We start from the raw sequence: 54493 nt of genomic DNA on the forward strand, positions 1-54493 counted from the left end.
ACGACCGCACCCCAGTGGCCGTTCGAGATGCAGCTCACGCACACGACGCGCAGCTGCAGAAAAACGGCGTCTTGATGGGGATCGCGGGCGCCCCCGTGCAAATCCGCAACCCCGACGCTGCTCAAGTTGAAACAGCAAATGGTCCGTTTATGACGTCGTCGTTGCCGGTGGCTGGCTTTGCCATAATCGAAGCCGCCGATTTGGCTGAGGCCATAGATATGGTGTCACGGACTCCCTGCGCAGTTGCACACGGTGTCGTCGAGGTCTGGCCGCTAGAGCAACCGTCGTAGAGGACGCACCGCAACGACAGCAAAGGCTCTAGCCGCCATACCGTCAACGACTGCTTCGTCCACACGCCGGTCCTTCGCAAGGCGTTTTGCGGGCGGCAGTTCCCCACCCTTCGGGTCGTTGGCGAACGCGAACGATCGACCCTTTGCAGAATTTTTCAAAGGCCAGCTCTTGGGCAAGTTCTGACCGATAGTGTTGAAAAAATCCTACGCACTCGGCAACAAGCGCCGAGTGCAGAAATACAGTTCTCAGAGCAGACTTCTCGGGAACCACGATTCATTATTTGCAGATTGGCGGAAAAATATTCTAACATATTAGGCAGAATAGCTTGGTTGCGGCCGTTTTCAACACTATCGACCCGTTCCAGACCTTCGCCGTTGGTACCGAGAAGAGCCCTAATGGGTGTGTAAGCGGACGTAGAACTTCGTCGGCTGCAGCAGCGCTGGCAGCCGTCATTGACCCGCCGGCATCTGAAAATCTCACAACTGACTCGACTGTGGATGTGCATTCGTTCCAATGGAACAAGAAAGCGTGCGGAACGTTGTTTGAGGCTGGAGTGCGATGACCCGGCAACTCACCGTATAGTAAAAAAGAGCGGCGAGATGTCTAAGAGCACTCCCAGGAGACTCACATGGATACCACCACGCTTCTCATTATACTTATCGTCCTTGTCCTGCTAGCCGGCGGCGGCTGGTTCGGCCGCGGTCGCTGGTACTGAGCAACGCCTCAATACCGAGATCATTCGGCTGGATACCCACTCACGGGAAGGCATAGCTTCTTGTCCACTGGCAGAAGAATATTGAGCGGCTTATAAATGTCGCTTACTGGCTGCGGCCTGCCGCCAACCGGACAAAGCTGAGGCATGCCTGAACCAATATTCAAATCCGAAAGCCAAAAAGTCGCCGAAGCTGACGTCGAAAGCTTTCGGCAGGATCTCGGCCCGTTTGTCGTCGCCGCTGAAACGACACGAATGGCGATGGTGTTCACGGACGCGAAGGAACCCGCCAATCCGATAATTTTTGTCAATGACGCTTTTCTCGAGTTAACCGGATACAGCCGGGAAGAGGTGCTCGCCCAGAGCTTCAACTTCCTGATGGCGCGGGGCACTGATTCCGATGCGCTGGCGCGCATCGAAACCGCATTTGCCGGCAATACCACCGGCGGTTCGGAAATCTGCTACCGTCGCAAGGATGGCAGCGAGTTCTGGTCGGCACTCCTCATCAGTCCAGTTCGGGATGAAAGCGGTAACGTCGTGCAGCATTTCGCCTCCTTCGTCGATCTTACCGATCATAAGCAGGAACAAGCCCGGTCCAGGATGCTCATCGACGAGCTGAACCATCGCGTGAAAAACACCCTTGCCACGGTGCAGTCGATCGTCTGGCAGGCGTTGCGAAATACCTTTGATCCGGAAGCAATCAAGGAATCCATTGAGTCCCGCCTCTTCGCCCTCTCCCGCTCGCACGACCTGTTGACCCGCGAGAATTGGGAAGGTGCCGGGCTGCTCGATCTGATCAAGGCAGCCCTGGAGCCGTTCGGGGTTGCAAATGGGCGATCGGAGCACTTTGTCATTACGGGCAGCAATATCCGCGTCTCGCCGAAGGTTGCACTTGCTCTCGGCATCGCCTTCCACGAACTCGCGACCAACGCCGTGAAGTACGGCGCGTTTTCCAACAAGGCCGGGTCGGTCCTGATCTCATGGACGATTGAGCCGTCGCCGGAGGGCAGTCGGCTAATCCTGCGCTGGCAGGAGAAGGACGGCCCGCCTGTGGTGCCACCGTCCCGGAAAGGCTTCGGCTCGCGAGTGATCGAGCGCGGTCTGGCTCATGAACTCGAGGGCGCGGTTGATCTCGACTACCCGGCAGGCGGCGTCGTCTGCACGATCAGCTTTCCTGTCCCGAAAAGTGGTCGTGATGAATAAATTGCTTTCCGGTCGCCGCGTCCTCGTTGTCGAAGATGAAATGCTGGTCCTCATCATGATCGAAGACATGCTGGCCGACCTCGGATGCGAGTCGGTGACAGCAGCCGCGAATGTCAATCAGGCCCTCGCGGCGATTGACAGTCAAATCTTCGATATCGCCATGCTGGATATGAACCTGAATGGCAACAACAGCTATGCGGTGGCCGAAGTGCTCGGCGCCCGTGGCGTGCCGTTCGTCTTTTCCACGGGCTACAGCGGTCACGATGTGAGGGATGGCTACCGCGACCAACCCGTTCTGAAGAAGCCGTTCACGGATAAGGAACTGGTCGAGATACTTACGCGCCTACTTTCTCGCTGATCGAATAGCCCCATCCTCCATTGATCAATATCGACCCAAGGACGCGTGATTGGCCGGACTCAGCCGTCCCCGCCCGCAGGCCATGGCTTGGAGGCGGGCCGCACATAGTTCGACACAGAGCAGTTCCCGATTTTCCACAGGAGCTGGAACTGGGCTCGGACCCATATCACTCAAGCGGCATCCGGCGGCTCCGACTTGGAATGCCTGCGGTCCTTGACCTCGGCCGCGTGCCACTCGAGGAAGAGGCTGTAGCCGACCGCCAGGAGCGTTGGGCCTAGGAACACGCCGATGAAGCCGAAGGCGAGAATGCCGCCGAGGAAACCGAAGAGCCCGAGTACCACGGGCAGGCTGTTGGACTTAGTGAGGAGATAGGGCCTGAGGACATTGTCAATGCTGCTGACGAGGAGCAAGCCCCAAGCCGCGACGAAGATGCCCCACCAAACGGCTCCCTGGGCAAATAGCCACAGCGCCACCGAGCCCCACACAAGCGGGGGGCCCGCCGGTACGAACGACAGGACAAATGTAAGGAAGCCGAGCAATAGCGCCTGAGGCACACCGGCGATCCAGAAACCAATGCCGGCCAACAGCGCTTGGACGAGTGCCGTGCCGATCAAGCCGTAAACAACGCCCTGCACGGTCACGCCCACGACCGTGAGCAGGCGCCGAGCGCGGGGCCCGGCGATTCGTTCGGCGCTCCCGCGCACGTACGCTGCCATCTGCCGGCCGTGGCGGTAGAAGAAGTACGCGATGAATACACTTAGACCGAGTTCGAGAAGGCCGACGCCGAGTACAGCCCCGCTGGCGACGGCGATGTCGGTGGCGGGGCCGATCAGCTTCTTGAGCTCAATCATGAAGGCGGGCGCGTTGTGGGCCAACCTTTCCCAATAGGCAGCGAGGCTCTCGCCAACCACCGGGAGCCCTGCAACCCAATGCGGTGGCGCCGGCGGGCCTTGATCGAGGACGCGGGTCGCCGCTGTGATCAGGCTGCTTATACTGTCCGCCAGTGTCGCCACCATGATGGCGAACGGTGCGACCAGAACAAGGGCAACCGACAATGTCATCAGGGCGGCCGCCAGCCCTCTGTGGCCGCCCAGGGTCCGCTCGAACCACGTGTAGATGGGCCATGTGGAGTAGCATATGACCGCCGCCCACAACAGGGCCGACAGGAAGGGCCAGAGCACGATGGCGCAACCAATCGACAACAGCAGGAGGGCTCCGATCCCAAGGATCTGCTCAATTGGCTTGCCGAGGGGTATCATGACCAATCAGCCTCGAGGCGGCCTGGGTCTCTGCCCGCGCATGGTCATGGCGGTTCCAGTTCACTTGGCCCGTGGCTCACAACTAGGCAATGCCGACAAGGTGTTCAAGGGTATGCCGCTTCGCACACAGTCGAGGGAAGACCACAGCGTTGCCGAGCGCCATTTCGCCGAGGCGGACCGCATTGTACGCGGCTACTGATCGTCGCGATGACATGGAGCCTGTTATCCGCGAGGAACTTACCGGGCATATAGGCGAGGACCTCGTGACTCGCCATCGACGTCAGTCGCCGGACGAGTTTGTTCTTGGCCTATGTACCCGGCGCGCTCAACGTTTCACTTGGCGACTTCGACATACGCATATCTGAGCTCGACGTGGTAGCACGGCGCTGTCGTGTATTCAGCGCGAGACGACTTGAAGACGGGATGCCGGAGTGCAAGGCAGTCGGACTGGCTGTCGAGATAGCTGCCTAGCGAGGAAGGTCCGCTTCTGTCACGAGGATGCCGGTTAAAATGCGGCGGGATGTAACGTCTGGATATGGCGCGCCTTGCTCGTTCCGAGGGGAACATCAGGAGTGGTGAACAGCGTTTCGGGAACGCGAATGTCGGCCGCGCGGTCCTCGTGGACTGACAGCAGACATACCAATGCAGTCGGCTGTTGGCAGGTCAGCGTGATTTCATAACCATGGCGGATCAGCATGGAGGATACTCGCTCCTTATCCGACTACCCGAAATTGGCGGCCGTCAAAGTATAGGATTCGCGACGGCGGTGAGAATAGGCTTTTCGCTCTGCGTCGTAGATCGACGTGCGCATTGAATCGAATGCCGCGAGGCACTTCGCCTCCGACGGCGCTGTCCCGCGCAACTCCGCGCCCGATTTCTCTAGCGCACCGGTCTCTACCAGGAATCGCACTTGGGACATGCCGTCATGGCCGATGAAGCGGACAGCGTTATGCTCATCATCGAAGCTGCGGCTCGGGTTCGGAAAGGACAGTGTCATGATTGGCACGCCACCGTTGCACCCGACGCATCTTGCGCTAGTGCCAGTAGGCTGATGCGCTGTTTACGGCGTTCGGCGGTGCGACGATTGAGAGACATGATGCTACTTGTGGCCTGTGACCTGTTTAGGCCAATCAAGTCATCATTGCCGACACGCGCCGCAACGCCCGTGAAGACATGATAGACCGTCCAGGACCTATCGGCTTCGACGCGGCGACCGTAAAGCTGCTCCGTGAGATCAGGGCCCGGTGCGCCGCCCTCATTTTCCCAGATAGCGATCGCCGCAGTATTCCGTCGCAGCCCGGTTTCGTTGTCTTGACGGTTCATGGTTGTCGCCTTTCTTCATTGGCCGCGTCCGCATCGATGACGCCCGAAAAGAGCGTTGCTCCGTTCGCGTCGGTGATCGTCATGGCGTCCGGTCGCTGCGGCATGTCGAGGGTTTGCGAAAGCTGCCTCGCAACCTCGATCGCGTCACCGGTATTCACCGCTTCCTTTGTTTCGCGGCCGACGATGGCATGAGCGTCGTCCGCGTTCCGGGTGCGGTAGAATTCGATCACGATCTTCATTGCATGAGCGTCCTGCTGTCAGCTCCTGCCCTTGCCGCGTGGGGCGTTGGCCTCGGCGAGCTTGATCTGCGCGCCGAATGGGCCTTCAGGTTTTGGCGGTGCTTTCACCTGCTTCGGCTTTCTGATCTCGCGACTGCTGCGTTTCTGTCCGTTGGCCATTGCCGAACGTCCTTTCCATGAGTGTTGTGCCCTCATCAGGCCGCTCCGGGCCTACTGGCTCCAGACAGTCTTGTGTCGTAACCCGCTCATGACGCTCGTCGTCATGGCGAACACGGTATTGAAACAAATTATCCCTCGCAGGCAGCGTGCCGGTAATCCGATAGATCTCCCCAAACTTGGGCGACGTTCCGAACCCGCCCTTCAGCCGGACGGACTGCCCAATAGAAAAAAGATGCTTTGCAGCGTCGTGCGGGGTTGCGCGGCTGCGTTGCCCGCGGGATAGGACGGTCATGACTGTTCAAGGTCCTTTGCGAAGGCGGCCTCGAGGTCCGCTGGGTTGATCGGCACCATCTGTTGCGTCGAAGCCTGGATGGCGATGGCCGGCAGGTGGATGAAAGCGCCGACACGTCGCCAGGCAAGTCGGGAGGTGCCTTCTATGAGTTCCTCGTCGTGGTCGACGCGGTAGTCTCCCGCTGGTTGGGGAGCGTCAAAGCCCGGCAGCCGGAACGCCGATGAAAAGTGGACGACAGTTTGCGTGGTGCGGCTGGCCATGGTGCAGGTCTCCGCAGGAGCCCGCGGAGGCGTCTCCTGCATCATTCCCGTTCGAGCGGACGACCCCCATGCTGCCAGTACATCCGTGGTCAGCGCCAGGTCCAATCCAGATCGAACAAAGCGATATGCGCGCCGGATCGGCGCTAATGCATTCGCTGTCGAGATTCGGGGTGTATGGCGGGTCTGGTCTCTGACACCGCGAAAGCCAATCGGCCAAAATCAACGAGCTTTATATATGCTCCTTGATTGAGCTTCAAACAAGGCACGGGCGCGTATTATTCAAACTGCTAGCTTCGCTGCATCCTCCACGGTTAGGGGGAGGTGATGTCTTCCCACGCGGAGAGGAACGCGACGTATACACATGCATTCCTAAGTTCCGGGTCATTCCGGGTCGCTGCTAGAAATTCCATCCGACGCTCGCGCTCACCTGCATCGGGCATTTCGTTGATAATTCTCATGATTGCTGAACGAACCAGTTGTTCCGCTTCAACACACTCTCGCGGATAGGCTTCTTCGTTGCGAGACATTTTCTCATGCCTCCATTGGGCTGTCCCGGATTATACCGCAAATCCTGCCGCTGGCATATGCGGGTGATGCGTCCATAGCGTCCAGCACCCTTGCTCAATCCGCAATTTTTCAACGTGTGTCTGCCGCCTTTTTGGCGATCTCGGCTCGCCGCTCTGGCGTCATGTTGGCGGCGCGCTTCTTGCCGCCCTTCGCACCAAGCTCTTTTGCAGCGGCGCTCTTGCCATCGTCCATCACGTCGTCGGCTTCCTCGCCAGTGGCAATGCGCGTGACGCGGACGGCGTTGCCGATCACGTCGGCTGGGCGCTTCTGGCCTTTAGGTTGGCTTGGCAACGTCGTCGCCCTCCACGGCACGCTCAAGATCATCCAGTTCGGTCAAAGTGCCGTCGCTGGCATAGATGTGGAATTTGATATTCCCCGCTTTGAGTTCGCGCGCTTGGTTTACGGCCTGCCTGCTGGACAAGTCATTGACCATCAGGACGTTCGGCTCCTTACCGAGCTTTATGGAATAACTCATTGCCCCTGCTCCTGCTCCTGCTCCTATGCATTGCCCTAAGCATATAGGAGCGGGGCCGGAAGCGACAACGGCGCGGTGCGGGATGTGCTCTCTGCGGATCGCGATGAAAAATCCCCGTCCGCGAAGCATGATCTCTTGACATCCATGCCGCATGGCGAACTCGTCGAGCAGGCCAGCCAGCCGCCGGTCGCAGCCGCTGGCCCCTCTCCCAGGTACGATGCCGGTGCCAAGCTAACCACGCCCCCCTGTGGTGAGCTTAAATCAAACCCGCTGCCCTCCCCCTCCGGCAGCGGGTTTTTTTATCATCTGGACCTAGTTTGATAACCCGCGATCAGGCCAGCGTTCACGACGAGGTAGGCGCGAATTGGCGCCGAGTTATTAAACGGGCAGCGCAGGTAGAATCGACTCGTATGTACGGAACCGACACACTATATGCGGCGGGTCGCCGTGACCTTCATGGCAAGCCGGCGATTGGAAGAGTCGATCACGCTTTCGCCCAACAAGGGAGAAGCGATTTGAGCTTCAACCGGGTAGCGGATCCAACGCAGCTTTCAATGCTGGCCACAGTGGTGGACGAATATTGCCATCAGGCTGGGATAGCAGTTGGCGATCCGGCCAGGGAGCGTATTGGCCGTCACATCATCGAGTTATTCCGAAGCGGCATGGATAAGCCAGACGAGTTGTTGTTGGCCTTAGACCATCACTACGACGAGTGGCTTGGTGAGGGTGGCCTGCCGTCGTCTCGTGCCGAGCAAGCCGCATCGCTGGCCTCTGACGCTGCTCCCTCCCCTGCGGATCACCCGTCGATGTCGCCGCTACGCTTCCCTCAGCGAAAAACCCTGAAGAAGCGGGGCTTCTAGCTTTCCGGAAGTGGCCGCTACTACCGCATACCGCCACGACACAACTGCGTGTTAAACAGCAGGCAGTCATGGCACGGCGCCGAGCCGAGCACGACGTCCACCAACGCCTCGCCTAGTCTCGGTTAGGAACAGCAAAAGGATTTGATGAATTGACCGAAGAAGCCGACCGTCGCGCTGCCGAGCTAGCTGAACTTACTGCCGATGTTGTAGCTGCGTTCGTGAGCAACAACTCGGTGCCCGTCGCTGGACTGCCGGATCTGATAGCATCAGTTCACTCGTCGCTTTCGAATCTTAGCCAGCCGACGATAGTTGAACAGCGGCCGCTCGTCCCCGCCGTCAATCCGAAGAAATCGGTTACCCCAGACTTCATTACCTGCCTTGAAGACGGCAAGAAATTCAAATCGCTCAAGCGGCATCTAGCCACCCACCATGGCATGACCCCCGCCGAATTTCGAAGCAAGTGGGACTTGCCGGGGGACTACCTTATGACGGCGCCCAACTACGCCGCCCAGCGCTCGGAACTGGCGAAGTCTATTGGGCTAGGCCGCAAGGCTGCCGCGCCTGTCGAGAAGGTGCCTGCTAAGTTTCCACGCTGGAGATGGAACAAATGGAGCGGCAGCCACTGCCCAGGATGAACGACAACGGCAAGGCGGACGATCAATTAGCCGCGATGGTTGCTGCCTTCTTCGCTTCGATCAATGACCTAGATGCCCCGGCTGATCTACTGGCTGCTTTCCGTGAAAAGGTAAACCGCGCCAAAGATCGAAACAACGGCAGCAGCCGACACGCTCCTGACGTTGAATGACTAAGCCGCCCGCTCTTGCCGACAGGTCTATTTCCGCGACCGCGCAATGACTGGGCGCTTCTGGCCTTTAGGTCCGGTCGGCATCTTTGAGGGCCTTCATGGTGCTTTCGATAGTTCCGTCGACCTTGAGGGTATGTCCCTCATCGAAGATTATGTGCGTAATCGTATGTGTCGCGTCCGGTCGCATAAACCGAATTTGTTCGGGGTTCACCCAAACGATGGTCTGTGTATCCACGTTAACAAATCGGCAGAACTGCGCCATGAAACCACCTATGCATTGCGCTAAGCATATAGGAGTTTGGGCCTGCTTCCCGGCTCGGGCTCGATAACCGTGATCTGAGTTACGGGCTGATTGTCGGTTCGGATGTGTGGCATAACGACCTCGCTTGATTGGCAATGGATTTGCCGTGTCACCGCTGGCGGTCGAGGGGCCGGCCCGAGCGATCGAACACCCGGTCGATCTTGCTCGCCATGATGAAATCGTTCTCGTGCAGTCCTTTGATCTTCTTGGTGCTCAGGGAAACCGTCACATAACCCCAGCCGAAGCTGATGTCGGGGTGATGGCCCTCGGTTTCGGCGAGCTCACCGATCTCCTGAACAAGGGCGAGCGCGTCCCCGAAATTGCGGCATCGAAAGCTCCGCTGGATGCGGTGGGCATCGTCACCCAGCTCCCAATCAGGAGCCTGAGCCTGGAAGCGTTGGGCTTCATCACGCGTGAGCGGCGGGACGCCGCCGCGACAAGGCGTACATGTTTTCTCGGCAAGAGTGTCGGTCATGTTCTTGTCTCCAGGACCATTTTTAGCAGCAAATACGACAGCGACGAGCCTATCGATCGATCTCCCCGAACACGATGTCGAGCGAACCGATGATCGCCGAGATATCGGCTCGCATGTGCCCGCGTCGCTGGCCTTCCGTCGTCCTGGCTATAGTCTCAGGCGCCGCTCAGTAGTCCATTCCGCCCATGCCGCCCATACCTCCTGCGCCACCCATAGCGGGCGAAACCTTCTGCGGAATGTCCGCGATCATTGCTTCAGCGGTGATCAGGAGCGCGGCAATCGAGCCGGCATCCTGCAGGGCCGTCCGAACGACCTTGGCGGGGTCGACGATACCGGCCTTGATCATGTCGACATAGACTTCGTTCTGGGCGTCGAAGCCCTGATTGTGATCCTTGCTGTCGGAGAGCTTGCCGACGACGATCGAACCTTCAACGCCGGAATTCTCGGCAATCTGGCGGATCGGCGCTTCAAGTGCTCTCAGCACAATCGAAATACCTGCCGTCATGTCAGCATTCGCGCCAGTAAGCTCAGTCAAAGCTGCCTTGGCGCGCAAAAGCGCAACACCGCCGCCGGCAACGATGCCTTCTTCCACGGCTGCACGAGTGGCGTTCAGCGCATCATCGATGCGGTCCTTCTTTTCCTTGACCTCGGACTCGGTCGCGCCACCGACGCGAATGACCGCAACGCCGCCAGCCAGCTTCGCCAGCCGCTCCTGGAGTTTCTCCTTGTCGTAATCCGAGGTGGTTTCCTCGATCTGCAACTTGATCTGCTGGACACGCGCCTGGATGGTGGCTTTCTCGCCGGCGCCGTCGATGATCGTGGTCGTATCCTTCTCGATGAGCACGCGCTTAGCCCGCCCGAGCATGTCGATCGTGATGTTTTCGAGCTTGATGCCGAGATCCTCGGAAATCATCTGGCCGGCGGTGAGCACGGCAATGTCTTCCAGCATCGCCTTGCGCCGGTCACCGAAGCCTGGCGCCTTGACGGCTGCGACCTTGAGGCCGCCGCGCAGCTTGTTGACGACCAGCGTCGCCAGCGCCTCGCCTTCGACGTCTTCCGAGATGATCAGCAGCGGCTTACCGCTTTGCACCACAGCTTCGAGGATCGGCAGCAACGCCTGCAAATTGCCGAGCTTCTTCTCATGGATGAGAACGTAAGGGTCCTCCAGCTCCGCGCGCATCTTCTCGGCATTGGTGACGAAATAGGGCGAGAGATAGCCACGGTCGAACTGCATGCCTTCGACGACATCGAGTTCGGTTTCGGCTGTCTTGGCTTCTTCGACGGTGATCACGCCCTCATTGCCGACCTTGTTCATCGCCTTGGCGATCATGGCGCCGACCGACGCGTCGCCATTGGCGGCGATCGTACCAACCTGGGCGATCTCGTCCGAAGATTTGACTTTCCTGGCCCTGGCTTGAATGTCCTTCACCACGGCAGCCACAGCAAGGTCGATGCCGCGCTTGAGATCCATCGGGTTCATGCCCGCGGCAACGAATTTGGCACCTTCGCGCAGGATGGAAGCGGCCAGCACCGTGGCTGTCGTCGTGCCGTCACCAGCAAGGTCGTTGGTCTTCGAGGCCACTTCGCGCACCATCTGGGCGCCCATGTTCTCGAACTTGTCGGCAAGCTCGATTTCCTTGGCGACGGCGACACCATCCTTGGTGATGCGCGGCGCGCCATAGGCCTTGTCGATGACGACATTGCGGCCTTTGGGGCCGAGCGTCACCTTGACGGCGTTGTTCAGAATTTCGACGCCGCGAAGCATCCGGTCGCGGGCATCGGTAGCGAATTTGATTTCCTTGGCAGACATGATTTTACGTCCAGTTCAGTCTTGAAATTGCGGGATCGGAAATCGCCCGGTCAGGCGGCTTTCTCGGCCGCTTTGGTCTTCTCGACGATGCCCAAAATGTCGCTCTCCTTCATGATCAGGAGATCCTCGCCGTCGATCTTGACCTCGGTGCCGGACCATTTGCCGAACAGGATGAGATCGCCGGCCTTGACGTCGAGCGGGATCAGCTTGCCGCTCTCGTCACGCGAGCCGGGCCCAACGGCGATCACTTCGCCTTCCTGAGGCTTTTCCTTGGCGGTGTCGGGAATAATGATCCCGCCCTTGGATTTGGTATCGCTTTCCGCGCGCCGAATGACGACGCGGTCGTGGAGTGGCCGGAATTTCATTGGGGGTTCTTTCTGCCGCCGCACATAGAGCGACTGCAACACTTAACATAGCCCCTTTGGCACTCGAATGATAGGAGTGCCAAATATTTAATTCCTCAAGCCGAAAATATTTGAAATGTAAATCAGTCGTTGTTACCGGCGCTTTTGGCCGTCCGAAAAGCGGAGCAATAAGCAATTTTATTGTAATTCATCCCTCTTAATTTTGCCGACAACAGACTATATTAATCCGCAATTACGAACCAAACCTATTGAGCCTTGATTGAATGTGCATCGAGACATGTATATAGATTGCGTGGATTTGGCCGAATTGGCTTTCGCGGTCCCGATCGACATAGGTCCGCGACCTTCGACCCGCCATGAAGCACCGAATTTTCCGACAGCGAATGTATAGCGCTTATTCGGCGCGCATGTCGCTCTGTTCGAGCCTTTGAACCACGGCGTTGACCACGGATGTACTGGCAGCATTGGGACCTTTCCGGTTCGGATGGAAAAGATGCAGGAGGGGCGTCGGCGTGCTCCTGCGGAAAGCCGCACCCATGGCCAGTCGCACCACGCAGACCGTCGTTCACTTTTCATCCGCGTTCCGGCTGCCGGGTTTTGAGGCGCCGCAACCTGCCGGAGATTACCGCGTCGATCACGACGAGGAATCGATTGAGGGGATGCTCCAGGCTTGCCTGGCGACGCGTCGGCGCGTTCATTCACCTGCCGGCAATCGCCCTGCAGAGTTCGGCGCAACAGATGGTGCAGCTCAGCCCAGCAGTTGACGCCGCTCTCGAAAAGGACCTTGGATAATCATGACCGCACCATCGCTCATGCAACGCAGCCTTCCCGCGTGGGGAGCGCTTGCCTGCGCTGCGGCGGCGGCTTTCAATGCGAGCCCGCTTCAACAATGATGCCGCGAAGCGTCGCCGGCTTATCCGACGAACGCCTCACGCATCCGAGCGAACATGCCGGGCTGTCTCCCGGCAATCGCCGCACGGATGTGACGGGCGGCCGTTGCGGCGGTCACCGTCGCGCCGAAATGGCAATAGCAGATGATCTCATGCAATTGCCTGTCGGTCAGTTCGAAGAACCGCTTCGCTTCGCCGTAGTTGTCGTTTTCCAACCCGGCGGCGCGGAGAACAGGATCCTCGAAAGCGACTGAGATCGGCGAGCCGTCGCCGCGCATGGCCCCGCGTGCTCTAACCGGCTGGTACTCGGTCTGGTGCAGCGTCGAGAGGCGCCGGTCAGGGTTCCGTTCAAGGAGCTCCGCCCAGCGTTCAAGACGTTCGCTGCGCGACATGGCCTGGCGCGGGTAGGCCTGATCGACCTCGGCGACGATCTGCAAGTGCTCGATCGTCTGGTGTTTCATTTTGGCCTCCTATTCGGACGATAGTTGGTCCACCCATTTCCTACTTATACGTGAGGCCAGGGTGACTCCAACGGATCGTGAGGTCCAATCACGATGATGCTGGAGGGCTTCGTTCACGCAGATGTGAGGCTTCGCAAAGATCCGGCCATTAATTTGGCGAACGCGGTCAAATGCGCGGCTGCTCGACGATATTGGTCTGGAGTCCGTGCCGATCGAGGTGACCGACGGGCAGAGTCTGTGCTGGAGTAGCCCGGCTCCATTGCTGGCCGGGCAGCGGGATCAAGGGAGTGGCAGTTTAGCTTCGAAACCGCCGAAGGCCGGACCGATGCGAGTTCTCCGCCCGGTCGTTAGGCCCTTGTGGCTCCAGTGTACGACTTCCGCCACGACCTGGCGCCTGGCAACTCCGTAGGATCGCAGTTTGTCCGCGTCGAAACCACTATCGAAGATACCCGGCCCAATGGCGGAATGTTGCGGATTGCGCGCGATCCAAGGACCGGTCCGTCCAACAAATTGAGCGGAAGCCATCTCAAAAACGGTCCAGGCTGTCCGTCGTCAGGATGGTAGCCGAACCAGCGAAACAGCCAATCAGGTGTCCCTTCCTTGGACCTTTAGAGACTGAGCAGTCAGCTGCCGCCAAGCGAGAATGACGATCGCTCTCACTGCTGCGGCGCTGGTATCGGTGTGCCGCCAAACCAACCAGCCGCATACGCAATCACGACCAATACCACGATCACGGCCACCACGCCGTACCAGAGGCGCCTGTCCTTGAGATCCATCGTTACCTCCTGCCCGCTATGTGTTGGCCACTGGGCGAATTCCTTGAGCCTTTGGCCGTCATTTCCCAGATGAGCGACCCATTTGCCCTCTGGTAGGCACACAGTAGGCTGGATAAGGGTCTTTGAGAAGCGCGCAATACGACCGCGCCGGCATGATCGCCAGCGGCTGCGACCGGCGGCTGCAGGCGTGCTCGACGGGTAGCGTTGCGGCATGGATGTCAAAAGATCGGCGATGCCATCCAGCGCCCCGTGTGATCGATGCGGCGCGCGTTAGATCTTCCAGCACGGCTCCGCGCAGCCGCACCCCTCATTAGACCGTTTCGAGCCGACTGAAGCGAACCGGGATGAGTTTCCGAGTCTCGAGTTGCCCTGCCGCATCCTTGTCGATGACCGTCAGCAACTGCACTTCTTCAGATCCCACAGGCAGAACCAGGCGCCCCCCTGGCTTGAGCTGCTCAAGCAAAGCAGGCGGCGTCCGCTCAGCCGCCACGGTGACCAGGATCTTGTCGAATGGGGCGTGCTCAGGCCAGCCGCGAGACCCGTCTCCGACACGAATGCCGACATTGGAGGAGCCGAGGCCTTGCAGGAGAGCCTCGGCATGGCCTGCGAATTCCTCGATGATTTCGACGCTCCAAACTTGCCCGGCGAGTTCCGCGAGGATTGCGGCTTGAATGGAGCGGCGCCGATGCGGATCGGTACCTTACCTGCTCCGAAGCCGTGAGCTTTCGGAGCCCTGCTATCTCATCAGAGCCTGAGTTTCCTGGCAAGGCGTTCGGCCCATCCTCGGGGGGAGACCGGTAATTTTGCTGGGGTAAATTCCGCCCCTTGATCGAGGTAATCCATTCGATCGTCGCGTCCATGACGAAAACGACCGTGTTGCATCGGACCTTGCTGCCAATCCCTGTAGACACTACCCCAGCAAAATTACCGGTCTCACGATTTACATGTCCAAGGCAACAGCTCCGAGGCACGGCTTTCACCATTTGGCCACATCTGTAGCAGCCGAGGGCCACAACTAAGGGATACTCTTTGTTGCCATCAAGATGATCCTCCTTCGAGCAAACGGGAACGGAAAGATCATGCGCATGCTGACGACAATCGCCGTCCTCTTGGCACTTGGCGTGGCGTCGCCAGTTTACGCTCAATCCCCGGGCGCGCAACTTCCCCCAGATGTAACCCAGGCTCCGGCAACTTTGTGTGACCAGACTTCACGAGCGTAGCGGTCATCGACATCGAGGATTTGTCTCCGGAAAATTAAATCGGAGGTCGATGCCGTGATTACCCAAACGAGCTCGGAAGAGTTGTATGTTCTGCAAAGTTCGATCGATGTGACGCCACCTGCCGTGTCGGTGTCGGCAGCGGTCGGGCTGGATTCGTCGCATGTGGTCGCTGCCAACATCGGTGACGATGGCCCAGACGACGACTTGATTTGATCGTCGGTCAGGCGCCGCACTTTGCATCGGGCATTCGAGATCGACTGCGAACTACGAGGCCGGAAGGATTGCCATGGCCGAGGCCGCAATTCGCAACTTCACCATCAATTTCGGACCGCAGCATCCGGCCGCGCATGGTGTCTTGCGGCTCGTGCTTGAACTCGATGGCGAGGTCGTCAAGCGCGTCGATCCGCATATCGGCCTGCTCCATCGCGGGACCGAGAAGCTCATAGAGCACAAGAACTATCTGCAGGCCCTGCCCTATTTCGACCGGCTCGACTACGTCGCGCCGATGAATCAGGAGCATGCGTTCTGCCTCGCCGCCGAGAAGCTGCTTGAAATATCGGTTCCGCGGCGCGGACAGCTCATCCGTGTCCTTTTTTGCGAAATCGGCCGGCTTCTGTCGCACCTCCTCAATGTTACCACGCAAGCCATGGATATCGGTGCACTCACCCCGCCGCTCTGGGGTTTTGCCGAGCGCGAGAAGCTGATGGTCTTCTACGAGCGCGCTTCCGGCGCCCGCATGCACGCGAATTATTTCCGGGTCGGCGGCGTGCATCAGGATCTGCCTCCGAAACTTCTGGACGACATCTGGGATTTCTGTGACCCGTTCCTCAAGGTCTGCGACAATCTCGAAGTGCTGCTCACAGACAACCGTATCTTCAAGCAGCGCAACGTCGACATAGGCGTGATCAGCCTCGACGATGCCTGGGCTTGGGGCTTCTCAGGCGTCATGGTGCGCGGATCGGGCGCCGCTTGGGATTTGCGCAAGGCGCAGCCATATGAATGTTACCCCGAGATGGATTTCGACATTCCCATCGGCAAGAACGGGGACTGCTATGACCGCTATCTCGTCCGCATGGAGGAAATGCGCCAATCGGTTCGGATCATGAAGCAATGTCTGGAAAAGCTGCGTTCACCGGAAGGCCGGGGGCCGGTCGCACTTCCAAATCAAAAGATCACGCCACCGTCGCGTGCCGAGATGAAACGCTCGATGGAAGCGACGATCCATCATTTCAAACTTTACACGGAAGGGCATCGCGTGCCCGCCGGAGAGGTATACGCTGCGGTCGAAGCACCGAAGGGTGAGTTCGGCGTTTATCTGATTTCCGATGGCAGCAATGTTCCGTACCGGTGCAAGATCCGCGCACCCTCCTTCGCCCATCTGCAGGCAATGGATTTCTTGTGTCGGGGCCACATGATCGCCGATGTCTCCGCGATCATTGGTTCGCTCGACATCGTGTTCGGAGAGATCGATCGTTAAGCCGAGTTGCACATCTCGGCTGCTGGAAGATAGGCCTACAATCGCAGGATCATCCGTGGTTTATCGAAGTCGCGCACAAAATGCCCCGCCGGGTGGGTCTCTCTGGCTTGCTGCCGGTTCAGTGGACAGGCAGCAGGCCAAGTTGACCCTACCCAGCCGTCAGGGAATGACAAATCCGAAAAGAACGGCTCGCCCTTTCACAAGGCGGGCCGTTCGTTCGCTTTTGAAGATACGAAAACGCCGCTCGACCGGAAGGAAGCGGCGTTTATCAAGTGTGGCGTCCTAACCCCTTAGACGAAACCCCGATTGGTCGGGGCCGCCGGACTCGAACCGACGTTTCCAGCTTGTTCGCTATCAACCTTTAGATGGTGTTCTCCCGTCGTCCTTGCAAGCGCCATCGGCGCGGCTTGCAGAGTGTGGAAGGCTAGACGCGAGCCAAACGCTACCCAGCCGTGGAACCAACACTTCGCGCATATGTGGATAGAGACCGGGCGGGCCCCCCGCCGCGTCCGGTGGCTACGAACCCGCTTTCAAACATCCCCTCTGGAAAGCGGGTTTTTTTGTGCCTTCCCAGCGAATGGATTCACCAATACCGGTGACATGCCGGCACATAATGACTCGCTAACGGATTGTCGAAAGCGTACAGTCCTAATGTCGCTGGCCACTGAACGGGCGCTGGCGCTTGAGAGCGTAGATCGTACTCCCGCCCCCTATGGGAGTTATGTGATGGAAAACGACAGCCGCTCAGACGGATTTATCTCCGCTCACGACTTTGACATTCTGTGCGATGCCTTCGAGGCTTCGGTCGAGGAAGGACGGGTAACCAAAGCGCACAGGATTCAGCACGCCAAGAATCTGGTGCGCGAACTCACCGGCCAAGAGAACGCCGACAAACACCTGATTAGCCGGATGATGCGGGGTTGCCACGCTACCCAGCCGTAGGGGAATGGCGGGCCTACTTGGGTTTGGTAGGCCGCTTCCGTTCCTTCGCATCTTCAACGCCTCGGTCAAACCCGGCTTGGTATTCGGTCTTGCCTGCGGGGATGGAGTGGCTTGGGATGCCGGGTAGGATGCCGGGCGAAACCGTCTTACAACCGTCCAAATACCCCTTCTCGAAAGATCCAGACATTACTTCTGTCCCGATGGTTTCTCGTCTCGCCGCTCACTAGTATGTGCGGCCTTGGCTATCTTTTTGACCATAGCATCTGACCGACCGCCCGACGGCGAAACGATGAACGTTCATTGCTGGATCCTCCTGATTGTGCCTAGCGCCTGTTCCTGATCCTGCTCTAACGCAGCTTCGAGTTCGTAATGGTCGATACCCACAAGCTGGCTCGCGAGATAGAGAGTCGAGGAGACGGCGGGAATATGGATGAAGGTGGCGACACGCCGGTAGGCGAGCCAGGAAATCCCGTCGATCCAGTCGTCGTCCTCGTGGTATAATCGCCCGGCTGCTGAAACTCATCGACGCCTCCCAGCGAGAATCGTGCCGTGAATTTCACGGTCGTGTGCTTTGTGCGGGTGTTCATTTGCATATCCCTGGAAAGAGCAGATTATTGCGCTCGCGAAGCGACGCAGCCCTTTCAAAATCGATGATTTGGGGAGTTGGCGGGTCGAGAGCCTGTGACGCCGCGATAGCAAGCATGGCCAAAAGAACGATACACGAACGGTATGCGCCAATTGCGGTTTAACTGCCGCTTGTCTGGAGAACCGCTAGCTGCCGAATGCCCTGTTTTGGCCGCCAAGCCGCTTCCGCCAGGAAAGCTCCAAAAAAACTATTATGGATGCTCTTTGTGTGATAGGGTGATTTTCTGGCCGAAAAAATAACAAAACAAAGGAGGCCGCTGTGAAAACCTATATCCCTGCTCAGGTTTACCTTTACGACTACAAGAGCTTATTCGTAAGAGCGTCGGTCACGATTGCCATAGGCATCATCGTCTATTTGACGCTTTTCGGCATCACCTGGTAAGTCCAGACGTCAGTAGCGACTGGCGGCCAAACGTCCTGGAGTGGCGCTTCTAGAGCGCGGGCTTCGCTGGAGGCCGCTGGTCTAGTTCTACCATAGGGATCTTTGATTATCCCACCCAAGAGGTGCACCGCCATGAACGACACCAACGACAAAGCCCGCGAAAATCGCGATGCTGTTGATATCAGCATTCGCGATGCTGTTGATACCAGCATTTGGGAGAACGAAGGCGGAGCCTCGGATCGATACGATATGAATTATCACTACGGCCGGCGCGTAGAGCCGGACGGGTCATGGACGATCTATCACGTCTTCACCGGGGCACCGGCAGATATGGGAAGCCGATCCAGGGCTGGGCTCAGCAAAACAGATGCCACTACCAGAATGATAATTCTGAACGCGCACAATGCGAAGAGACGCAAGGCCGCGAGCCTGCAACAGACGTTCGCTACGCGGTTCTTAACGGCTTGAGGTATGTTCAACCTTGGCGCTGACTTTTCCGAACCGAAGCCGCAGCTACGACGAGGCCGGACAATACCTCCATTTTCTCGGCCACAATGGCATGTTTGAAATGCTGTTCTTGATTGAGATCGAAGCGCTCGCGAACGCAAAACCGGAAGCAGCCACAGCCGAAGCGGGTTATTTGGCGACCTTCGATGCATCACCGGACTCCATTCGTGATGTCGCGCGGAAAGTTTACTCCCACGGCCGCAAGAACGTGTACCAGCCCAGAAGACCTCAACGCTTCGAACAGCGGACGAGCAAAGCGTTCCCGTAAGGGATCGGCTTATCCCTGCGACCGCGGAGTTGTGCGGTTTCGACATGGTTGGGGACTACGTCCTTGTCCCCGTCGATTAGAGGATTATCCTTGACAGGTTTGGGCGAGGCGATCGCCCACGGAGGTTGTCATGGCAGACGACAAGTCAAAGCGTGGTCCGCAAGACAGAGCACGGGTCGACGGTGGCGAAGACTATGAAGTCGGGTACCTCATGAAGAAGCACCATCTCGAACGGGCTGATGCCCTCAGGCTGGTAAAAAAGTACGGAAACAACCGCGCAAAGATCGAAGAGGAACTCGTTGCCCGAAAGGTTTGATCGTGTATTGCCGTGGGGCTGGCATAGAGCCAAGCACGCCTGAGTGCGACCAGGCTGCAGGCATAATCAGGAATTGAAGGCGGCGCTCCAGTTCCGTTTGGAGAGTGAGTTGCGACGGTACGGTCAACGCCTATCCCGCCTGGCTGAGAACCGCTCTAGATCGTAATTGTACATCGAATTCCAAGTGGAGGTCGCGTTAGATGCAAAACGCGAGCCCTCTGAAAAAACCATTGTCCAATTAAGGCAGTGGGTTTGGAGGCTGTATGAAAGGGGTCGTTGTTTGGCGCTATTTCACGGGCATGCCGTGTCAGATGCACGCGGACCTCCGGGGAGTAGCATGCTGCTGAGGCTGCACCAGATCGACAAATTCTACCCCACTGGCGAGGGGCCGTTGCATGTTCTGAACGGGATCGATCTTTCGCTGGAGGCGGGCAAGAGCCTTGCGCTGACCGGCGAGTCTGGCAGCGGCAAGAGCACGCTTTTGCACCTCGTTGCAGGGCTCGACAGCCCTGATGCGGGAGAAATCCACCTTGGCGGTACCAATATTGTGGGGCTGAACGATACAGCCCTTGCCGCCCTGCGGCGGGGAACAGTCGGACTTGTGTTCCAGCAGTTCAACCTGATCCCTTCGCTTGATGTGGCGGCCAACCTTGCCTTTCAGGCTCGGCTTGCTGGCCGCCCTGATCCGGCATGGTTGAAAGTCCTTGCCAAACGGCTGGGCCTCGCCCAAGTCCTCACGCGCTACCCTGAACAACTGTCGGCCGGCCAGCAACAGCGGGTGGCGATCGGCCGGACCTTGGCCGCCCGGCCCCGGCTGGTTCTGGCTGATGAGCCCACGGGCAATCTGGATGAGGCAACAGGGGACGCTGTACTCGATCTTATGCTGTCGCTGGTGGCTGAAACGGGTGCCGCCCTGTTAATGGTCACCCATTCCAACCGTCTGGCAAACCGGCTGAATGCCCGCGTTCACCTGCACGCGGGCCGGCTGGTGTGATGGTGTGGACCGGGCTGACAGCGCTCTTGTCTCACTGGCGCAGGCGGCCTGTCCAATTGGCGATGCTGCTTTTGGGGCTATCGCTGGCAACGGCGCTGTGGTCAGCGGTTCAGGCGATCAACGGTGAGGCGCGGGCGAGCTATGACCGTGCAGCGGCGATCCTTGGGCAGGACCGGCTCGCGCAACTAGTGCGTGAGGACGGGGCCCGGATGGATCAACAGGAGTTTGTGAGACTGCGGCGAGCAGGCTGGCTGGCTTCGCCGGTGATTGAAGGTGAAATGCGGTTTGGGGATGTGCGGTTGCGCGTCCTTGGCATTGACCCACTGACTTTGCCGCCGCAGGCGCAGCAGGTGGATGTTGCGGTGGGTGATGAGCTACTGCCGTTCATTACGGCGCCCGGTGTGCTCTATGCAGCTCCGGAGACCGCGACACGACTAACCGAGCAAGCAACACCTCCCGTGCGCGTGGCCGAGGGTTTGCCGCCTGGCACAGTCCTCACCGACATCGGGCAGGCGCAGGTCTTGCTTGGGGCAAAGGACAAGATCTCTCGTCTTTTGCTCTGGCCGGACCAACCGATTGGCCGCGCCCCTCTGGAGGTGACAGCCCCCGGCCTGACCCTGCGCGAGCCGAGCGAAACGGGGGATCTTGCCAGGCTGACCGACAGTTTTCACCTGAACCTGACGGCTTTCGGTTTTCTTGCCTTTGCGGTGGGGCTCTTCATCGTGCATTCCGCCATCGGTCTGGCTTTTGAACAGCGCCGCCCGGTGTTTCGCACGCTGCGCGCACTGGGCTTGCCGGCCCGCGTGCTGGTCCTTTTGCTGATCGCCGAGCTGCTGACCTTCGCCCTCCTCGCGGGGCTGGTAGGCGTGGCACTTGGCTATGTAGTCGCCTCGGCCCTTTTGCCCGACGTCGCCGCCACCCTGCGCGGGCTTTACGGGGCCGATGTGCCGGGAACGCTGTTGATCCGCCCCGCAGTGTGGGCAGCGGGGCTGGCCATCGCGGTAATCGGCACGCTGGTGGCGGCCGCACAGAGCCTCTGGCGGCTATGGCACCTGCCGCTGCTTGCAGCGGCCCAGCCTCGGGCCTGGGCGCGGGCTTCGGAGCGGGCACTGCGCGCGCAAGGCGTGGCTGCGATGGTGCTCCTGCTGACGGCGGCGGGAATTGCACACTTCGGATCCGGCCTCGAGGCGGGCTTTGCGCTTCTGGCGGCACTGCTGTTGGGGGCGGCACTGGCGCTGCCGCTCGTGCTGACGGGGATATTGCACCTTGGCGGCCGCTTGGCGCGTGGACCATTGGCTGAATGGTTTTGGGCCGACACGCGTCAACAGCTTCCCGGCCTGTCATTGGCGCTAATGGCACTGCTGCTTGCGCTGGCAGTCAATGTGGGCGTCAGCACGATGGTGTCGAGCTTTCGGCTGACCTTCACCGGCTGGCTCGATCAGCGTCTCGCCTCAGAGCTTTACGTGACCGCCCGCACCGAAGCAGAGGCCACGGCGATACGCGACTGGCTGGCCCAGCGCAGCGACGCGGTCCTGCCGATCTGGAGCATTGAGGGCCGGGTCGCAGGCCAGCCCGCGGCAATATACGGCGTGGCCGATCATGCCACCTATCGCGACAACTGGCCGATCCTCTCTGCAGTGCCGGAGGTGTGGGACCGGATCGCCACAGGCGACGGCGCCCTGATCAACGAACAACTGGCGCGGCGCCAGGAGTTGGGCTTGGGGGACCAGATCACGCTGCCTGGTGGCTGGCGGGCCAGCATCGTCGGCGTCTATGCCGACTATGGCAACCCGATCGGCCAAGTGATCATCGGGATCGACACACTGCTCCAGCACTATTCTGACGTCTCCCGCCTGCGCTATGCCATTCGGATTGCCCCCGGCAAGGCCGAAGCACTGGCTGCGGGTTTGCGGGCGGAATTCGGGCTGCCCGCGCAGAACGTAATTGACCAGGCCGGGATCAAGGTCTTTTCGCTCAAAGTGTTTGAGCGCACATTCAGAGTGACAGCCGCGCTGAATGTGCTGACGCTGGGAGTCGCGGGGCTGGCGATGTTTGCGAGCCTCATGACCCTGTCGGGGATGCGCCTACCGCAACTGGCGCCGGTCTGTGCCATGGGTCTGCCCCGCCGCCACCTCGCATGGCTGGAGCTTTGGCGCGGCTTGTTGTTGGCAGGCTTGACCATGCTGGCCGCTCTGCCTGTAGGTATCGGGCTCGCCTTTGTTCTGCTGGCGGTGGTGAATGTGGAGGCTTTTGGCTGGCGTCTGCCGATGCACCTTTTTCCCGGTGACTGGGCGCGGCTGGCGGCGCTCGCGTTGCTGGCGGCCGGACTTGCAGCCGCCGCGCCTGCTTGGCGGCTGGCGCGCCTTTCGCCATCGGATTTGCTGAAGGTATTTGCACATGAGCGTTAGAGCATTGCTGATCTACATGAGCTTGGCCGCACCTGCCTTTGGCCAGGGTTTTGCTGGGCTTGGCACAGAGGCTGACGGGTTTTCAGTGCCCCAGCCGGGGACTGCATTCAACTTTCCGGCAGACCACGGCCCGCACCCCGGTTACCGGATCGAATGGTGGTATTTGACGGCCAACCTGCAAGCTGCGGATGGAGCGGACTATGGCGTGCAATGGACTCTTTTCCGATCCGCCCTGGCCCCGGTGGAGCGGTCCGGCTGGTCCAGTCCGCAGCTTTGGATGGGCCATGCGGGGCTGACGACGCGAACGCACCAATTCGTGGCCGAACGGCTGGCACGGGGCGGCATCGGCCAGGCGGGGGTTTCGGCTGCACCCTTTGCGGCCTGGATTGACAACTGGCAGATGGCAGGCCGGGCCCTGCCAGAGGCGGATGCGCTGTCGGCGCTCGATCTGCACGCGGCGGGACAGGCGTTTTCCTACGAACTGGCACTGGACGCCAAAGGCCCTCTGGTGCCGCAGGGAGTGCAGGGCTACTCGGTGAAATCCGAGAGGGGGCAGGCGAGCTATTACTACTCGCAACCATTCTACCACGTGACCGGTACACTGACCCTTCCGGCGGGCGTGATTGCGGTGTCCGGTCAGGCGTGGTTGGACCACGAATGGTCCTCGCAGCCGCTGGCTGAGGATCAGACCGGGTGGGACTGGTTCTCCTTGCATTTCGACAGCGGCGAAAAGATGATGGGCTTTCGCCTACGCGACGGAGGCGCGGGCTTTACATCGGCCACATGGATCAAGGCCGACGGCAGGCCGCAGCCGCAGGCCCCCGGCGCGCTAAGGGTGACGCCGCTCGAAACGGCTGCAGTCGCGGGACGTAGCGTGCCGATCCGCTGGAGGGCGCAATTGCCGGAAAACGGAGTGGATGTGACCATCCGGACGCTGAACCCAGAAGCATGGATGGACACACGCTTTCCCTATTGGGAAGGCCCGATCCGATTTGAGGGCACCCATGCCGGGCGCGGCTATCTCGAGATGACAGGCTATGAGTGACTGGAGGACGCTGCTCAATCGCGAGATCGCGACGGTTGGCGAATTGCCGAAAATGGAGAAGGTTAGTTTCCAGCGCCCTTCCCGCTACCAAAACTACTTGAACCATTGAAATAGCTAAAAAATCTATGCACAATGGTAGCGCTTTCGTTTGAAATTGATCAAGAAGTTTAACGTGGCCCTCGTTTTCCACGCGCCAGGTGATTTCAGAGGCGAGGAAGAGCAGCACGCGTTTTACTCCTCCCTGAAAGCGCGCTCGATCCGATCAGCAAGGGCTTCACGATACAAGACAACATCGTGCGCCTGCCGGTCGAAAAGATTTCGCCGGCCGCTGATGATCAGGCGGCGCCTTCCAGATAGCGCTTGTCGAAGACGCCTTCGGCAGCATCGCACTTCGACTTGTCGAGCAGGTTCGCCCTGACCATCAGGTCGATCGTCGTCTTGAGCGCCTTGTCTGGCACGGCCAGGCCCTGCGGCCACATGCCCATGCCACGCATATATTCCAGGCCCCGTCGCGCCAGGGATTCGCTTTCGGGTGTGGTAATGCGCTGGAAGATCGGCAGGGTGATGCGATGGTTGGCCGCTTCATTCGTGACCGAATGCGCCTCGATCAGCGCCTTGAGGAAGCGGGTCACGAGATCGCGGTTCGCTGCGAGCCAGGATGCCTTGCCGATGACAGCGGTGAAGACGACCTCGGGGATTGCGGCGCTGACTTCCCCGAGCAGATTGTAGCCCTTGTCCTGCGCGAGGAAATTCCATGGTGCGGGCTGCGGAGCGCAGTCGATTTTGCCTGCCTGCAGCGCCTCCCACCGCTTGGTGTGAATGCCGGCCAGGGCAAACTCATAATCGCCGGGGTAGTGCAGCCCTGCCGCGGCCAGCATGATCTGCGTGTAGATCGCGGTGCCCTCCGTCAGCGAGGACGTGCCGACTTTCTTGCCCCTCAGTTCGGCAAGCGAGCCGATGCCCGGGCGCGCCACGATCGACATCGGCAGGCGCACGGCGTTGGCTGCAACGATACGCAACTCTCCTCCCCGGACGAAGTCGGCAACGGCGCCTTCCGGCGGCGTAATCGCCAGATCCGCTTCGCCGTCGAGAACGGCCGCGGTCGCCTTTTCGACGCTGCCCATGCGCTTGTAGTCGATCCGGATGCCGTGCTTTTCGAAAAGGCCCTGTTCGTCGGCGACGAAGACAGGAAGCCAGTTGAACCCCTGCGCGCCGCCCGCGAGCCGAAGATCGGCGAGGCCGGCAGGTTCCTGGTCAGTCATGGCGATATCCTCCGTTGAAACTTCCGGCGCAGGCGCCGGCCTCTGTCTGGCGAGATGCGGTTCGGTTCTACGGCCCTGATGCCGGGCACATTGACAGACGCATAATAATTTGAGATACCATCTAGTATCTAAAAAACATACGGTATGTCAACATACCGAACGAGGAAGTCGGCTGATGTAACATCGAGCCGAAGGAGGAAACATGCGCCCTCACCAAGAGTGTCGCCGATATCAGCAGCCGACAGTTCGACGCGCTGCGGAACAGCTGACATGAGCGGCCTGGCGCAATCACCACAGGAAGCGATGGTCCTGGGCATGGTTACGGCTGGTTTGCTGGCGCTTGTGGCAGCTGGGCTGCTGCGCTGGCTTCGCGCCGGGAAGCTCTGGACGGACCTCCTGGTGCCCGCTTCCTTCCTCGTCGCTTACTGGCTGGCCTACAACAAGGTGCCGTCTTTCCCGCCAGTAGGTGCGGTCAACAAGGTCTTCTTCGTCGCCGTGATTGGAACGGCGCTCGGTGTCCTGGCCGAGGCCGCCGGCCGTGGCATGCTGGGTCGCGCACTTGTCCTTGCCCAGCCGATCGCGTCCGCCGCGTATATAGGAGCGGCTCGGCTGCCCGATGCGCTCCCGGAAGTGGCGGTGGCCGCGTTATGGGGCCTGCTGGTGATGCATGGCCTTTCCGGTGGAACAGACCGGGCCGAGGATGAATCCGGCACAAGGCGCGCCGCCTTGCTCGGCATCGCATGCGCCGGATTCGCGCCGATCGCGCTATTGGGGGCATCGTCCTCGAGCTTCCAGCTCAGCCTGCTTTTCGCAGCCGCCCTAGCGGCCATTGTCGCCACCAATATCTCAAATCCGGATTTCGGATTCCGCTCCGCATCCCTCTTGGGAGGAGCAGGTGGCATGATAGCGGTCGCGCAGACCGTCACGCTGATCACGCGCAAGACCGACATGCCGGCGCTGGCCGTGCTGTCATTGGTCTTTGTCGCGCCGTTTGTCGTCGATCCGGTTTTGCGCCGGATCCGCGCCACGAACAAAGCCGTCCGCCTCGCCGCATTTGTCGGGATTTGCCTGCTGCCAGTCGGCGCATCCCTGGCGATTGTGATCGCGCGGTATGGCTCAAGCTTCCCGGTATGACCCGGAAGAGAACTGTCGGAAACCATTTTAGGAGGAAGTTACACCTATGTCGAAACTACTGCGGACCACCTTGCTTGCCGCCACGATCGCCTGGTTGCCGCTAGCCGCCGAAACAGCCGCGGCTGGGACTTTCGAAATCGATCCCGTGCATTCGGGCATCGCTTTCTTCATCGACCATCTCGGCTTCTCGCAAGTGATCGGAACGGCGAAGGAGTTCTCGGGCACGTTCGCGTTCGACGCCGCCCACCCGGCTGACAGCAGCCTCGACGTTGCAGTGAAAGTTGCCGGCATCTCGACCAACAACAGCCAGCGCGATAGCGACATCCAGGGCGCCGACTGGTTCAACGCAACCGAGTTCCCGCAGATCACCTTTGTCGGGCGGGAATTCAAGGCGGTCGATGCCAAATCCGGAACGATCACGGGCGATCTCACGATCGCAGGGGTGACAAAGCCGGCCACGCTGGACGTCACCTTCAACAAGGAAGGCGAGAACCCGTGGGACAAGAGCCACGTCGTCGGCTTCAGTGCGCGAACTTCGATCAAACGCAGCGACTTCGGCATGAAGGCCGCGCTCGGAATGATCGGCGACGACGTGAGCCTCGTGATTCAGGTTGAAGGGCGTGCCCGTTCATAATTCACGGTGACCATCCGGCAGGCTGTCGCCTGCCGGATGGCTCGATGGAAGCGGATCCCATCGGCAGCGTTCGTTCAGGCTGGTTCGGTCACCATCACCCACGGATTGCGCCAAGTGAAACTTGCCGCGGCCTACTCTGCGGCCACGGGATCCGGACGCCTGAAGGCATCGGCCGTCCCACTTTGCGCGAAAAGGTGGCTTGCATGAGCAATGACGTTCTCGGTCGTCTCGCGGATATGCCGGTCGACCAGATCCTGCGCCGTGGCCGTGTCGCGGGCGATGACCCTATCCATGATCATCTTGTGCTCGACGTCCTTTGCGCGCCATTGCGGGCGAAACTGCGAGGACATCCTGCGGTAGCGGTGGGCGCGCTCAAAAAGCTTCTGCCGGATCTCGAGCAGATTGGGCGAACCGCATGCAGCGACCAGCGACAGGTGGAACGCACTGTGCAACGTGGCCCATTCGTCGGAGAGATAGTAGCTCGCACCAAGCCGGCTTTGCAGGCGATCCATCCGATGGAAGGCGGCCATGATGTCCGCCTCCCAGCGATCGTCGCCACGATCGATTGCCAGCTTGATGCACTGCCGTTCGACGAGCACACGGACATCCGTCAGATCGTTGAGATCAAACAGCGAGACTGGCGCGACCAGGAACCCGCGCTGCCCCTCCGCCACAACCAGGCCTTCGGCCACCAGCCGCGACAGGGCCTCGCGCAGAGTGGAGAAGCTGACTTCATACAACTCCCTCAGCGTCTCGAAGCGCAGCTTGGTTCCCGGTTTCAAGGCACAGCTGATGATGTCGCTCCGCATGCGCGCCAACACATCCCCAGCGCGTGTCTCTCCGGCAGCCTTGAGGGTGTTACCCATGCATACGACTCCGCATTGAATTATCGCGGAGATTACTGCGGATTTTCGAAATAATCAAACCTGCCGCGTCGAAGCGGCGGGATACCGGCCAGGGCGGGCGTGTTGGCCTCAGCCGTTAAGCAACAGCCTCTCAGCATGCCAGCGCAGATGGTCGTCCATGAAGGTCGAAATGAAGAAATACGAATGGTCGTATCCATCCTGCATGCGCAGTTTCAGTGGAATGCCGGCCTTGGCGCAGGCCGCCTCCAGGAGCCAGGGCCTTAGCCCGTCATTCAGGAACCCGTCGGATGTCCCCTGGTCGGCGAGAAATTCCTGAAAGCGATGCCCATCCTCAATGAGCGATGTGGTGTCGTAGATCCGCCACGAGGCTTCATCCACGCCGAGGTATTTTTCGAGGGCCGGCCTCGACCAGCCGGCTGTGCTTGGCTGCACGATCGGCGCGAAGGCCGAGCAACTCCTGAACCGCTCCGGGTTCTTCAAGGCAATCGTCAATGCACCATGCCCGCCCATTGAATGGCCGGTTATGGCTTGGCGTGACATGTCTGCCGGAAAATTCGCAGCGATCAACGCCGGCAGCTCCTCGACGATATAGGAATACATCCGGTAATTCTTCGCATAAGGCTCCTGCGTCGCATTGAGGTAGAAACCGGCGCCGCAGCCAAACTGCCAATTGTCCTTCTCGTCGGGGATGTCGGCACCGCGCGGACTGGTGTCCGGACAGACGACGATCAGGCCAAGTTCGGCGGCCATGCGCCGGTATTCGCCTTTATCCATGACATTTTGATGGGTGCAGGTCAGGCCCGACAAATACCACACCACCGGGCAAGGCGTTTCCTCAGCCTGTGGAGGCACGAAAACGGCAAACGTCATGTCGCAGGAGCAACTCGTCGACAGGTGCGAATAGACGCCCTGCACCCCGCCATGGGATTTTGCCTGGGAGATGGTGTTCATGGGTTCCGGCATGTCGTCCTTCTCCACCAATTTCAAGCGCCAATGATAGCCATCTATGGCATCGGCTGCGGCTGCGGCAAGCCTGGTGGATCAGGTTGCCCGATGTCGGGCGGCACCAGCAGATGGTTGGCGTGCGGCAGTCCGCTAATGCGCTGCCGCCGCGGCGGCGTCGCCGAGGTAGGCACTCATGACCTTTGGATCTTTGAGCAGGTTTGGCGCCGTGTCCTCTCCGACGATCCTTCCCGTCTCGATCAGGTATCCGCGATCGGCGGTCTTGAGGCTCAGCCGCGCGTTCTGCTCGACGAGCAGGATGCCGAAACCTTCGGCGGCGATGGTGGCCAGTGACTTGAACAGCTCCTTGGACAGCAGTGGCGACAGGCCGAGGGAGGGCTCGTCCAGCATCAGGATGTCCGGCTTCGACATCAGCGCCCTGCCGATCGCGACCATCTGCTGCTCCCCTCCCGACATCGTCTGCGCCAATTGGCGACGGCGTTCGGCGAGCCGGGGGAACAGCCCGTAGACAAAATCAAGCATTTTGCCCGCGTCAGGCTTCGCGCGCCTGGCATGGCTTCCAAGCCGCAGGTTCTCCGCCACGGTGAGTTCGCCAAAGATGCCTCGGCCTTCCGGGACGAGCGCGATCCCCTCCTCCACCATCAGATGGGCGTCGAGTTTCGTGACATCCTTGCCGTTCATGACGATCCTCGTGCCGGCCTCCGTCCCGACGAGCCCGGCGACAGCGCCGAGGAAGCTGGACTTTCCCGCGCCGTTGGCACCCAGGATGACGCAGATCTCGCCTTTGGAAACGCGTGCGGAAACGCCTTCGAGCGCAACATGGCGTCCGTAGCGGACGCCGAGATTGGACACCTCAAGCATCGTCGTCGTCCCCCAGATAGGCGCGGACAACCTCCGGGTCGGCCAGGACGCTGGCCGAGATGCCGTCGGCGATCTTCGCACCGGAATTCATGACGACGCAGCGTTGGCAAAGCGAGCGGATGGCATCCATCACATGCTCGACCATGATGATCGTCCGGCCCTGCGCACTGATCTCGCGGATGAGTTCCATGCCGATCCTGAGTTCGCTGGGGTTGAGGCCGGCGAGCCACTCATCGAGCAGCAGGACATGAGGGTTGCTCGCAAGGGCACGGGCGAGCTCTATTCTCTTCTGGTCGATATAGGTCATTGCCGCCACGGGAATCTCCTCGCGGCCCTTCAACCCGACCCGTGCCAGCAGTTCGCGGGCAAGCGTCAGTGCCTCGCCGCCCCAGAGCCTGTTGTGCCCGAAGACGGCGCCGGCGACGACATTCTCCACCGCGCTCATGGACGGCAGGACGCGTACCAGCTGGAAGGTCCGGGCAACCCCGATCCGGGCGATCTTGTGGGCTGCCAGTCCGGCGATGGGCTGTCCGGACAGGAGAATATTGCCCGATGTCGGCGACAGCGCCCCCGATATGAGGTTGAGCATCGTGGTCTTGCCTGAACCGTTCGGGCCGATCAGTCCCAACAGCTCGCCCTGGGCGACCTCGAAACTCACATCGTTGACGGCGACGAGGCCGCCGAAGGCCTTGCGCACCCTGTCGATGGCCAGCAAAGGAACGCTCATCTCCCCTCCTCCACGGTCGTTGCCAGCAAGCCCTGGTCGGTTGGGCGGCGACGACGGAACAGGCTTTCCAGCTGGCCCGTGACACCGTCGGGAAGCACATAGACGATCGCCAGGAAAGCGATGCCGACTATCACCGCCGTCTGGTTAGGGAAGTGGCCCGAAATGAAGTCCATCACCAGGGTGAAAGGGACGACGCCGACCAGGGGGCCCCACAGGCGGCGTGTCCCGCCGAGCAGAGCCATGATGACCACAAGGAAGGACGTCATCGGATTGAAGGCCGCGTCCGGCGTGATGTAGGAATAACGAGGCGCCATGATCGCGCCGGCCACGGCAATGAAGGCCCCCGAGACCGCGAACAGGATGATCCTGGCGCGAGCGGTGTCGACGCCGACATGGCGCGCCACGGCCTCGTCATTGCCGATGATGCGCAACGCCAGGCCCAGCCGGGACCTGTTGATGAGCCACCCGGTCATGAACACGATCACCGTCAGCGCAAGCAGCATCCAGTAGAGATGCGCCTCGGTGAGATCGGTGAAGATGTACAGCCCGATCGTGCCGCCGAAATTGGTCTGCACCCAGGTCACGATCTGGCCCATGAGCTCGGCAAGGCCGAGCGTGAAGATCACGAAATAGACGCCTGAGAGCCTGAGGGTCGCCAATCCGACCAATATGGCCAGCAAGGCACCGGCGGCGACCGCGATGAGGACGAGCGCCGGGAAAGGCAGGACGTCGATGAAGATCGCGACCGAATAGGTTCCGACGCCGAAGAAGGCGGCGCTCGCCAACGAGACCAGGTGCGTGGGCCCGGAAAAGAGCGCCCAGGCCGTGCATATGGCCGCATAGAGCATGATGTTCACGCTGACCGACAGCCAGAACCCCTCGGTGACCAAGGGAAGAAAGGCCAGCACAGCCGCGCCGGCAAGGCCGGCGCCAACAGCCAGAAGTTCATTGCGCGGAATATTCATCACGCCGGCCGCTTTCCGAAGATGCCCTGCGGCCGGAACAGCAGAACGAGGATGAAAAGGGCGTAGTTGGCCGCCAGCGTCAGCCCCGGATCCAGCAGGCTGGCGACGAGCGTCTCGGTAAGGCCAAGCACGAGGGCGGCGAGAACCGCGCCACGAATGTCGCCGACACCGCCCATGATCACGATGATCAGCGCCTTCATGGTGAACAGCACGCCCATCGACGTGTTGAACGTGTAGAAGGTCGACAGCAGCGTGCCGGCGCAGGCCGTGATCGCGCCTCCCAGGGCAAAAGCGAAGGCCGCCGTCCGGCGCACATCGATCGCCACGAGCCGTGCGGCGCGCGGATCGACGGCGACGGCGCGAACGGCCGTGCCGCGGTCGGTGTGGTAGAGGAAGACGTAGAGAGCGGCGGCGATGACGGCCGCGGCGACACAGGCCACGACGCGGTTGAGGCCGAACGAGTCGCCCATGATCGAGAAGGGCCGGGCGAGGAACTCATAGTTGAAATAGGACCCGCCGAAGGCCTGCAGCATCAGCCCCTGGAACAAGAACAGCAGTCCGAAAGTCGCCAGGATCGAATCGACCTCGAGCATGCCGCGGTTCCTGGCCCGCTTCACCAGAGGCTGCATCAGCCAGGCATAGATCAGCCAGTTGATGACGAAAGCGCCGGGGCCGATCACCAGCAGGCCAAGAAGCGGATTGATGCCGTAGCCCGTATACAGCCAGAAGGTGACGAAGCACGCGGCGACGAGCGTCTCGCCATTGGCGAGGTTCATTATCCGCGCCACGCCGTACTGCAGCGTGAGCCCGAGGGCGATGAGCGTATAGGTGCCCCCAAGGAGCAGGCCTGTCAGCAGGATGAGCATTGGTATTCTCGCGGTGAGGGTCTGGCGCCACGAGGACGCCGAGGCCCCTGGGAGGATCGGATCAGTTGCTGGGCCAGACGGGCTTGATCACTGGCTGCTGCGCGCCCTGGAGGTTCCCGGTCGCCCTGACGCCATGAACGACGCCATCGCTCCACTGGCCCACCGTCCAATTGTTGTTGTTGATGTTATTGTCGAAGTGGACATCGCCGATGACGGTCTTGAAGGTGCCCGACTGGATTTCCTTGTTGAGCGCTTCCTTATCCAGGCTGCCGACGTGCTCGACGGCCTGTTGCAGGATCTCCAGGCTGGCATAGGCCACCGGGCTCGCCCACCAATCGGCTTCCTGGCCCGTCACCTCGAGGTGCTCCTTGCGATAGGCCTGGAAGACGGGATCGCTGGCATTGACACCGCCCATGATCAGGACCCCGTTGGCAGCGGCGCCAAGGCGTTTTCCGTAGGCGTCGAGATTGCCGCCGACGCTGACGAAGAACGCCTTGACGTTGAACTTCTGCAACTGCGCCTGCTCGGTGAGAGCGAAGCTGTCCGGCGGGTAGGAGTAGGCGACGAAGGCGTCGGGGTTCGCCGCCTTGGCGCTTGCTATCACGGGAGCGACGTCCTGGTTGCCGAGCGGATAGGAGCTTTCGTAGACGATATCGAAACCGGCCTGCTTGAGCGCCGGCTTGCCGGTCTTGATCATCTCGAGGCCGAAGGCATCGGAGACGTTGACCACCGCGACCCGATTGCCGATCTTGCCGGCGTCGCGCAGATCCTTGAGCGTGCCGACGATACCGTCGGCGATGCCCTGTGCCGGGCCGAGCAGCCAGAACGTGTTCGGCCAACGCTTGACGAATTGGTCGAGATCGTTGGCATTGCCGGTGGAGACGATCTGCGGGTAGCCATATTTCGCGATCAGCGGGGCGGTCGCGAGATTGAGGCCTGTCGAATATGGCGGGATGATCAGGTCGACCTGGTCCTGGGTGGCGAGACGCTGGATGTTCTTGACCGCCTCTTCCGGCGAAGACTTGTCGTCATACTCGACGATCTCGATCGGCCGCATCTGATCGCCGACCTTGAGGCCGCCGGCCTTGTTCACCTTCTCGGCCCACAGCTTGATGTTCGGCCAAAGCACACCTGACGCGCCGCCCGCGAGCGGCCCGGTCTTGGATGCGCTGACGCCGATCCTGACCGGGTCCTGCGCCATGGCGGCGCCGATTGTGCCGACCGCCAAGGCCGCCGAAAGCATGAGTACATTGAAACTGCGTCGCAACATCGATTCCTCCCAGTTCTGGTTGCAGTGGGCGCTCCCCCGCCTCGCGGCTCGCGAGAACGAGTTGTTCGCCCGATCCTCCCTAGCGAATTGCTTAGGCCATTTTCCTCCGATTATCCATCTAATTTCGTAATATCTACTATTTTCGTTATTTTTCTTGAATGACGATATTCCTCGCCGGACCCGATTGGCCGGAGCACGAGGCTGCGCCCGTCCAAAACCGCTTCCGCCTCGCATCATTAAGATACAATATGGTATTCAGATACTAGTAAGAATGTCAATACCAAAAGTCTGCCGGTGCGTCCCTGCTCCCTGCTTATCCGTCAGGCGACGCGGAAACGCGGGGTTTGCCGGACCGGGCCTTCATTTCGAGCTCGCCAGGGCCTCGAGCGCCAGCACCGGGTCCGCTACCTGAGCGGGGTCGGGGCTGGCCGACGCGGCAAGCAGGCGCTTTCCGATCAGATAGTCGCGCGGTGCATTCAGCCCGTCGACGGCGACGAACTGCCCCTGGCGGTAGTACCAGTGCGACCGTCCTGGGCCCGCCCCGTGCCTGACAACCACCGTATCGCCCGGCCTGGACAGGCCGGCGATCTGCAGCTTGAGATCGAACTGATCCGACCAGAACCATGGCTTCGGCTTGTAGGGCTCGCGCGCCCCCATGATGTTGCGGGCGACCAGGTCGGCGCTGTCGATGGCGTTGCCGACGCTCTCCATCCGCAGCCCTCCTCCCGGCAAGGAGAAGTTGGCGCAGTCGCCGGCGGCCCAGATGAACGGGTCGTCCGTGCGCCCGTACGCGTCGACGGCCATGCCGTTGTCGACGACAAGGCCTGCCTCAGCCGCCAGCGCCGTTTGCGGCATGCCGCCGATTCCCGCCACGACGACGTCGGCGGCGATGATCGTGCCGTCGTCGAGCTTTGCACCGGCCACGTGGTCAGTGCCCAACAACTCGTCCACCGCCTTGCCGAGATGGAACGTCACGCCCCTGGACCGGTGAAGGTCTTCGACAGCCCTCGCCGTTTCCGCCGAGGCCACCCGCGCTAGCGGCCGATCGGCGGCCTCCACGACATCCACTGTCATGCCGAGCCCACGCGCGACGGCGGCGATCTCAAGGCCGATATACCCACCGCCGATGACAAGGAGCTTGCCTCGCCTTTTGAGCGCCGGCCGCAACGTATCGATGTCGGCGAGCGTACGGATCGTCAAGATACCCGTGAGGCCGCGCGAGATCGCCTGCGGCAACTTCCGGGCGGTCGATCCGGTTGCGAGCACGAGACGGTCGTAGGCAAACATGCCGCCATCGGCGAGACATACGCGCCGCCGGCCGCGGTCGATGGATGCGACGCGCGTTCCCAGTCGCAACGCGATCCGGTTCTTTGCGTACCAGTCCTCCGCTTTCAGCTTCAACCGGCCCCGCTCGAGTTCGCCAAGAAGATAGGCCTTCGACAGCGGAGGACGTTGGTAGGGAGCATCGGCCTCGTCCCCGATCAGGGTGAGCGATCCCACAAAACCGTTCGCCCGCAGCTTCTCGGCCGTCGACAGGCCGGCCTGTCCGGCGCCGACGATCACGATGCTGCTTTCGTTGCCGGGTATGGCGGTGGCGGGATGGTCGACGTCGTGGGGCATGGCCAGCCGCAACCGCTAGGCGGCCGGAATGCGGACGGAAACGTTGTCCAGCGCGTCGCTGACCCTGATCTGGCAGCTCAGCCGGCTTCCGGATTCGCGCGGCGCTTCGGCGAAGTCCAGCATGTCGTTTTCATGCTCGCTGATCGGCCCGAGCGCCACCATGATTTCCTCGGGAAGCACGACATGGCATGTGGCGCAGGCCGCCGAGCCGTTGCATTCGGCGATGATGCCCGGCACACTGTTTTCAAGTGCGGTTTCCATCAAGGTGCGGCCGTTCTCGGCCTCAAGGGCGAGTTCCGCGCCGTCGGCGAGGAGGAACTTGATCTTCGGCATGAAACTCTCCCTCAAGCGTCCCAGATGACGGGCATATGCGTGGGGCCACGAAACACCCAGCCGCGGATGCGGACGCGGTCCGGATCCTTGAGCCGGAGATTGCGCAACCGCTCGAACACCGTCGGCACGGCGATCTGGCTCACCAGCGCGCGCGACACCCATGTGCCGGCGCAGAAATGCGATCCGGCGCCGAACGCCAGGTGCGACTTCTTCTCCCGGAACACATCGAATTTCTCCGGATCGCTGAAACGGCTGTCGTCGTGGTTGGCGGCGCCGACGCATAGACCGACCTGCTCGCCCTTGCGGACCAGCGTCCCCGAGATCTCGACGTCACGGGTCAGGCGGCGCGGATACATGCCGATCGGCGAAATCCAGCGCACCGCTTCCTCGAAGGCCTGTCCCCAGAGCGAAGGCTCGGCGCGAATGCGCGTGAGCTGGTCCGGGTTCTGCAGCAGGCCAAGGATCAGCGTAAGGATCGAGTCGCGGGTCTCGTTCAGCCCGCCCCCGATTGCGACCTTGATGTTGGCGTAGATCTGCTCGACCGTCTGCGGAGGATCGGCCTGGAGCATCGAAGACAGCATCGAAGGATTTGGATTGTCCCGATGATGGGGAAGCATCCTGTCGACGGCGCTCTCGACGCCGCTGGCTGCCTCCTTCGCCTTGCGAGCGATCTCCGGGTTATGCGAGTAGTTGCCGGAACCGTCGATCAGCGACTGCGACCACAGTGCCATTGTGCGCCAGTCGACGCCGTCGAAACCCAATATGTCGGCCAGTGCGCGTGCCGCGATCGGCGCGGCGAGTTCCTCGAAAAGTTCGGCCTCGCCCCTGTGCTCGATCTGCGAAATAACGTCGTCGCAAATGGCCCGCATGGGGTCGGCCCAGCACCGCTTGACGACACCAGGCCGCAGGCTCGGATCCATCGCTGCCCTTTCGCGGGCATGATCGTCGCCGTCCTTGCGCATCAAATTCGGCCCGATCACAGTGTTCAGCAGCGACTGCGGATTGGTGGAGGAAAACGTCTCGGGGTCGCGTTCGATGGCCATAATGTCGTCGAAGCGCGTGACCATCATGATGTTGGCCGCCTCGACCTTGACGACCGGCCCGAGGTCGCGGACGCGCTTGAAGACCGGATACGGGTTGGCAAGCAGGTCTTCGAACGCAACGTCGTCGACCACTTTCACGGCTTCGCTCATGATTTCCTCCTGTCGGGGAACGGCGTACGAAATCGACGTGTATTTAGCAATGCGATGAGTTAGATAGATGTCATCGAAAATTTGCATGGAGGAGGATAGCAATGCTGCCCGACGAGCTTGCCAGTGTGGACCTCGCGGCCTTGCAGACGCTTGTTGCTGTCCAGGACCGCGCCTCGTTTTCCGACGCCTCCCAGCTTCTCGGCGTTAACCAGTCCACCATAAGCTACGCCATCAAGAGGCTGCGAAAGGCCTTCAATGATCCGCTGTTTGTCCGCCAGGGCAATTCGATCGTGGCAACCGATAAGGGCGAACAGCTGGCCCAGCAGGCACGCGGCATCCTTGAGCAGATGGCGGCGCTTTCTTCGCCGTCGGGTTTTGACCCAGCCACGGCCGAAGGAAGCGTAACGGTGTCCTGCAACCATCATGAGCGGATGTTTCTCATTCCGGACTTTCTGCGGCGTGCGCAGAAGGAGGCGCCGCAGGCGACGATCCACATTTTCGAGTCCGCCGTCGACGGCAAGCAGCAGCTGAAGGAGAACACCTGCGATATCGTGCTTGGCCCGGTCTCGATTCTCGGGGACATCTACTACCGCAGGAAGATGTTTTCGGATCACTATGCTTGCGTCATGGACCCGGCGCACGAACTCACGCGCGGAGCACTGACGCTTGAGCGCTATTGCGCTTCGCGGCATGTCGCGGTCACCCATAACGGGCGCTGGGAGGCTCTCTATTTCGCCGCGCTGCTCGCCAGGGGCATCGAGTTGGAGCCGGACGTCACCGTCTCCAGCCATGACATACTGGAACGCCTGATACCGGCCTCCGAATTGGTGGCGACGATTCCGTATCGACTGGCGCGTCGCCTTTCGGACAGGCTCGCTTTGCGCCCGTTCCCGATGGACGTCTTCATCCAGGTCGACATGTACTGGACCGAGCGCACGCACCACTCCGGCCTGCACCGCTGGGCCCGCCAGATCCTGGCCGAGGTCGCCGAGGAGAATCTCGGCGACGGGGACCCGCCCACGGCAAGACGAGATGATCGCCTGACGGGCGGACAGTAAGCCTGGGCAGACGAAGCCGGTGCCGCGCAAGCGGAGCGCACTTTACCAGCCAGACCAAGCTGGATGGACGATCCGCCCGGGAGTGACAACACTTACACCGTGGTCGCCCCGAGCATGACGACCGAGATCGTCACCGGCTCGGCGAAGGGATTGCGCCAGGCATGGCGCGCGCCCTGCTGCACCACCGTATCGCCCTGTGCCAGTTCGACGGTCTTGCCGTCGTCAAGCTCGAGGACAAGCCGGCCCTTGACGACGGTCACGTAGTCGACCGTCGGCGACTGGTGCATGCCGGGATTGTCCATCTCGAAGAGTTCGGCGATGCCGGGCGCGGCCTTCAGGTGCTCCGGACCCGCCAGTTCGGGCTTCCAGTCGGGCGACATCATCACGCTGTCCGGCGGAAAGGTGATTATCCAGAACACCGAACCTCCGACCGAAGCGAGCATCGTGCTTTCGTTCGCCATCGGGTCGGCACCGTCCCGTTTGGCCAGATCCGGCGTCCCGTCGATCTTCCACTGCGGGGACGAAACCAAACCGGGCGTGTGCTGCAGCGCCATCTCGCGCGGCGAAGAGCCGTCGCTGATGAATACCGATTTTCCTGCTGCGTTCTTTCCGGTGACAACGCGGCGAATGTTCATGTCTTGATCCTCCCAGATAACATGAATACCATTGGGTATCAGAATACCCATAAGTATGCAATTACGGATGGACCACAAAATTTGAGAACCCACCATGACGCTGGGCGATACCCGAAATGGCCTCATTGACCTTGCTCATGGGCGTCGCCTGGGTTTCCAGGAGGTCGAAGCTGACCTTGCCGATCCCGACGAGGTCGGCCATTTCTTGGCCCTCGGATGTCGTCAGCCAAGCCGAACCGATAAGACGCTGGTTGCGGTCCATCATCATGTGCACGTCGATGGGAACCGCGCCCATCACGGCGCCGATGTCGACGGCGATACCGCCGCGGCGCAGCGCCCTGAGGCCCGCCAGGAAAGGCTCTTGCGGCGTGCCGGGACCGTTGCAGTCGATAAAGGCGTCGACACCCTCGCCATGCGACGTCTTGGAACGGGCCCATTCGTCTGCCGATCCGTCGTCCAGCGAATGCGTCTCGATGATGCCAGGCGCCAGCGCTTCGATCTCCTTCAGCAGCTTCCTGTCGCGACCAGTGCCGAGAATCTTCTTGACCCCGAACGACGGGCCGAACACTGCGATCGATATGCCGAGCGTGCCGGAGATGCCATTGACAAGGATCGTGTCACCGGGACCGACCTGCGCTTTCTTCAGAGCGGAATAGCCGGTGCCCATGTAGCCGAGCCGTGCCGCCTGATCGAAGGTCATGTTGTCGGGCAGAGCCACAATCGCCGATGCCGGCGCGGCCATGTACTCGGAAATGCCGCCGACCGGGTAGTCCTCGAATGTCTGAAGCGCTTCATGGCTAAAGCCGAAATAGCCCTGGAAGGCGTAATGGCGGCAGGAGATCGTGTCGCCGCGCCGGCAATGACGGCAAGAGCCGCAGGAGCGCCCCGGATTGACGTAGACCCGATCGCCGGGCCTCAGACTGTGGACTTGGCTGCCGACCGCCGCGATCTCGCCGGTCGGGTCGAGGCCGAAAATCGCTGGCAGCGGCGGCTGCGGCATGTGGGGAAACCAGGTCGGCCACATCGCCAGGATGTTGGCGAGGTTCGGCACGATGCCGCACGATCTGACGCGAACGAGCACGTCCATCGACCCAAGCTTCGGGACCGGCACTTCCTCGATCCTCAGCTGGCCGCCGATCTCGTGCATGCGCGCGGCCTTCATCGTCTCCGGAATTGCTGTCACGTCGATACCTCCCTTTCGCTCAAACCAGCGCATGCCGAGCTTCTCTCGCGCACATGGGCCTCCTCCCGAGGCCAGACCGGTGGTCGCATAGTTTTTTCGAAATATCAATCTTTTTTCGTAACTTTGTGATGATGACCACGGACTCGGCACCACGCCCAGGCAGCGGTCAGACCATTTCGGCCTGAGATCGGGTTGCTTGTCGCCTTCTTAACGATGGCTTGCCTATTTTCGAAAATCCGGTTTACTCCGAGGTCGGAAGTACCTGCTTTCAAGGTGCGTCGTAAATGGGTGAGTCTTTGAAATTCGCTTCTTTCGTTGAACGCAACGGTGCCGGCTACGGAATGGTTGACGGTGAAATCATCCTGCGGCTGGATTCCGTTCCCGGCGCGCCGCCGGATCTCAAAGCCTATCTCGATAGCCGGTTTCCCGACCTCACGCCCGATGAATGCGATCTCGAAGCCTTGCCGCTTGCTGAAGTCAGCCTGCTGCCGCCAATTCCCAACCCAGGCAAGATCTTCTGCGTCGCCACCAACTTCCACGAGGATGACAAGCCGGCGCCACAGTTCCCGCTGCTGTTCATGCGCCACGCGCAAGCACAGACCGGCCATGGAGGCGCCATCCTGAAGCCAGCGGTTTCCGACAAGCTGGATTTCGAGGGTGAGTTGGCGGTGATCATCGGCCGCCGCGCACACAAGATCGTGCGCGGCGAAGCAATGGCGTACGTCGCCGGCTATGCATGCTTCAACGAGGGGAGTGTGCGCGACTGGCAGAAGCACTCGAGCCAGTTCACGCCCGGAAAAAACTTCTACCACAGCGGCGCGTTTGGTCCCTGGATGGTCTGTACGCGCGAGATTCCGGACCCGGCACGCCTCCTTCTGGAGAGCCGGGTCAACGGCGTGAGCAGGCAGTCGATCGCGATCGACCGGATGATCTTCGATATCCCCTGGCTGATCTCCTACATCTCGACATTCGCCCCGCTCGACCCTGGCGACGTCATCGTTTCAGGCACGCCATCAGGCTTCGGCGCAAGCCGCAATCCGCCTGAATTCCTTTTCCCTGGCGACGAGGTCGAGATCGAGATCCAGGGCATTGGAACGCTGCGAAACACCGTGATCTCGGATCAGTCGTCCTAATATTTCGCAATAATATCTTTTTTTCGAAATTTGTTGCCGTGGAGCTGAGTTTGATCTAAGGAGATCGCCAGGACCACGCTGCGGCCATAGGAAGGAGACTGGTGATGCACCTGGTGTTTGGGGTCGGTCACATAAAGCTGAATGTCCGTGACGTAGATGCCGTGATCCACGACTCGACGGAGATTCTCGGCCTGCGGGTCACCAAGCAGGCGGCGGGCGAGACATGGCTGAGCTCGAACGGCCGCAAGGCAGAACTCGTGCTTCTCCATTCCGAGGAGAATTCCTGCCACACGATCGGGCTCGAAGCGCTGACCGCCGAGGCTGTCGCGGAAGCCGCCTCACGCGTCGACCGCGCCGGCTGCCGGATCCTCTCGCGTGAACCGAGCTTAGCCTGCTGCGACGCCGGCGTGACCTTCGCGACGCCGGACGGATTGCGCTTCGAGGTGCACACCCCGGCGCGCGACGACATGTACAATCCGCGCTACCCGACCAACGGCATCAAGCCGCGGCGGCTCGACCACATCAATCTCATCACCCCCGACCCGGTCGCCACAAGGCGACAGCTCTCCGAAATCTGCGGCATGCAGCTCACCGAGCGCATGGTCAACGAGGCTTTGAGCTGGATGCATGGCGGCAACCGCCAGCACCACATTCTGGGTCTGGTGAAGGGTCCGGTCGGGCTTCACCACTACTCTTTCGAATTCAGCCACTTCAGCGACTATTGCCGGCTTGGCGACATTCTCGACGGGTTCGACCGCCAGGTCGTTTGGGGGCCGGGCCGCCATCGTCCGGGCGACAACACCTATGCCTATTACCTGGATGCCAGCGGCGCGATGGTCGAGTGCTCCGGCGCCATGCACACAGTCGCCGACGACGCCCACTTCGTACCCAACGTCATCACCAATTTGGAGCGCCCGGGAAACGTCCGCCAGATGAATGTCTGGGGTTCTCCCGCCCCTCAGGAATGGCGCGAGCACCATTTTCCATTCGCCAGGATCGACTGATCCGGAAGGCGGCGGCAGACCACACAGGCAAGCAAGGCGAAGCAGCTCGGCTCGGGCGGGGCGGGGCGCTGCTTCGGATAGGAGATTGTTATGCAGGAAAAACTGACGTTCGAATCCGACGGCCTGAAACTATCGGCGGTTCTGCACATTCCCGACAGCCACCGTCCCGGACAGAAGCTGCCGGCATTCATTGTCTGCCACGGCTTCGTCGGTTCCAAGGACGAGTCGCACGCCCAGATCCAGGCGGAGATGATGGAGACGTTCGGCTATGCCGCGCTGCGCTTCGACTTCCGCTGCTGCGGCGAGAGCGAGGGCGAGCGCGCTCAGGTGCGCTGCTTCGATCAGGTCGCCGACGCAAAGAACGCGCTGACCTTTCTTGCCAAGCGCCCCGAGATCGATCCGAAGCGAATCGGCATCACCGGCCACAGCTTCGGCGCCGCGGTTTCGGTCTATACGGCCGGCGTCGATGAGCGGGTCGCCTGCGTCATCTCCTCATGCGGCTGGGGTCACGGCGAGCGGAAGTTCCGCGGCCAGCACCCAACGCCGGAGGCCTGGCAGCGCTTCATGGGCCTGCTCGAGAAGGGACGCGAGCACAAGCGCGCGACGGGCGAGAGCATGTGGATCTCGCGGTTCGACGCGGTGCCGATCCCGGAAAAATTGCGCAACAACCTGTCGCCCAAGGCGATCATGAAAATCCCGACCGAGACGGCATGGAGCATGATGAATTTCAGGGCGGAGGACGTGGTTGCCAACATAGCGCCCCGGCCAGCCCTGTTCTTCCACACTGCCGACGACATCATCACGCCGACCGAGCAGTCCATCCGCCTGTTCGAAAAGGCCGGGCAGCCGGCCGAGCTGATGCTGATCTCGGGCACCGCCCACTTCCCGCTCGCACCGGAGGACGCGCCGCGCACCAAGATGATGCTCAAGGGCTGGCTCGACAAGTTCTTCCCGGCAACCCCAGCAGCTTGAGGTCGATGCGTCCAAACCAGGAGACATTCGGCATGCCCGTCGCCCAAGGAAACGAACTGACGGATTTTGCGACCGCGCTGCTCAATGCTGCCGGCTATACGCCGGACGAGGCGGCACAAACAGCGCGGCTGCTGGTGTGGGCCAATATGCGTGGCGCGGATTCGCACGGTGTTCTCAGGATCCCGCGCTACGTCGAGATGATCGAGACCGCTGTCGTGTGCGCCGGTCAACAGCCGACGCTGATCCGGGAGTTCGGGGCGACCTGCGTCTTCGACTACGGAAAGGCGCCGGGCGCCGTCGCCATGATGCATGCCGCAGGCAAAGCCGCCGATCTGGCGGAAGCGTTCGGCATCGGCTGGTGCGGCGCCCGCGCCATATCCCATGCCGGCGCAATCGGCTATTTCACCACCAAATTGGCCGAACGCGGTCTCATCGGCATCGCCATGACCGCATCAAGACCGCTCATGAGCTATTTCGGCGCAAAGGGCGAGGCGCTGTCGACCAATCCGCTGTCGATCGCCGTGCCACGGCCTGATGGCGCCGATCCGATCGTACTCGACATGTCTACCGCCGCCGTTGCGCTCGGCAAGATCATGGCGGCCAAAGATTCGCGCAACCCGATCCCCAAGGGCTGGGCCATCGACGCCAACGGCGTCGAAACGCAGGACCCGCATGCTGTGGCAGCCATACTGCCGATGGCCGGGCCGAAGGGATCCGGTCTGTCGCTGATGATCGAAATTCTGTCGAGCGTGCTGGTAGGCAACGCCGTCATCGCGCCGTTCCTGCACGGCGACAAGAAAGGCGGCTTCAATGGCCTTGTGCTTGCCATCAATCCGGCGGCCTTCGGCGACAGCTCGTCCTTTCTCGCCTCGGTGGAAAGCCTCGCCGGCGCGATCCATGCGCTCGATCCGGCAGCCGGCTCCGATGGCGTCAAACTACCCGGCGAACGCGGCTTCCAAACCGGGCTGGAGCGCACCGCCAACGGCATCCCGCTGGCGAAGCGCACGGCCAGGAACCTCGCCGATGCAGCCGTCCGGCTGGGGCTCGAGGTGCCGGCCTTCCTGCAGTGATGCCAAGTGGCAGCCCTCACCAAGCCAGCCAACAAAGGACCGAAACCAGCGGGGGTCTCACTGATGACGCACGATGAGGCGGACGTCGTGGTGGTCGGGCTCGGCCCGGTCGGCATCACCTTGTGCAATCTTCTTGCGGCAGCAGGCGTCAGGGTGGAAGGCATAGACGCCGCTGACGACGTCTATGCACTGCCTCGCGCGATCGGCATGGACCACGAGGTGATGCGGATCTTCCAGAACATCGGCGCGGCCGACGCCGTGGCCGCAGCGACGGGGCACTATCGCCCGTCGGAATACAGGTCCGCCGACGGAACCCTGCTGCGCCGGTTCGAGTCCCCTGCCGAGCCCTACCCGCTTGCCTGGCCGCCCTACCTGACCTTCCTGCAGCCGGAGCTAGAACGGGCCCTGCGCGCCAATGGCGAGAGGTTCCCCAACCTGGCGCTGCGCACCGGAACCGAACTCGTCGGCCTTGAGAATCCCGAAAGGCCCGTCCTGACACTGCGCGACAAGGCGAATGGCGAGCGCACGAGGCGCGCCCCGCGCTATGTCGTTGGTTGCGACGGCGCGAACAGCTTCATCCGGCGCGGGCTGGGCGTCGCGCTGGAGGACCTCGACTTCGACGAACCCTGGCTCGTGGTGGACATGATCCTGGAGGATCAGCACGCGCCGTTGCCGGAGACCAACGTCCAGTTCTGCGATCCCGCGAGGCCGCATACGTACGTGTGTGGGCCTGACCAGCTACGCCGCTGGGAGTTCATGATCCTGCCGGATGAACATCCGGCAGAGGTCAACCGCCCGGAACGTATCTGGCAATTGCTTTCGCCCTGGCTTCGGCCGGACCAGGCCAGGCTGTGGCGCTCGGCGACCTACAACTTCCACGCCCTTGTTGCGGAGCAGTGGCGCGTGGGCAGTGTCTTTCTAGCCGGCGATGCCTGCCACATGACCCCGCCTTTTCTCGCGCAGGGAATGGTGCAAGGCATCAAGGATGCAGCCAATCTTGCTTGGAAGCTGGCCCGTGCGATCGGCGGCGGATCGGAGCACCTCCTCGGCACCTACGAGGCCGAGCGCAGGCCATTCATGCGCGAAGTCATCGACATCACCAAGCGGCTTGGACAGTTCATCTGCGAGCTGGATCCGGACAAGGCACAGGCGCGCGATGCCGAGATGGCCGAGGCCGTGCGCGCGGGCCAAGGTGTTCAGATCCGGCAGAACCTCTTTCCGCCAATCCGTCATGGACTTGTCGCCAGCAACATCGATGGCTCGCCGAGCCCTCGCGTCGGTGAACCATGTCCTCAACCCTGGATTATCGGGCCTTTCGGCCGGATGCGGCTCGACGATGCGTTGCCACCAGGATTCCAGCTTCTCATCGCCGGACACATGGACCCCTCGCCCACCCTGCTGGACAAGGCGCGGCAGGTGGGCATTGCCGTGCATCGCGTGGCGCAGGAGACATCCTATCCTTCGCTGCTGGTGGAAGAAGACCGCGTTCTCGTCGACTGGCTGACCGCGAAGGGCGCGCGCGCCGCCCTGGTGCGGCCGGACCATGTGGTCTTCGGTACGGCCGCGGACGCGCGAGGGGCCGAGCAGCTCGTGTGTCAACTCCAGATGATGCTGGTGGCGGCACCCGACAAATGACGTGTGCTAGCGTCGTGCGCCTGGACGGCCTCGACAGCGAGCCGGGACTGGCCGGTGCGTATCGGAAGCGCCTTATTTGCGGGCTGGCTGCTTCATGTGGCGATAGAGGTGGGCCAGATGCATTGAGGTGAGCGTCGCCCGCACCATCTCGCCCGGTGAATCGTCCTTCATGAAGCTGGAGAGGCCGCCATAGATGAGTTCCAGAACGACGCCGCCCACATAGAGTGGTTCGATATCGGCACCGCCATAGGGAAAAAGCTTTGCGGACAGCAGCTTGCCCAGGCCTTCCCACTGGTCCTTGAACAGGCGCAGATGCCGCTCTTCCAGTGTGTTGTCGCGGCGGGCGATCCGCAACAGGTCGATGGCAAGCGTTCCCCAGCGCTTGTCCTTCGCTCGCTGGTTGGCCCAATCGCACATCGCATCGATGATCTTTTTCGGGTCGTCGTAGCCGTCGAGCAGGCCGGTGAGCTCGACCACGTCGCCACCGGCATGGCGCTCGAGCAGTTGAAGGAAGATGTCTTCCTTGTTCTCGAAGTTCGAATAGAAGGCGCCCTTCGAATAGCCGGCTTCTTCCGCGATGCGTTCAATGGTCGCGCCGGAGTAACCGTCGCGAGCCACGACATCGCTCGCCGACAGCAAAAGCTTCTCACGAGTCAGAGCCTGGCTCTGTTCGCGCGTCAGTCGCGCCATCCGCTATCCTTCCAAGCCATTCATCGGGATACCTTTGGTATCCGAATCGGCCGAAGGTTAGAAGGCCGAAACAATACAGGCAAGCGCCCAGAAAATCGGGTATTCGGGACCCATCAGCTGCCAGCGCCAACGCGGGCCGTTGATGCGCACCACGGCATAGGCTGCGCCCAGCAAGACGGCCACGCCGCACGCCGCAGCCCATCGCGGATAGATGTCGAACACCATTCCAACGGCGGCAACAAATTCCAGCGCAACCGTCAGCACGATGAAAGGTTTTCCTGGCTTCAGCCCGGCGGCCTCGAACGTCTTCGTCGCCTTTTCGAAGTTCCTGACCTTTCCAATGAGATGCGGAATGAACCAGACCCCGCACAGAATGCGCAACAGATCGATCGGCGTTAGCGTAAACTCAGGCACTGATCCCTCCATGTAGAACGACGAATGGACCGCCCGGCCCTTCCTCCCGTCCTTGTTGCCGTCGGGCGACGTTCTCTCATCCAGCGGAGCCGAAGCGTTCTTCGCCATGCCGCAACCGATGCGGGCGTTCGCCGACATTTCCCGCAAATTCTGTCGTCAATGGAAATCGGCTCTTGCGCCACCCAATCCAGATACTATACGGTATCCACAGTCTACAAGGAATGTCAACGAGACATCTCCGCGAACTGGCATGGGAGGAACAGACGATGACGATCATGATGCGGGCGGCACGGCTTCATGCCGTGAACGAGCCGATGCGTGTCGAGGACGTGGCGAAGCCGATGGCAGCCGGCACGGATGTGGTCGTCGAGGTCAAGGCCTGCGGGATGGTTCCCAATCTCGCGAACGTGCTCAACAACTGGGAGACCTGGTACCCGCATCAGCCGCTGCCGGCGAAGCCCGCGATCTTCGGCCTCGACCCTGCGGGTATCGTGCATCAGGTCGGCGAACAGGTCGTGGCGATCAAGCCTGGTGACCGCGTGTATGTGAACCCGCTGCGATCCTGCGGCGCATGTCATGCCTGCGTCAGCGGCCATCAGGCGAAGTGCGAATACTTCACCTTCAACGGCTATTTCGGCTTCAACAGAAACAGCCTGGAAATCTACAAGCGCTATTCTGAAGGCGGCTTCGCCCAGTTCATGCGCGCGCCCCAGAATGCGATCGTCAAGATCCCCGACAACATGACCTACCCACAGGCGGCCCGCATGGGTTACCTCGGCACGGCCTATTCCGCACTCAAGAAGTTCGGCGTACCGGCCGGCAGATCGCTGATCATCAATGGCGCGACCGGTACGCTGGGTGTCGGCGCAACTCTCTTCGCGCTCGCCATGGGCGTCTCGACGATCTATGCGGTGGCACGTGGCAAACCCCTGCTCGAGCGGCTGAAGCAACTCGCCCCGAACCGGATCCAGACCTTCTCCAACCAGGACGGCAAGGTCGCCGACTGGGTCCGCTCGCAGACCGGCGGTCTCGGCGCCGACTTCATGCTCGACTGCCTCGGTGCGGTGGCCGACGTCAACGCCATGAAGGACGCGATGATGGGCGTCAAACGCGGCGGCCGCATCGTCAACATCGGCGGCACCGGCAGCGACATGCTGTTCAACACCAAATGGTGGATGGACAATTCGATGGAGCTTCTCGGTTCAGCCTGGCTGACCACGGCCGAGGGCATGGAGATCGCCGAAATGGTCGGCTCCGGCGCGATCGATCTTTCGGTGCTGGAGGCGCGGACGTATCCGCTCGAGCAGATCAACGAGGCCATCAACGGCGTCGCCTCCGGTGACGGCGGCTTCACCAACTACGTGCTCGAACCGTAGGAGGGACATCCGGTGGGCCTCACCGTCCGCCGCTTGCCGGGAACCGCGGAACGGCGCAGCGGATCGACGATGCGTCATCTTGTGCGTGAAGAGAACGAAATGATCATCGACTGCCACGGCCACTACACGAGCGAACCACCCGGGCATCACGCCTTTCGCAAGATGCAGGTCGAGTTCGTCGAAGGCAGGCGCGACGCCATGCCCGCCTATCCCGGCATCGCCGACGAAATGCTCAGGGCGACGATCGAGCAGAACCAATTGCGCCTGCAGCGCGAGCGAGGCACGGACCTGACCATCCTGTCGCCGCGTGCTTCGGGCATGGGCCATCATGTCGGCAGCGCCGAGAACAATGCCGAATGGTCGCGCATCTCCAACGATCTGATCGCCCGCATCGTCGACATGTTCCCGGCCAACTTCGCCGGCGTATGCCAACTGCCGCAATCGATGAGCGGTGACCTGAAGCCGGTGCTTGCCGAGCTCGAGCGCTGCGTCCTCGAACTCGGCTTCGTCGGCTGCAACCTCAACCCCGATCCGTCCGGTGGCTTCTGGTCGGCGCCGCCTCTACACGATACATACTGGTATCCGCTCTTCGAAAAGATGGTCGAGCTGCAGGTGCCGGCCATGATCCACGTCTCCGGCTCGTGCAGCTCCTGCCTGCATACGACCGGCGCGCACTACATCAACGCGGACACCACCGTGTTCATGCAGCTGATCCAGGGCGACCTGTTCAGCACGTTTCCCGATCTCCAGCTGATCATTCCGCACGGCGGCGGCGCCGCGCCCTACCATTGGGGACGTTATCGCGGCCTGGCGATGATGTTGGACAGACCCGGACTTGGCGAGCACCTGATGCGCAACGTCTTCTTCGACAGCTGCGTCTATCATCAGGCGGGCATCGACACGCTGTTCCGCGTCGTTGGTCCGGCCAACATCCTGTTTGGGTCCGAATTGCTCGGAGCGGTCAAGGCCATCGATCCAGAAACCGGCTTCGCCTTCGACGATACGCGGCGCTACATCGACGCACTTTCGCTCGGTGAGGTCGAACGGCACGCCGTGTTCGAAGGCAATGTCCGAAAGGTCTATCCGAGGCTAGATGCGAGGCTGAAGGCGCAAGGGCGCTAGACCAGCCGATGAGCACTGTTCGGGTGCGGCGCCGGATGCCGCACCTCATCATTCCGGGAGAACACTTATGGGCAAAGTCGTCACCAAGACCGAGCGCACGCCGATCGAGACCTGCGATGCTCTTGGCCAACTTGGCGTGGCCACGGTTCACGAGGCACAGGGGCGGACGGGCCTGCTCGCCGCGCGCCTGCGGCCCATCTATGATGGCGCCAGGATTGGCGGCAACGCGCTGACCTGTGAGGTCGCGCCAGGCGACAACTGGATGATCCACGTCGCGCTGGAACAGGCGCGGCCAGGCGACATCTTGGTCGTCACCCCGACCTCGCCTTGCGAGGACGGCTATTTCGGCGACCTGCTGGCCGAATCGGCCAAGGCGCAAGGCATCAGGGGCCTCATCATCGATGCTGGCGTGCGCGATATCTCGACCCTGCGCTCCATGGCCTTCCCGGTCTGGTCGAAGGCGATCAGCGCACAAGGGACGGTCAAGGAGACGCTCGGCAACGTCCAGGTGCCGATCGTCTGCGCCGGTGCCCACATCCAGCCGGGCGACGTCATCGTGGCCGATGATGACGGCGTGTGCGTGGTGCCGCGCGAAACCGCGGGAAGGGTTCTTGAAACCGCCCGCAGGCGCGAGACGATGGAAGAAGAAAAGCGCAGTCTCTATGCCGCCGGCAAGCTCAGTCTCGATGTCAACGACATGCGCGAGTGCCTGCGGCGCAAAGGCCTCGTCTACGAATAGGCAACCGCATAGCAGGTTCGCCGCCCCCAAGGAAAAACTTGATCCCGCGGGCACGCTCGATCACGCGTGCGCCAAGTCCATTTCACGACACCGTTGGCCTCGCGCATTGCTGCGCAAGGCCAACGCGGGCCGCTTGGCACGCGAGAGCCCTTGCAAGGCGCAGAATCGCTCTGTCGGCGCCCTCGCCGCGGACAGAGCCCGGCCGCCAGTGTTTGCAGGAGTTTCCTAACCAGAGCCGTTCCGTCCTTACGCTGCCTGCACGTTTTTCGAGATCCGCGCCCACTCCGGAATCCAGTCGCGGTGCGCGGCGAGCAGGTCGTCGACCAGCAACCAGATCTGGTCGAGATCGAGCTCGGCGGCGGTATGCGGATCCATCATCGCCGCGTGATAAAGATGCTCGCGGTTTTCCGTCATCAAGGCCGCGACAGTCAGTTCCTGCACATTGACATTGGTGCGGATGAGCGCCGTCAGTTGCGGCGGCAAGGCGCCGATGAAGGTCGGCTGGATGCCGGACGCATCGACCAGGCACGGCACTTCGGCCGCGCAATTTTCCGGCAGCGAGGTGATGCAGCCATTGTTGCGGACATTGCCGTAAATAACCGAGGGCTCGCCGGTCCAGACCGAGTTCATGATCGAGGAAGCATATTCATGGCTCTCCTCGATCTCGACGTTCTCGGCGCTCCGGTAGGCGGCCGCCTGCCCTTTCCAACGCTCGATCTGCTCGATGCAGCGCTTGGGATATTCATCGAGCGGAATGCCGAACTTCTCGATCAGATCGGGCCTGCCGTCCTTGATGAAATAGGGCGTGTATTCGGCGAAATGCTCCGAGCTTTCGGTGACAAAATAGCCGAGGCGGGTCAGCACCTCGTAACGCACCTTGTTCGGGCAGCGCGGATTCCAGTGGCTGGGTTTCGGAAATCGCCCGTCGCGGTAGCCGCGCACGAGATCCGGATAAAGATCGCGGTAGCTGCCATCGGCCTGCCGATGCTCGAATTTCAGGTAGAAGGCCATGTGGTTGATGCCGGCGGCACGGTAACGGATTTCCTCGAGCGGGATTTCGAGATCGCGGGCGAGCTCGAAAGCCGTTCCCTGCACCGAATGGCAGAGACCAACCTGCTTGATGAGCGGATACTTTTCCGCAATCGCCCAGGAGTTGATCGCCATCGGGTTGACGTATTGCAGGAGGATGGCGTCGGGGCAGATTGCCATCATGTCTTCGCAGATTTTCCAGAGATGCGGCACGGTGCGCAAACCTCGCATGATGCCGCCAACGCCGAGCGTATCGGCGATCGTCTGGCGCAGGCCGTATTTCTTCGGCACCTCGAAATCAGTGACCGTGCAGGGCTCGTAGCCGCCGATCTGGAAGGCAACGACGACGAAGTCCGCGCCTTCCAGGGCCTTGCGCTGGCTGGAATGCGTCTCGATGGTCGCCGCAGCGCCAAGCGTCTTGACCAGCTTTCCGGCGACGATCTCGCTTTCTTCGAGGCGCTGCGGATTGACGTCCATCAGCGCGATGGTAGCGCCCGAAAGAGACGGCCGCTGCAGCACATCGCCGATGACATTCTTCATGAAGACGGTGGAACCGGCCCCGATGAACGTGATTTTGGGTTGTCTCGTCATGAATTGCGCCTCTTGTCTGCGATTTATGCGGCTACCTCGAACGCCGCCTTGACGAGCCGTTCAGTGTAGGCGGTCCTCGGATGGGAAAGAACCTCGTCGACGGGTCCCTCCTCGACGATTTTACCGTGCTGCATCACCACGACCCGATGACAGAGCGCGCGTACGACCTTGAGATCGTGGGAAATGAAGAGATAGCTCAGGCCGCGCTCGTCCTGCAGTTTGCGCAGGAGGTCGATGATCTGGGCCTGAACGGAGAGATCGAGCGCCGATGTCGGCTCGTCGAGCAGGATGAATTCCGGTTCGAGTGCGATTGCCCGCGCAATAGCGATGCGCTGGCGCTGTCCGCCGGAAAACTCGTGCGGAAAGCGCGACAGGATGTTGTGCGGAAGCCCGGCGCTGACAAGCGCCTGCTCCACGCGCTGCAACCGATCACTTTTGTTGTCGCCGAGCCGATTGACGATCAGCCCCTCCTCGATGATCTGGCCGACCGACATGCGCGGATTGAGCGAGGAGAACGGATCCTGAAAGACGACCTGCATGCGCGATCTGAGCGGCCGCATCTGGTCACGTGTCCTTGCGTGGATCGGTTCGCCGTCGAAGAAGATTTCGCCGCCGTCGGCCGTCAGGAGCTTCACCAGCGCCTGCCCGAACGTCGTCTTGCCGGACCCGGATTCGCCGACCAGCCCCAGCGTTTCGTGCCGGTGAAGCTTTAGGCTGAGGCTGTCGACGGCGACGAGTTCCTTGAGCCGCGGCTTGAAGAACCCGCCATGCTTTAGCATGAACGACACCCGCACATTGCTGCCCTCGAGAATGACGGCTGAGCCCACCGGCGTCGGATTGGCCATGCCCTTTGGTTCAGACGCCAGAAGATGGCGCGTATAGGGATGCTGCGGGTTCTTGAAGAGCGCTTCAGTGGTGTTGTGCTCCTTCACCTCGCCCTGGCTCATGACATAGACGTAGTCGGAAAACTGGCGAACGACCGTCAGATCGTGAGTGATCAGGATTACCGCCATACCGAGCTTCTGCTGCAGATCACGGATGAGGTTGAGGATCTGCGCCTGCACGGTGACGTCGAGTGCCGTCGTGGGTTCGTCGGCGATGAGTACGTCCGGATTATTGGCGAGCGCCATGGCGATCATGACGCGCTGGCGCTGACCGCCTGAAAGCTGGTGCGGATATTGGTTGAAGCGGCTTTCCGGGTCCGGAATCTGCACCTGCCGCAACAGCTCCAGCGTACGCTCCGCAGCTTGCCTGCGGCTCATCTTCTGATGAACGCGGATCGCCTCGATGATCTGCGCGCCGACCGTGTAGACCGGATTGAGCGAGCTCATCGGCTCCTGGAATATCATCGAAATGCGGTCGCCGCGCAGCGCCCGGCGCTGCCGGTCGGAGAATTTCAGCACATTCTTCCCATCATATTCGATCCGCGAGTGCACGGCCACGGTGGCGCGCTTGGTGAGCAGGCCCATGACCGTGCGCGCCGTCACCGACTTGCCGGAGCCGGATTCTCCCACCACAGCGATGGTCTCGCCGCGATAGAGCTGAAACGAGACATCCTTGACCGCGTCGACGGTTCCGCCTTCTACCTTGAAGGTCACCGCGACATTGCGGGCGTCGATGATCGGACTGCCGGTCCTCACCGCATGATCGTGACGTTCGTCCGGCGCCATCGAGGTCTTTTCCGTCAGAGCCATGGTGCCGGCCTTCTCAATAGGGATCGACGGCGTCGCGAAGACCATCGCCCAGCGCATTGAACGCAAAGACGGTGACCAGCACGAAACCCACGGGGGCAAGGATCCAGGGATAGGACCCAATGACGGAGTATGTCGCGGTATCCTGCAGCATCAGCCCCCAGGAGATCAGCGGCGGCTTCACCGCGAAACCGAGGAAGCCGAGGAAGGATTCAAGCAGCACGACATTGGGGATCGCCAGCGTGACGGCGACGATGACGTGGCTCATGACGTTGGGGAAAATATGCTGAAAGATGATCCGGCGGTCGGTTGCGCCGATCGCCATCGCCGCCCGCACATAGTCGATCCGCGCCAGCGCCAACGTCTTGCCTCGAACTTCGCGCGACAGCTGTGCCCACCCGAGCGCCGACATGACGAAGATGACGAACGCGAGGAAGACATTGGTCGGCGCCGTCACCGGAATCAGCGAGGTGAGCGCGAGATAAAGCGGCAGTTGCGGAAAGGCGAGCACCAGCTCGACGAAGCGCTGCACCCATGCGTCGAACCTTCTGCCGAAATATCCGGACACCATGCCGACCGTCGTGCCGACTACCGTGATGATGAACACCACGGTCAGGGCGATCATCAGCGAAATGCGCGAGCCGTAGATGATGCGCGACAGCACATCGCGGCCGAATTTGTCGGTGCCGAGGAAATTGACCGGGCTTCCGTCGGTGGCGCCGAAGAAATGCCGCTGCGCCGGGATCAGTCCGAAAAGCCTGTATCCGAACCCTTTGACGAAAAAGCCGAGCGTCTGCGGGTTTTCGTAGTCGGGGCCTACGATCGGCTGGAACGTGACGGGGTCGAATTCATCTGTTTCACGAATTGGATAGCTGCGCGGGGGAAAGACGAAGTTCCCGCCCCGATCCGTCATGCTGATTGTCTGAGGCGGCGCGAAACCAACGCCGGTCAGCTTCGGATCGACGGGTGCGAAGAACTCCGCGAATATCGTCATGATCATCAGGAGGCAGACAAGGATCAGCCCTATCATGCCGGTCCAGGATCGCTTCAGACGGCGCCAGACAAGCGCGGTATAGGTTTCGTTGCCATTGCCTTTGGCCGGCGGCACGGAGGCGCAGATTATGGATTGGACGTCGGCTTTCATGCGTCGGTCCCTCCCCCAAGGCGAACCCGCGGGTCGAGCGCTGCAAGCAGCATGTCGGCGATGATGTTGCCGACGATCAGGGTCACCGACAGAACCAACATGAAGGTCGCCGTGACATAGACGTCGCCGATCCACATCGAGCCGACGATGGCCGGGCCGACCGTCGGCAGGGCGAAGATGATCGCGGTTTCGATCTCGCCGGTCAGCATGTAGGGCAGCACGACGCCC

At 61.2% G+C, this 54493-nt stretch carries 60 protein-coding genes and 5 pseudogenes (2 of these 65 running past the window's edge); 29 read left to right on the plus strand and 36 right to left on the minus strand.

The features are described 5' to 3' along the window. The 3 genes from BQ8794_RS19055 to BQ8794_RS19065 form a co-directional block, all read left to right on the plus strand. Positions 1–290, plus strand: partial view of a YciI family protein gene (locus tag BQ8794_RS19055; RefSeq protein WP_077380171.1) — the 3' portion only. It extends 43 nt beyond the left edge of the window; the window shows 290 of its 333 coding nt (coding positions 44–333); the start codon falls outside the window, past its left edge; its stop codon occupies positions 288–290. 860 nt (positions 291–1150) lie between these two features. Further along, complete coding sequence (locus tag BQ8794_RS19060) at positions 1151–2206, plus strand: HWE histidine kinase domain-containing protein (RefSeq protein WP_077380173.1); 1056 nt, start codon at positions 1151–1153, stop codon at positions 2204–2206. Then, the gene (locus BQ8794_RS19065; protein ID WP_077380175.1) at positions 2199–2564 is read left to right on the plus strand and encodes a response regulator; all 366 of its coding nucleotides are present in this window, start codon (positions 2199–2201) and stop codon (positions 2562–2564) included. The genes BQ8794_RS19060 and BQ8794_RS19065 overlap by 8 nt, the downstream gene beginning before the upstream one ends. Before the next feature lie 170 nt (positions 2565–2734). Here the strand turns inward: BQ8794_RS19065 and BQ8794_RS19070 are convergent, their stop codons facing one another. Next, on the minus strand, positions 2735–3823 hold the full coding sequence (locus BQ8794_RS19070; protein WP_077380177.1) for an AI-2E family transporter: 1089 nt from the start codon (positions 3821–3823) through the stop codon (positions 2735–2737). On the opposite strand from BQ8794_RS19070, the gene BQ8794_RS19075 reads away from it, so the two are divergent. Then, positions 3822–4022, plus strand: coding sequence for a hypothetical protein (locus tag BQ8794_RS19075; protein ID WP_077380179.1), 201 nt, complete (start codon positions 3822–3824; stop codon positions 4020–4022). The genes BQ8794_RS19070 and BQ8794_RS19075 overlap by 2 nt on opposite strands. A 351-nt stretch (positions 4023–4373) precedes the next feature. Here the strand turns inward: BQ8794_RS19075 and BQ8794_RS19080 are convergent. The 9 genes and pseudogenes from BQ8794_RS19080 to BQ8794_RS19115 form a co-directional block, all read right to left on the minus strand. Further along, a pseudogene (locus BQ8794_RS19080) lies at positions 4374–4520 on the minus strand (transglutaminase family protein); the annotation flags it as partial. Between the two features lie 24 nt (positions 4521–4544). Further along, positions 4545–4820, minus strand: coding sequence for a DUF1488 family protein (locus BQ8794_RS19085; protein WP_077380183.1), 276 nt, complete (start codon positions 4818–4820; stop codon positions 4545–4547). Next, entirely contained in the window at positions 4817–5146 is a 330-nt protein-coding gene (locus BQ8794_RS19090) for a hypothetical protein (RefSeq protein ID WP_077380185.1), read from the minus strand. Before BQ8794_RS19090 ends, BQ8794_RS19085 begins: the two co-directional genes overlap by 4 nt. After that, positions 5143–5385, minus strand: a complete 243-nt coding sequence (locus BQ8794_RS19095) for a hypothetical protein (protein ID WP_077380187.1) — start codon at positions 5383–5385, stop codon at positions 5143–5145. Before BQ8794_RS19095 ends, BQ8794_RS19090 begins: the two co-directional genes overlap by 4 nt. Positions 5386–5403: 18 nt before the next feature. Next, positions 5404–5544, minus strand: a complete 141-nt coding sequence (locus BQ8794_RS37425; RefSeq protein ID WP_174654478.1) for a hypothetical protein — start codon at positions 5542–5544, stop codon at positions 5404–5406. A 288-nt stretch (positions 5545–5832) separates the two neighbouring features. Further along, a complete protein-coding gene (locus tag BQ8794_RS19105) occupies positions 5833–6096 on the minus strand; it encodes a hypothetical protein (protein ID WP_077380424.1) in 264 nt (87 codons plus the stop codon). Positions 6097–6407: 311 nt separating this feature from the next. Continuing rightward, positions 6408–6623 (minus strand): hypothetical protein, encoded by a 216-nt coding sequence (locus tag BQ8794_RS34890; RefSeq protein ID WP_139044083.1) that lies wholly within the window; start codon positions 6621–6623, stop codon positions 6408–6410. Between the two features lie 109 nt (positions 6624–6732). Beyond that, positions 6733–6954, minus strand: a complete 222-nt coding sequence (locus tag BQ8794_RS19110; protein ID WP_077380191.1) for an RNA-binding protein — start codon at positions 6952–6954, stop codon at positions 6733–6735. Next, positions 6938–7138, minus strand: coding sequence for a hypothetical protein (locus BQ8794_RS19115; RefSeq protein WP_077380193.1), 201 nt, complete (start codon positions 7136–7138; stop codon positions 6938–6940). Before BQ8794_RS19115 ends, BQ8794_RS19110 begins: the two co-directional genes overlap by 17 nt. Before the next feature lie 515 nt (positions 7139–7653). Here BQ8794_RS19115 and BQ8794_RS34895 point away from each other — a divergent pair. The 3 genes from BQ8794_RS34895 to BQ8794_RS35690 all read left to right on the plus strand — a co-directional run bounded on the left by BQ8794_RS34895 (position 7654) and on the right by BQ8794_RS35690 (position 8803). Then, positions 7654–7998 (plus strand): hypothetical protein, encoded by a 345-nt coding sequence (locus tag BQ8794_RS34895; RefSeq protein WP_143744613.1) that lies wholly within the window; start codon positions 7654–7656, stop codon positions 7996–7998. 149 nt (positions 7999–8147) lie between these two features. After that, entirely contained in the window at positions 8148–8633 is a 486-nt protein-coding gene (locus BQ8794_RS19125) for a Ros/MucR family transcriptional regulator (RefSeq protein ID WP_077380197.1), read from the plus strand. After that, complete coding sequence (locus BQ8794_RS35690) at positions 8630–8803, plus strand: hypothetical protein (protein WP_167378788.1); 174 nt, start codon at positions 8630–8632, stop codon at positions 8801–8803. Before BQ8794_RS19125 ends, BQ8794_RS35690 begins: the two co-directional genes overlap by 4 nt. 410 nt (positions 8804–9213) lie before the next feature. Here the strand turns inward: BQ8794_RS35690 and BQ8794_RS19140 are convergent, their stop codons facing one another. From BQ8794_RS19140 to groES, 4 genes and pseudogenes are all read right to left on the minus strand, one after another. Continuing rightward, on the minus strand, positions 9214–9579 hold the full coding sequence (locus BQ8794_RS19140; RefSeq protein WP_077380203.1) for a 4a-hydroxytetrahydrobiopterin dehydratase: 366 nt from the start codon (positions 9577–9579) through the stop codon (positions 9214–9216). A gap of 49 nt (positions 9580–9628) precedes the next feature. Next, positions 9629–9703, minus strand: a pseudogene (locus BQ8794_RS37430) (NADH-quinone oxidoreductase subunit D-related protein); the annotation flags it as partial. 42 nt (positions 9704–9745) lie between these two features. Beyond that, the gene (groL, locus tag BQ8794_RS19145) at positions 9746–11389 is read right to left on the minus strand and encodes a chaperonin GroEL (RefSeq protein ID WP_077380205.1); all 1644 of its coding nucleotides are present in this window, start codon (positions 11387–11389) and stop codon (positions 9746–9748) included. A 50-nt stretch (positions 11390–11439) separates the two neighbouring features. Beyond that, positions 11440–11754, minus strand: coding sequence for a co-chaperone GroES (groES, locus tag BQ8794_RS19150; protein ID WP_077380207.1), 315 nt, complete (start codon positions 11752–11754; stop codon positions 11440–11442). Positions 11755–12290: 536 nt separating this feature from the next. On the opposite strand from groES, the pseudogene BQ8794_RS19155 reads away from it, so the two are divergent. Further along, a pseudogene (locus BQ8794_RS19155) lies at positions 12291–12546 on the plus strand (hypothetical protein). A gap of 121 nt (positions 12547–12667) precedes the next feature. Here BQ8794_RS19155 and BQ8794_RS19160 read toward each other — a convergent pair. The 3 genes and pseudogenes from BQ8794_RS19160 to BQ8794_RS19170 form a co-directional block, all read right to left on the minus strand. Next, on the minus strand, positions 12668–13105 hold the full coding sequence (locus BQ8794_RS19160) for a hypothetical protein (RefSeq protein ID WP_077380209.1): 438 nt from the start codon (positions 13103–13105) through the stop codon (positions 12668–12670). Positions 13106–13403: 298 nt separating this feature from the next. Further along, positions 13404–13528, minus strand: a pseudogene (locus tag BQ8794_RS34905) (IS6 family transposase); the annotation flags it as partial. 663 nt (positions 13529–14191) lie between these two features. Then, positions 14192–14551, minus strand: a pseudogene (locus BQ8794_RS19170) (protein-L-isoaspartate O-methyltransferase family protein); the annotation flags it as partial. A 604-nt stretch (positions 14552–15155) separates the two neighbouring features. On the opposite strand from BQ8794_RS19170, the gene BQ8794_RS36615 reads away from it, so the two are divergent. The 10 genes from BQ8794_RS36615 to BQ8794_RS19220 all read left to right on the plus strand — a co-directional run bounded on the left by BQ8794_RS36615 (position 15156) and on the right by BQ8794_RS19220 (position 24085). Next, positions 15156–15314 (plus strand): hypothetical protein, encoded by a 159-nt coding sequence (locus tag BQ8794_RS36615; RefSeq protein ID WP_244555025.1) that lies wholly within the window; start codon positions 15156–15158, stop codon positions 15312–15314. Between the two features lie 73 nt (positions 15315–15387). Then, the gene (locus BQ8794_RS19180) at positions 15388–16578 is read left to right on the plus strand and encodes an NADH-quinone oxidoreductase subunit D (protein WP_077380213.1); all 1191 of its coding nucleotides are present in this window, start codon (positions 15388–15390) and stop codon (positions 16576–16578) included. A gap of 726 nt (positions 16579–17304) precedes the next feature. Further along, positions 17305–17520, plus strand: a complete 216-nt coding sequence (locus tag BQ8794_RS19185; protein ID WP_143744614.1) for a hypothetical protein — start codon at positions 17305–17307, stop codon at positions 17518–17520. 904 nt (positions 17521–18424) lie between these two features. Next, a complete protein-coding gene (locus BQ8794_RS37070; RefSeq protein WP_258122430.1) occupies positions 18425–18547 on the plus strand; it encodes a hypothetical protein in 123 nt (40 codons plus the stop codon). Between the two features lie 132 nt (positions 18548–18679). Then, positions 18680–19015: a hypothetical protein gene (locus BQ8794_RS19195; protein WP_244555026.1), complete on the plus strand. Its 336-nt coding sequence runs from the start codon at positions 18680–18682 to the stop codon at positions 19013–19015. A 13-nt stretch (positions 19016–19028) separates the two neighbouring features. Beyond that, the gene (locus BQ8794_RS19200; protein WP_077380217.1) at positions 19029–19322 is read left to right on the plus strand and encodes a DUF1488 family protein; all 294 of its coding nucleotides are present in this window, start codon (positions 19029–19031) and stop codon (positions 19320–19322) included. Positions 19323–19452: 130 nt separating this feature from the next. After that, positions 19453–19638, plus strand: a complete 186-nt coding sequence (locus BQ8794_RS19205) for a DUF3606 domain-containing protein (protein WP_077380219.1) — start codon at positions 19453–19455, stop codon at positions 19636–19638. A gap of 337 nt (positions 19639–19975) precedes the next feature. Then, a complete protein-coding gene (locus BQ8794_RS19210; protein WP_077380221.1) occupies positions 19976–20632 on the plus strand; it encodes an ABC transporter ATP-binding protein in 657 nt (218 codons plus the stop codon). Then, positions 20632–23040 carry an FtsX-like permease family protein gene (locus BQ8794_RS19215; RefSeq protein ID WP_174654481.1) on the plus strand — a complete coding sequence of 803 codons (2409 nt, stop codon included), beginning with the start codon at positions 20632–20634 and terminating at the stop codon, positions 23038–23040. The genes BQ8794_RS19210 and BQ8794_RS19215 overlap by 1 nt, the downstream gene beginning before the upstream one ends. Further along, positions 23030–24085, plus strand: a complete 1056-nt coding sequence (locus BQ8794_RS19220; protein ID WP_077380223.1) for a lipocalin-like domain-containing protein — start codon at positions 23030–23032, stop codon at positions 24083–24085. Before BQ8794_RS19215 ends, BQ8794_RS19220 begins: the two co-directional genes overlap by 11 nt. 335 nt (positions 24086–24420) lie before the next feature. On the opposite strand, the gene BQ8794_RS19225 is transcribed toward BQ8794_RS19220, so the two are convergent. Then, complete coding sequence (locus BQ8794_RS19225; RefSeq protein WP_077380225.1) at positions 24421–25347, minus strand: ABC transporter substrate-binding protein; 927 nt, start codon at positions 25345–25347, stop codon at positions 24421–24423. A gap of 270 nt (positions 25348–25617) precedes the next feature. On the opposite strand from BQ8794_RS19225, the gene BQ8794_RS19230 reads away from it, so the two are divergent. Beyond that, the gene (locus tag BQ8794_RS19230) at positions 25618–26481 is read left to right on the plus strand and encodes a hypothetical protein (RefSeq protein ID WP_077380227.1); all 864 of its coding nucleotides are present in this window, start codon (positions 25618–25620) and stop codon (positions 26479–26481) included. A gap of 46 nt (positions 26482–26527) precedes the next feature. After that, on the plus strand, positions 26528–27115 hold the full coding sequence (locus BQ8794_RS19235) for a YceI family protein (RefSeq protein WP_077380229.1): 588 nt from the start codon (positions 26528–26530) through the stop codon (positions 27113–27115). A 131-nt stretch (positions 27116–27246) separates the two neighbouring features. Here the strand turns inward: BQ8794_RS19235 and BQ8794_RS19240 are convergent, their stop codons facing one another. The 10 genes from BQ8794_RS19240 to BQ8794_RS19285 form a co-directional block, all read right to left on the minus strand. Beyond that, positions 27247–27981 carry an FCD domain-containing protein gene (locus BQ8794_RS19240; RefSeq protein ID WP_077380231.1) on the minus strand — a complete coding sequence of 245 codons (735 nt, stop codon included), beginning with the start codon at positions 27979–27981 and terminating at the stop codon, positions 27247–27249. A 108-nt stretch (positions 27982–28089) separates the two neighbouring features. Next, positions 28090–28944, minus strand: coding sequence for an S-formylglutathione hydrolase (fghA, locus tag BQ8794_RS19245; protein ID WP_077380427.1), 855 nt, complete (start codon positions 28942–28944; stop codon positions 28090–28092). A gap of 132 nt (positions 28945–29076) precedes the next feature. Continuing rightward, positions 29077–29805, minus strand: a complete 729-nt coding sequence (locus tag BQ8794_RS19250) for an ABC transporter ATP-binding protein (protein ID WP_077380233.1) — start codon at positions 29803–29805, stop codon at positions 29077–29079. Beyond that, entirely contained in the window at positions 29798–30532 is a 735-nt protein-coding gene (locus tag BQ8794_RS19255; protein WP_077380234.1) for an ABC transporter ATP-binding protein, read from the minus strand. Before BQ8794_RS19255 ends, BQ8794_RS19250 begins: the two co-directional genes overlap by 8 nt. Continuing rightward, positions 30529–31497, minus strand: a complete 969-nt coding sequence (locus BQ8794_RS19260) for a branched-chain amino acid ABC transporter permease (RefSeq protein WP_077380235.1) — start codon at positions 31495–31497, stop codon at positions 30529–30531. Before BQ8794_RS19260 ends, BQ8794_RS19255 begins: the two co-directional genes overlap by 4 nt. After that, positions 31497–32363 (minus strand): branched-chain amino acid ABC transporter permease, encoded by an 867-nt coding sequence (locus BQ8794_RS19265; protein ID WP_077380236.1) that lies wholly within the window; start codon positions 32361–32363, stop codon positions 31497–31499. The genes BQ8794_RS19260 and BQ8794_RS19265 overlap by 1 nt, the downstream gene beginning before the upstream one ends. Before the next feature lie 61 nt (positions 32364–32424). Further along, entirely contained in the window at positions 32425–33633 is a 1209-nt protein-coding gene (locus BQ8794_RS19270) for an amino acid ABC transporter substrate-binding protein (RefSeq protein WP_077380237.1), read from the minus strand. Between the two features lie 360 nt (positions 33634–33993). Further along, positions 33994–35265 carry an NAD(P)/FAD-dependent oxidoreductase gene (locus BQ8794_RS19275; protein ID WP_244555027.1) on the minus strand — a complete coding sequence of 424 codons (1272 nt, stop codon included), beginning with the start codon at positions 35263–35265 and terminating at the stop codon, positions 33994–33996. A 3-nt stretch (positions 35266–35268) separates the two neighbouring features. Further along, positions 35269–35586, minus strand: a complete 318-nt coding sequence (locus BQ8794_RS19280; RefSeq protein ID WP_077380238.1) for a 2Fe-2S iron-sulfur cluster-binding protein — start codon at positions 35584–35586, stop codon at positions 35269–35271. An 11-nt stretch (positions 35587–35597) separates the two neighbouring features. Further along, positions 35598–36779, minus strand: a complete 1182-nt coding sequence (locus BQ8794_RS19285) for a cytochrome P450 (protein ID WP_077380239.1) — start codon at positions 36777–36779, stop codon at positions 35598–35600. Positions 36780–36880: 101 nt separating this feature from the next. Between BQ8794_RS19285 and BQ8794_RS19290 the strand changes: the two genes are divergently transcribed. Then, positions 36881–37837, plus strand: coding sequence for a LysR family transcriptional regulator (locus BQ8794_RS19290; RefSeq protein ID WP_077380240.1), 957 nt, complete (start codon positions 36881–36883; stop codon positions 37835–37837). Positions 37838–37929: 92 nt separating this feature from the next. On the opposite strand, the gene BQ8794_RS19295 is transcribed toward BQ8794_RS19290, so the two are convergent. Both BQ8794_RS19295 and BQ8794_RS19300 read right to left on the minus strand, forming a co-directional pair. After that, on the minus strand, positions 37930–38472 hold the full coding sequence (locus BQ8794_RS19295; RefSeq protein ID WP_077380429.1) for a cupin domain-containing protein: 543 nt from the start codon (positions 38470–38472) through the stop codon (positions 37930–37932). A gap of 61 nt (positions 38473–38533) precedes the next feature. Further along, positions 38534–39688, minus strand: a complete 1155-nt coding sequence (locus BQ8794_RS19300; RefSeq protein ID WP_077380241.1) for an alcohol dehydrogenase catalytic domain-containing protein — start codon at positions 39686–39688, stop codon at positions 38534–38536. A gap of 308 nt (positions 39689–39996) precedes the next feature. Between BQ8794_RS19300 and BQ8794_RS19305 the strand changes: the two genes are divergently transcribed. From BQ8794_RS19305 to BQ8794_RS19325, 5 genes are all read left to right on the plus strand, one after another. Beyond that, positions 39997–40788, plus strand: a complete 792-nt coding sequence (locus tag BQ8794_RS19305; RefSeq protein WP_244555029.1) for a fumarylacetoacetate hydrolase family protein — start codon at positions 39997–39999, stop codon at positions 40786–40788. A gap of 104 nt (positions 40789–40892) precedes the next feature. Then, on the plus strand, positions 40893–41792 hold the full coding sequence (locus BQ8794_RS19310) for a VOC family protein (RefSeq protein ID WP_244555030.1): 900 nt from the start codon (positions 40893–40895) through the stop codon (positions 41790–41792). A gap of 90 nt (positions 41793–41882) precedes the next feature. Then, on the plus strand, positions 41883–42764 hold the full coding sequence (locus BQ8794_RS19315; protein ID WP_077380244.1) for an alpha/beta hydrolase: 882 nt from the start codon (positions 41883–41885) through the stop codon (positions 42762–42764). Between the two features lie 32 nt (positions 42765–42796). Then, positions 42797–43834, plus strand: a complete 1038-nt coding sequence (locus tag BQ8794_RS19320) for an Ldh family oxidoreductase (protein WP_077380430.1) — start codon at positions 42797–42799, stop codon at positions 43832–43834. A 63-nt stretch (positions 43835–43897) separates the two neighbouring features. Then, entirely contained in the window at positions 43898–45469 is a 1572-nt protein-coding gene (locus BQ8794_RS19325; RefSeq protein ID WP_077380245.1) for a bifunctional 3-(3-hydroxy-phenyl)propionate/3-hydroxycinnamic acid hydroxylase, read from the plus strand. 72 nt (positions 45470–45541) lie between these two features. On the opposite strand, the gene BQ8794_RS19330 is transcribed toward BQ8794_RS19325, so the two are convergent. Both BQ8794_RS19330 and BQ8794_RS19335 read right to left on the minus strand, forming a co-directional pair. Then, positions 45542–46159, minus strand: a complete 618-nt coding sequence (locus BQ8794_RS19330; protein ID WP_167378789.1) for a TetR/AcrR family transcriptional regulator — start codon at positions 46157–46159, stop codon at positions 45542–45544. 57 nt (positions 46160–46216) lie between these two features. Beyond that, the gene (locus BQ8794_RS19335; RefSeq protein WP_244555031.1) at positions 46217–46711 is read right to left on the minus strand and encodes a DoxX family protein; all 495 of its coding nucleotides are present in this window, start codon (positions 46709–46711) and stop codon (positions 46217–46219) included. Between the two features lie 128 nt (positions 46712–46839). On the opposite strand from BQ8794_RS19335, the gene BQ8794_RS19340 reads away from it, so the two are divergent. The 3 genes from BQ8794_RS19340 to BQ8794_RS19350 all read left to right on the plus strand — a co-directional run bounded on the left by BQ8794_RS19340 (position 46840) and on the right by BQ8794_RS19350 (position 49810). Next, a complete protein-coding gene (locus tag BQ8794_RS19340) occupies positions 46840–47949 on the plus strand; it encodes an alcohol dehydrogenase catalytic domain-containing protein (protein ID WP_077380433.1) in 1110 nt (369 codons plus the stop codon). A 99-nt stretch (positions 47950–48048) separates the two neighbouring features. Continuing rightward, the gene (locus BQ8794_RS19345; protein ID WP_077380434.1) at positions 48049–49071 is read left to right on the plus strand and encodes an amidohydrolase family protein; all 1023 of its coding nucleotides are present in this window, start codon (positions 48049–48051) and stop codon (positions 49069–49071) included. A gap of 67 nt (positions 49072–49138) precedes the next feature. Beyond that, the gene (locus tag BQ8794_RS19350; RefSeq protein ID WP_077380246.1) at positions 49139–49810 is read left to right on the plus strand and encodes a 4-carboxy-4-hydroxy-2-oxoadipate aldolase/oxaloacetate decarboxylase; all 672 of its coding nucleotides are present in this window, start codon (positions 49139–49141) and stop codon (positions 49808–49810) included. Between the two features lie 246 nt (positions 49811–50056). On the opposite strand, the gene melA is transcribed toward BQ8794_RS19350, so the two are convergent. The 4 genes in view from melA to BQ8794_RS19370 are tightly spaced (at most 23 nt apart) and all read right to left on the minus strand, a layout consistent with a single transcriptional unit that may run on beyond the window. Further along, positions 50057–51430 carry an alpha-glucosidase/alpha-galactosidase gene (gene melA, locus BQ8794_RS19355; protein ID WP_077380247.1) on the minus strand — a complete coding sequence of 458 codons (1374 nt, stop codon included), beginning with the start codon at positions 51428–51430 and terminating at the stop codon, positions 50057–50059. A 23-nt stretch (positions 51431–51453) separates the two neighbouring features. Beyond that, complete coding sequence (locus tag BQ8794_RS19360; RefSeq protein ID WP_077380435.1) at positions 51454–53124, minus strand: ABC transporter ATP-binding protein; 1671 nt, start codon at positions 53122–53124, stop codon at positions 51454–51456. Positions 53125–53137: 13 nt separating this feature from the next. Beyond that, entirely contained in the window at positions 53138–54265 is a 1128-nt protein-coding gene (locus tag BQ8794_RS19365; protein WP_077380248.1) for an ABC transporter permease, read from the minus strand. Beyond that, positions 54262–54493: the 3' portion of an ABC transporter permease gene (locus BQ8794_RS19370; RefSeq protein WP_077380249.1), read on the minus strand. The gene runs 782 nt beyond the window's last position; the window shows 232 of its 1014 coding nt (coding positions 783–1014); the start codon falls outside the window, past its right edge; its stop codon occupies positions 54262–54264. The genes BQ8794_RS19365 and BQ8794_RS19370 overlap by 4 nt, the downstream gene beginning before the upstream one ends.

It is taken from the genome of Mesorhizobium prunaredense, assembly GCF_900156895.1.
In the GTDB taxonomy this organism is placed as follows: domain Bacteria; phylum Pseudomonadota; class Alphaproteobacteria; order Rhizobiales; family Rhizobiaceae; genus Mesorhizobium; species Mesorhizobium prunaredense.

What these genes read in the sequence shown, in the direction of transcription:
- BQ8794_RS19260 (WP_077380235.1), bottom strand. Translation starts at nt 31,497, where the DNA reads ATGAATATTCCGCGCAATGAACTTCTGGCTGTTGGCGCCGGCCTTGCC.
- BQ8794_RS19090 (WP_077380185.1), bottom strand. Translation starts at nt 5,146, where the DNA reads ATGAACCGTCAAGACAACGAAACCGGGCTGCGACGGAATACTGCGGCG.
- BQ8794_RS19195 (WP_244555026.1), top strand. Translation starts at nt 18,680, where the DNA reads ATGAACGACACCAACGACAAAGCCCGCGAAAATCGCGATGCTGTTGAT.
- BQ8794_RS19065 (WP_077380175.1), top strand. Translation starts at nt 2,199, where the DNA reads ATGAATAAATTGCTTTCCGGTCGCCGCGTCCTCGTTGTCGAAGATGAA.
- BQ8794_RS19330 (WP_167378789.1), bottom strand. Translation starts at nt 46,159, where the DNA reads ATGGCGCGACTGACGCGCGAACAGAGCCAGGCTCTGACTCGTGAGAAG.
- BQ8794_RS19300 (WP_077380241.1), bottom strand. Translation starts at nt 39,688, where the DNA reads ATGCGCTGGTTTGAGCGAAAGGGAGGTATCGACGTGACAGCAATTCCG.
- BQ8794_RS19140 (WP_077380203.1), bottom strand. Translation starts at nt 9,579, where the DNA reads ATGACCGACACTCTTGCCGAGAAAACATGTACGCCTTGTCGCGGCGGC.
- BQ8794_RS19315 (WP_077380244.1), top strand. Translation starts at nt 41,883, where the DNA reads ATGCAGGAAAAACTGACGTTCGAATCCGACGGCCTGAAACTATCGGCG.
- melA (WP_077380247.1), bottom strand. Translation starts at nt 51,430, where the DNA reads ATGACGAGACAACCCAAAATCACGTTCATCGGGGCCGGTTCCACCGTC.
- BQ8794_RS19365 (WP_077380248.1), bottom strand. Translation starts at nt 54,265, where the DNA reads ATGAAAGCCGACGTCCAATCCATAATCTGCGCCTCCGTGCCGCCGGCC.
- BQ8794_RS19250 (WP_077380233.1), bottom strand. Translation starts at nt 29,805, where the DNA reads ATGCTTGAGGTGTCCAATCTCGGCGTCCGCTACGGACGCCATGTTGCG.
- BQ8794_RS19215 (WP_174654481.1), top strand. Translation starts at nt 20,632, where the DNA reads ATGGTGTGGACCGGGCTGACAGCGCTCTTGTCTCACTGGCGCAGGCGG.
- BQ8794_RS19325 (WP_077380245.1), top strand. Translation starts at nt 43,898, where the DNA reads ATGACGCACGATGAGGCGGACGTCGTGGTGGTCGGGCTCGGCCCGGTC.
- BQ8794_RS19305 (WP_244555029.1), top strand. Translation starts at nt 39,997, where the DNA reads ATGGTTGACGGTGAAATCATCCTGCGGCTGGATTCCGTTCCCGGCGCG.
- BQ8794_RS19265 (WP_077380236.1), bottom strand. Translation starts at nt 32,363, where the DNA reads ATGCTCATCCTGCTGACAGGCCTGCTCCTTGGGGGCACCTATACGCTC.
- BQ8794_RS19295 (WP_077380429.1), bottom strand. Translation starts at nt 38,472, where the DNA reads ATGAACATTCGCCGCGTTGTCACCGGAAAGAACGCAGCAGGAAAATCG.
- BQ8794_RS19230 (WP_077380227.1), top strand. Translation starts at nt 25,618, where the DNA reads ATGAGCGGCCTGGCGCAATCACCACAGGAAGCGATGGTCCTGGGCATG.
- BQ8794_RS19225 (WP_077380225.1), bottom strand. Translation starts at nt 25,347, where the DNA reads ATGACTGACCAGGAACCTGCCGGCCTCGCCGATCTTCGGCTCGCGGGC.
- BQ8794_RS19320 (WP_077380430.1), top strand. Translation starts at nt 42,797, where the DNA reads ATGCCCGTCGCCCAAGGAAACGAACTGACGGATTTTGCGACCGCGCTG.
- BQ8794_RS19335 (WP_244555031.1), bottom strand. Translation starts at nt 46,711, where the DNA reads ATGTCGGCGAACGCCCGCATCGGTTGCGGCATGGCGAAGAACGCTTCG.
- fghA (WP_077380427.1), bottom strand. Translation starts at nt 28,944, where the DNA reads ATGCCGGAACCCATGAACACCATCTCCCAGGCAAAATCCCATGGCGGG.
- BQ8794_RS19240 (WP_077380231.1), bottom strand. Translation starts at nt 27,981, where the DNA reads ATGGGTAACACCCTCAAGGCTGCCGGAGAGACACGCGCTGGGGATGTG.
- BQ8794_RS19115 (WP_077380193.1), bottom strand. Translation starts at nt 7,138, where the DNA reads ATGAGTTATTCCATAAAGCTCGGTAAGGAGCCGAACGTCCTGATGGTC.
- BQ8794_RS19310 (WP_244555030.1), top strand. Translation starts at nt 40,893, where the DNA reads ATGCACCTGGTGTTTGGGGTCGGTCACATAAAGCTGAATGTCCGTGAC.
- BQ8794_RS19280 (WP_077380238.1), bottom strand. Translation starts at nt 35,586, where the DNA reads ATGCCGAAGATCAAGTTCCTCCTCGCCGACGGCGCGGAACTCGCCCTT.
- BQ8794_RS19060 (WP_077380173.1), top strand. Translation starts at nt 1,151, where the DNA reads ATGCCTGAACCAATATTCAAATCCGAAAGCCAAAAAGTCGCCGAAGCT.
- BQ8794_RS19360 (WP_077380435.1), bottom strand. Translation starts at nt 53,124, where the DNA reads ATGGCTCTGACGGAAAAGACCTCGATGGCGCCGGACGAACGTCACGAT.
- BQ8794_RS19160 (WP_077380209.1), bottom strand. Translation starts at nt 13,105, where the DNA reads ATGAAACACCAGACGATCGAGCACTTGCAGATCGTCGCCGAGGTCGAT.
- BQ8794_RS35690 (WP_167378788.1), top strand. Translation starts at nt 8,630, where the DNA reads ATGAACGACAACGGCAAGGCGGACGATCAATTAGCCGCGATGGTTGCT.
- groL (WP_077380205.1), bottom strand. Translation starts at nt 11,389, where the DNA reads ATGTCTGCCAAGGAAATCAAATTCGCTACCGATGCCCGCGACCGGATG.
- BQ8794_RS19235 (WP_077380229.1), top strand. Translation starts at nt 26,528, where the DNA reads ATGTCGAAACTACTGCGGACCACCTTGCTTGCCGCCACGATCGCCTGG.
- BQ8794_RS37425 (WP_174654478.1), bottom strand. Translation starts at nt 5,544, where the DNA reads ATGGCCAACGGACAGAAACGCAGCAGTCGCGAGATCAGAAAGCCGAAG.
- BQ8794_RS19185 (WP_143744614.1), top strand. Translation starts at nt 17,305, where the DNA reads ATGGAAAACGACAGCCGCTCAGACGGATTTATCTCCGCTCACGACTTT.
- BQ8794_RS19205 (WP_077380219.1), top strand. Translation starts at nt 19,453, where the DNA reads ATGGCAGACGACAAGTCAAAGCGTGGTCCGCAAGACAGAGCACGGGTC.
- BQ8794_RS19290 (WP_077380240.1), top strand. Translation starts at nt 36,881, where the DNA reads ATGCTGCCCGACGAGCTTGCCAGTGTGGACCTCGCGGCCTTGCAGACG.
- BQ8794_RS19220 (WP_077380223.1), top strand. Translation starts at nt 23,030, where the DNA reads ATGAGCGTTAGAGCATTGCTGATCTACATGAGCTTGGCCGCACCTGCC.
- BQ8794_RS19210 (WP_077380221.1), top strand. Translation starts at nt 19,976, where the DNA reads ATGCTGCTGAGGCTGCACCAGATCGACAAATTCTACCCCACTGGCGAG.
- BQ8794_RS19075 (WP_077380179.1), top strand. Translation starts at nt 3,822, where the DNA reads ATGACCAATCAGCCTCGAGGCGGCCTGGGTCTCTGCCCGCGCATGGTC.
- BQ8794_RS19105 (WP_077380424.1), bottom strand. Translation starts at nt 6,096, where the DNA reads ATGGCCAGCCGCACCACGCAAACTGTCGTCCACTTTTCATCGGCGTTC.
- BQ8794_RS19085 (WP_077380183.1), bottom strand. Translation starts at nt 4,820, where the DNA reads ATGACACTGTCCTTTCCGAACCCGAGCCGCAGCTTCGATGATGAGCAT.
- BQ8794_RS34890 (WP_139044083.1), bottom strand. Translation starts at nt 6,623, where the DNA reads ATGTCTCGCAACGAAGAAGCCTATCCGCGAGAGTGTGTTGAAGCGGAA.
- BQ8794_RS19180 (WP_077380213.1), top strand. Translation starts at nt 15,388, where the DNA reads ATGGCCGAGGCCGCAATTCGCAACTTCACCATCAATTTCGGACCGCAG.
- BQ8794_RS19350 (WP_077380246.1), top strand. Translation starts at nt 49,139, where the DNA reads ATGGGCAAAGTCGTCACCAAGACCGAGCGCACGCCGATCGAGACCTGC.
- BQ8794_RS19095 (WP_077380187.1), bottom strand. Translation starts at nt 5,385, where the DNA reads ATGAAGATCGTGATCGAATTCTACCGCACCCGGAACGCGGACGACGCT.
- groES (WP_077380207.1), bottom strand. Translation starts at nt 11,754, where the DNA reads ATGAAATTCCGGCCACTCCACGACCGCGTCGTCATTCGGCGCGCGGAA.
- BQ8794_RS19345 (WP_077380434.1), top strand. Translation starts at nt 48,049, where the DNA reads ATGATCATCGACTGCCACGGCCACTACACGAGCGAACCACCCGGGCAT.
- BQ8794_RS19255 (WP_077380234.1), bottom strand. Translation starts at nt 30,532, where the DNA reads ATGAGCGTTCCTTTGCTGGCCATCGACAGGGTGCGCAAGGCCTTCGGC.
- BQ8794_RS19270 (WP_077380237.1), bottom strand. Translation starts at nt 33,633, where the DNA reads ATGTTGCGACGCAGTTTCAATGTACTCATGCTTTCGGCGGCCTTGGCG.
- BQ8794_RS19285 (WP_077380239.1), bottom strand. Translation starts at nt 36,779, where the DNA reads ATGAGCGAAGCCGTGAAAGTGGTCGACGACGTTGCGTTCGAAGACCTG.
- BQ8794_RS19070 (WP_077380177.1), bottom strand. Translation starts at nt 3,823, where the DNA reads ATGATACCCCTCGGCAAGCCAATTGAGCAGATCCTTGGGATCGGAGCC.
- BQ8794_RS19340 (WP_077380433.1), top strand. Translation starts at nt 46,840, where the DNA reads ATGACGATCATGATGCGGGCGGCACGGCTTCATGCCGTGAACGAGCCG.